The organism is Enterobacter cloacae complex sp. I1M (assembly GCF_014982425.1).
Classification (GTDB): domain Bacteria; phylum Pseudomonadota; class Gammaproteobacteria; order Enterobacterales; family Enterobacteriaceae; genus Enterobacter; species Enterobacter intestinihominis.
In genome coordinates this window covers 70,880-127,630 of record NZ_JADCLG010000013.1, presented here as the reverse complement: position 1 = coordinate 127,630, position 56,751 = coordinate 70,880, and the positions used below count along the sequence as shown (strand labels likewise).

59 protein-coding genes (1 of these 59 running past the window's edge) are annotated in these 56,751 nt (G+C 54.6%); 26 read left to right on the top strand and 33 right to left on the bottom strand.

Annotation, left to right across the window (positions count from 1 at the left end):
* The 4 genes from poxB to INF86_RS08470 form a co-directional block, all read left to right on the top strand.
* Positions 1-219, top strand: the end of a protein-coding gene (poxB, locus tag INF86_RS08485; RefSeq protein WP_022647603.1) for a ubiquinone-dependent pyruvate dehydrogenase. 1,500 nt of this gene lie to the left of the window's left edge; only the last 219 of its 1,719 coding nucleotides appear in the window; its start codon lies beyond the left edge, outside the window; its stop codon occupies positions 217-219.
* A gap of 38 nt (positions 220-257) precedes the next feature.
* Positions 258-1,259 (top strand): low-specificity L-threonine aldolase, encoded by a 1,002-nt coding sequence (ltaE, locus tag INF86_RS08480; RefSeq protein ID WP_063148385.1) that lies wholly within the window; start codon positions 258-260, stop codon positions 1,257-1,259.
* A 10-nt stretch (positions 1,260-1,269) separates the two neighbouring features.
* A complete protein-coding gene (locus INF86_RS08475) occupies positions 1,270-2,706 on the top strand; it encodes an SDR family oxidoreductase (protein WP_063148386.1) in 1,437 nt (478 codons plus the stop codon).
* 92 nt (positions 2,707-2,798) lie between these two features.
* Positions 2,799-3,812 (top strand): NAD(P)-dependent oxidoreductase, encoded by a 1,014-nt coding sequence (locus tag INF86_RS08470; protein ID WP_063146162.1) that lies wholly within the window; start codon positions 2,799-2,801, stop codon positions 3,810-3,812.
* A 144-nt stretch (positions 3,813-3,956) separates the two neighbouring features.
* Here INF86_RS08470 and INF86_RS08465 read toward each other — a convergent pair whose 3' ends face one another.
* The 15 genes from INF86_RS08465 to gspC all read right to left on the bottom strand — a co-directional run bounded on the left by INF86_RS08465 (position 3,957) and on the right by gspC (position 20,199).
* Positions 3,957-5,783, bottom strand: a complete 1,827-nt coding sequence (locus INF86_RS08465) for a chitinase (RefSeq protein ID WP_032624555.1) — start codon at positions 5,781-5,783, stop codon at positions 3,957-3,959.
* A 134-nt stretch (positions 5,784-5,917) separates the two neighbouring features.
* On the bottom strand, positions 5,918-6,358 hold the full coding sequence (gene iagB, locus INF86_RS08460) for a type III secretion system invasion protein IagB (RefSeq protein WP_023299704.1): 441 nt from the start codon (positions 6,356-6,358) through the stop codon (positions 5,918-5,920).
* 102 nt (positions 6,359-6,460) lie between these two features.
* On the bottom strand, positions 6,461-9,184 hold the full coding sequence (locus INF86_RS08455) for a glycosyl hydrolase family 18 protein (protein WP_038415759.1): 2,724 nt from the start codon (positions 9,182-9,184) through the stop codon (positions 6,461-6,463).
* 253 nt (positions 9,185-9,437) lie between these two features.
* Positions 9,438-10,235, bottom strand: coding sequence for an A24 family peptidase (locus INF86_RS08450; RefSeq protein ID WP_023299702.1), 798 nt, complete (start codon positions 10,233-10,235; stop codon positions 9,438-9,440).
* Positions 10,232-10,717 (bottom strand): type II secretion system protein GspM, encoded by a 486-nt coding sequence (gspM, locus tag INF86_RS08445; RefSeq protein WP_022647595.1) that lies wholly within the window; start codon positions 10,715-10,717, stop codon positions 10,232-10,234. The genes INF86_RS08450 and gspM overlap by 4 nt, the downstream gene beginning before the upstream one ends.
* On the bottom strand, positions 10,714-11,847 hold the full coding sequence (gspL, locus tag INF86_RS08440) for a type II secretion system protein GspL (protein WP_023299701.1): 1,134 nt from the start codon (positions 11,845-11,847) through the stop codon (positions 10,714-10,716). The genes gspM and gspL overlap by 4 nt, the downstream gene beginning before the upstream one ends.
* A gap of 15 nt (positions 11,848-11,862) precedes the next feature.
* Entirely contained in the window at positions 11,863-12,873 is a 1,011-nt protein-coding gene (gene gspK / locus INF86_RS08435) for a type II secretion system minor pseudopilin GspK (RefSeq protein WP_193543421.1), read from the bottom strand.
* Positions 12,870-13,523 carry a type II secretion system minor pseudopilin GspJ gene (gene gspJ / locus INF86_RS08430; RefSeq protein WP_058646189.1) on the bottom strand — a complete coding sequence of 218 codons (654 nt, stop codon included), beginning with the start codon at positions 13,521-13,523 and terminating at the stop codon, positions 12,870-12,872. The genes gspK and gspJ overlap by 4 nt, the downstream gene beginning before the upstream one ends.
* On the bottom strand, positions 13,520-13,900 hold the full coding sequence (gspI, locus tag INF86_RS08425; RefSeq protein ID WP_161177792.1) for a type II secretion system minor pseudopilin GspI: 381 nt from the start codon (positions 13,898-13,900) through the stop codon (positions 13,520-13,522). The genes gspJ and gspI overlap by 4 nt, the downstream gene beginning before the upstream one ends.
* Positions 13,893-14,378, bottom strand: a complete 486-nt coding sequence (gspH, locus tag INF86_RS08420; protein ID WP_023299697.1) for a type II secretion system minor pseudopilin GspH — start codon at positions 14,376-14,378, stop codon at positions 13,893-13,895. The genes gspI and gspH overlap by 8 nt, the downstream gene beginning before the upstream one ends.
* A complete protein-coding gene (gene gspG, locus INF86_RS08415; protein ID WP_023299696.1) occupies positions 14,378-14,827 on the bottom strand; it encodes a type II secretion system major pseudopilin GspG in 450 nt (149 codons plus the stop codon). The genes gspH and gspG overlap by 1 nt, the downstream gene beginning before the upstream one ends.
* Before the next feature lie 3 nt (positions 14,828-14,830).
* Complete coding sequence (gene gspF, locus INF86_RS08410) at positions 14,831-16,039, bottom strand: type II secretion system inner membrane protein GspF (RefSeq protein WP_023305783.1); 1,209 nt, start codon at positions 16,037-16,039, stop codon at positions 14,831-14,833.
* Positions 16,039-17,517, bottom strand: coding sequence for a type II secretion system ATPase GspE (gene gspE / locus INF86_RS08405; RefSeq protein ID WP_193543420.1), 1,479 nt, complete (start codon positions 17,515-17,517; stop codon positions 16,039-16,041). Before gspE ends, gspF begins: the two co-directional genes overlap by 1 nt.
* Positions 17,518-17,531: 14 nt before the next feature.
* Entirely contained in the window at positions 17,532-19,454 is a 1,923-nt protein-coding gene (gspD, locus tag INF86_RS08400) for a type II secretion system secretin GspD (protein WP_023299693.1), read from the bottom strand.
* A gap of 13 nt (positions 19,455-19,467) precedes the next feature.
* On the bottom strand, positions 19,468-20,199 hold the full coding sequence (gspC, locus tag INF86_RS08395) for a type II secretion system protein GspC (protein WP_193543419.1): 732 nt from the start codon (positions 20,197-20,199) through the stop codon (positions 19,468-19,470).
* A gap of 300 nt (positions 20,200-20,499) precedes the next feature.
* Between gspC and INF86_RS08390 the strand changes: the two genes are divergently transcribed.
* On the top strand, positions 20,500-22,062 hold the full coding sequence (locus INF86_RS08390) for an ExeA family protein (protein WP_193543418.1): 1,563 nt from the start codon (positions 20,500-20,502) through the stop codon (positions 22,060-22,062).
* Positions 22,062-22,694 (top strand): hypothetical protein, encoded by a 633-nt coding sequence (locus INF86_RS08385; protein WP_045623349.1) that lies wholly within the window; start codon positions 22,062-22,064, stop codon positions 22,692-22,694. Before INF86_RS08390 ends, INF86_RS08385 begins: the two co-directional genes overlap by 1 nt.
* 3 nt (positions 22,695-22,697) lie before the next feature.
* Here INF86_RS08385 and INF86_RS08380 read toward each other — a convergent pair whose 3' ends face one another.
* The 3 genes from INF86_RS08380 to INF86_RS08370 all read right to left on the bottom strand — a co-directional run bounded on the left by INF86_RS08380 (position 22,698) and on the right by INF86_RS08370 (position 24,732).
* Positions 22,698-23,321 carry a helix-turn-helix domain-containing protein gene (locus INF86_RS08380; protein ID WP_022647582.1) on the bottom strand — a complete coding sequence of 208 codons (624 nt, stop codon included), beginning with the start codon at positions 23,319-23,321 and terminating at the stop codon, positions 22,698-22,700.
* Between the two features lie 260 nt (positions 23,322-23,581).
* Entirely contained in the window at positions 23,582-24,412 is an 831-nt protein-coding gene (locus INF86_RS08375) for an N-acetylmuramoyl-L-alanine amidase (RefSeq protein ID WP_193543417.1), read from the bottom strand.
* Complete coding sequence (locus tag INF86_RS08370; protein ID WP_003858361.1) at positions 24,409-24,732, bottom strand: heavy metal-binding domain-containing protein; 324 nt, start codon at positions 24,730-24,732, stop codon at positions 24,409-24,411. Before INF86_RS08370 ends, INF86_RS08375 begins: the two co-directional genes overlap by 4 nt.
* Positions 24,733-24,829: 97 nt before the next feature.
* Here INF86_RS08370 and INF86_RS08365 point away from each other — a divergent pair, with 97 nt between their 5' ends.
* The 6 genes from INF86_RS08365 (at position 24,830) to artJ (ending at position 29,349) form a co-directional block, all read left to right on the top strand.
* Entirely contained in the window at positions 24,830-25,348 is a 519-nt protein-coding gene (locus INF86_RS08365; RefSeq protein ID WP_022647580.1) for a lipoprotein, read from the top strand.
* Between the two features lie 226 nt (positions 25,349-25,574).
* Positions 25,575-26,303 (top strand): arginine ABC transporter ATP-binding protein ArtP, encoded by a 729-nt coding sequence (gene artP, locus INF86_RS08360; protein ID WP_006809439.1) that lies wholly within the window; start codon positions 25,575-25,577, stop codon positions 26,301-26,303.
* An 18-nt stretch (positions 26,304-26,321) separates the two neighbouring features.
* Positions 26,322-27,053 carry an arginine ABC transporter substrate-binding protein ArtI gene (artI, locus tag INF86_RS08355; RefSeq protein WP_006174322.1) on the top strand — a complete coding sequence of 244 codons (732 nt, stop codon included), beginning with the start codon at positions 26,322-26,324 and terminating at the stop codon, positions 27,051-27,053.
* Between the two features lie 6 nt (positions 27,054-27,059).
* Positions 27,060-27,776, top strand: coding sequence for an arginine ABC transporter permease ArtQ (gene artQ, locus INF86_RS08350; protein WP_003858367.1), 717 nt, complete (start codon positions 27,060-27,062; stop codon positions 27,774-27,776).
* A complete protein-coding gene (gene artM, locus INF86_RS08345) occupies positions 27,776-28,444 on the top strand; it encodes an arginine ABC transporter permease ArtM (RefSeq protein ID WP_022647579.1) in 669 nt (222 codons plus the stop codon). Before artQ ends, artM begins: the two co-directional genes overlap by 1 nt.
* Positions 28,445-28,617: 173 nt before the next feature.
* The gene (artJ, locus tag INF86_RS08340; RefSeq protein WP_015571008.1) at positions 28,618-29,349 is read left to right on the top strand and encodes an arginine ABC transporter substrate-binding protein ArtJ; all 732 of its coding nucleotides are present in this window, start codon (positions 28,618-28,620) and stop codon (positions 29,347-29,349) included.
* Between the two features lie 75 nt (positions 29,350-29,424).
* Here the strand turns inward: artJ and INF86_RS08335 are convergent, their stop codons facing one another.
* The 11 genes from INF86_RS08335 to nfsA all read right to left on the bottom strand — a co-directional run bounded on the left by INF86_RS08335 (position 29,425) and on the right by nfsA (position 40,140).
* Positions 29,425-30,894, bottom strand: coding sequence for a sensor histidine kinase KdpD (locus INF86_RS08335; protein WP_023299687.1), 1,470 nt, complete (start codon positions 30,892-30,894; stop codon positions 29,425-29,427).
* Positions 30,878-31,585, bottom strand: a complete 708-nt coding sequence (locus INF86_RS08330; protein ID WP_038417008.1) for a response regulator transcription factor — start codon at positions 31,583-31,585, stop codon at positions 30,878-30,880. The genes INF86_RS08335 and INF86_RS08330 overlap by 17 nt, the downstream gene beginning before the upstream one ends.
* Positions 31,586-31,657: 72 nt before the next feature.
* Positions 31,658-32,785 (bottom strand): 23S rRNA (uracil(747)-C(5))-methyltransferase RlmC, encoded by a 1,128-nt coding sequence (gene rlmC, locus INF86_RS08325; RefSeq protein WP_032676348.1) that lies wholly within the window; start codon positions 32,783-32,785, stop codon positions 31,658-31,660.
* Positions 32,786-32,825: 40 nt separating this feature from the next.
* On the bottom strand, positions 32,826-33,323 hold the full coding sequence (locus INF86_RS08320; RefSeq protein ID WP_087878582.1) for a YbjO family protein: 498 nt from the start codon (positions 33,321-33,323) through the stop codon (positions 32,826-32,828).
* 42 nt (positions 33,324-33,365) lie between these two features.
* On the bottom strand, positions 33,366-34,211 hold the full coding sequence (potI, locus tag INF86_RS08315; RefSeq protein ID WP_022647574.1) for a putrescine ABC transporter permease PotI: 846 nt from the start codon (positions 34,209-34,211) through the stop codon (positions 33,366-33,368).
* A complete protein-coding gene (gene potH / locus INF86_RS08310) occupies positions 34,208-35,161 on the bottom strand; it encodes a putrescine ABC transporter permease PotH (RefSeq protein WP_022647573.1) in 954 nt (317 codons plus the stop codon). The genes potI and potH overlap by 4 nt, the downstream gene beginning before the upstream one ends.
* Positions 35,162-35,170: 9 nt before the next feature.
* Positions 35,171-36,304, bottom strand: coding sequence for a putrescine ABC transporter ATP-binding subunit PotG (gene potG / locus INF86_RS08305; RefSeq protein WP_017693732.1), 1,134 nt, complete (start codon positions 36,302-36,304; stop codon positions 35,171-35,173).
* A 143-nt stretch (positions 36,305-36,447) separates the two neighbouring features.
* Positions 36,448-37,560 (bottom strand): spermidine/putrescine ABC transporter substrate-binding protein PotF, encoded by a 1,113-nt coding sequence (potF, locus tag INF86_RS08300; RefSeq protein WP_022647572.1) that lies wholly within the window; start codon positions 37,558-37,560, stop codon positions 36,448-36,450.
* A gap of 350 nt (positions 37,561-37,910) precedes the next feature.
* A complete protein-coding gene (locus INF86_RS08295) occupies positions 37,911-38,387 on the bottom strand; it encodes a YbjN domain-containing protein (protein WP_022647571.1) in 477 nt (158 codons plus the stop codon).
* Between the two features lie 63 nt (positions 38,388-38,450).
* Entirely contained in the window at positions 38,451-39,353 is a 903-nt protein-coding gene (rimK, locus tag INF86_RS08290; RefSeq protein WP_032621711.1) for a 30S ribosomal protein S6--L-glutamate ligase, read from the bottom strand.
* 64 nt (positions 39,354-39,417) lie between these two features.
* Positions 39,418-40,140: a nitroreductase NfsA gene (gene nfsA, locus INF86_RS08285; RefSeq protein ID WP_023299683.1), complete on the bottom strand. Its 723-nt coding sequence runs from the start codon at positions 40,138-40,140 to the stop codon at positions 39,418-39,420.
* Positions 40,141-40,325: 185 nt separating this feature from the next.
* Here nfsA and INF86_RS08280 point away from each other — a divergent pair, with 185 nt between their 5' ends.
* Complete coding sequence (locus tag INF86_RS08280) at positions 40,326-40,595, top strand: GrxA family glutaredoxin (protein WP_014169305.1); 270 nt, start codon at positions 40,326-40,328, stop codon at positions 40,593-40,595.
* A 30-nt stretch (positions 40,596-40,625) separates the two neighbouring features.
* Here the strand turns inward: INF86_RS08280 and INF86_RS08275 are convergent, their stop codons facing one another.
* Positions 40,626-41,000, bottom strand: a complete 375-nt coding sequence (locus INF86_RS08275; protein WP_193543416.1) for an inner membrane protein YbjM — start codon at positions 40,998-41,000, stop codon at positions 40,626-40,628.
* 274 nt (positions 41,001-41,274) lie between these two features.
* On the opposite strand from INF86_RS08275, the gene INF86_RS08270 reads away from it, so the two are divergent.
* The 3 genes from INF86_RS08270 (at position 41,275) to INF86_RS08260 (ending at position 44,513) form a co-directional block, all read left to right on the top strand.
* Positions 41,275-42,960, top strand: a complete 1,686-nt coding sequence (locus INF86_RS08270; protein ID WP_001024855.1) for an aspartate:alanine antiporter — start codon at positions 41,275-41,277, stop codon at positions 42,958-42,960.
* Between the two features lie 266 nt (positions 42,961-43,226).
* Entirely contained in the window at positions 43,227-43,625 is a 399-nt protein-coding gene (locus INF86_RS08265) for a hypothetical protein (protein ID WP_032670998.1), read from the top strand.
* A gap of 105 nt (positions 43,626-43,730) precedes the next feature.
* Positions 43,731-44,513 carry a DUF2971 domain-containing protein gene (locus tag INF86_RS08260; RefSeq protein ID WP_032676351.1) on the top strand — a complete coding sequence of 261 codons (783 nt, stop codon included), beginning with the start codon at positions 43,731-43,733 and terminating at the stop codon, positions 44,511-44,513.
* Positions 44,514-44,650: 137 nt separating this feature from the next.
* On the opposite strand, the gene INF86_RS08255 is transcribed toward INF86_RS08260, so the two are convergent.
* The gene (locus INF86_RS08255; protein ID WP_023305770.1) at positions 44,651-45,376 is read right to left on the bottom strand and encodes a hypothetical protein; all 726 of its coding nucleotides are present in this window, start codon (positions 45,374-45,376) and stop codon (positions 44,651-44,653) included.
* 832 nt (positions 45,377-46,208) lie between these two features.
* On the opposite strand from INF86_RS08255, the gene INF86_RS08250 reads away from it, so the two are divergent.
* From INF86_RS08250 to arsC, 5 genes are all read left to right on the top strand, one after another.
* The gene (locus tag INF86_RS08250) at positions 46,209-46,916 is read left to right on the top strand and encodes a hypothetical protein (RefSeq protein WP_161177800.1); all 708 of its coding nucleotides are present in this window, start codon (positions 46,209-46,211) and stop codon (positions 46,914-46,916) included.
* Between the two features lie 221 nt (positions 46,917-47,137).
* A complete protein-coding gene (locus INF86_RS08245) occupies positions 47,138-47,617 on the top strand; it encodes a type VI secretion system tube protein TssD (protein WP_023305768.1) in 480 nt (159 codons plus the stop codon).
* A 224-nt stretch (positions 47,618-47,841) separates the two neighbouring features.
* Positions 47,842-48,162: a metalloregulator ArsR/SmtB family transcription factor gene (locus INF86_RS08240; protein ID WP_023305767.1), complete on the top strand. Its 321-nt coding sequence runs from the start codon at positions 47,842-47,844 to the stop codon at positions 48,160-48,162.
* A 40-nt stretch (positions 48,163-48,202) separates the two neighbouring features.
* Positions 48,203-49,492 (top strand): arsenic transporter, encoded by a 1,290-nt coding sequence (locus tag INF86_RS08235; RefSeq protein WP_023299679.1) that lies wholly within the window; start codon positions 48,203-48,205, stop codon positions 49,490-49,492.
* Between the two features lie 12 nt (positions 49,493-49,504).
* Complete coding sequence (gene arsC / locus INF86_RS08230; RefSeq protein WP_193543415.1) at positions 49,505-49,930, top strand: glutaredoxin-dependent arsenate reductase; 426 nt, start codon at positions 49,505-49,507, stop codon at positions 49,928-49,930.
* Between the two features lie 27 nt (positions 49,931-49,957).
* On the opposite strand, the gene INF86_RS08225 is transcribed toward arsC, so the two are convergent.
* Positions 49,958-50,509, bottom strand: coding sequence for a TetR/AcrR family transcriptional regulator (locus INF86_RS08225; protein ID WP_023305764.1), 552 nt, complete (start codon positions 50,507-50,509; stop codon positions 49,958-49,960).
* An 82-nt stretch (positions 50,510-50,591) separates the two neighbouring features.
* Here INF86_RS08225 and INF86_RS08220 point away from each other — a divergent pair, with 82 nt between their 5' ends.
* Entirely contained in the window at positions 50,592-51,806 is a 1,215-nt protein-coding gene (locus tag INF86_RS08220) for an MFS transporter (protein ID WP_023299676.1), read from the top strand.
* Positions 51,796-52,608: a Cof-type HAD-IIB family hydrolase gene (locus INF86_RS08215; RefSeq protein ID WP_193543414.1), complete on the top strand. Its 813-nt coding sequence runs from the start codon at positions 51,796-51,798 to the stop codon at positions 52,606-52,608. Before INF86_RS08220 ends, INF86_RS08215 begins: the two co-directional genes overlap by 11 nt.
* A 524-nt stretch (positions 52,609-53,132) precedes the next feature.
* Here INF86_RS08215 and INF86_RS08210 read toward each other — a convergent pair.
* The gene (locus INF86_RS08210; protein WP_022647557.1) at positions 53,133-54,365 is read right to left on the bottom strand and encodes an MFS transporter; all 1,233 of its coding nucleotides are present in this window, start codon (positions 54,363-54,365) and stop codon (positions 53,133-53,135) included.
* 167 nt (positions 54,366-54,532) lie between these two features.
* Between INF86_RS08210 and INF86_RS08205 the strand changes: the two genes are divergently transcribed.
* From INF86_RS08205 to deoR, 3 genes are all read left to right on the top strand, one after another.
* On the top strand, positions 54,533-55,261 hold the full coding sequence (locus INF86_RS08205; RefSeq protein ID WP_058646150.1) for a phosphatase PAP2 family protein: 729 nt from the start codon (positions 54,533-54,535) through the stop codon (positions 55,259-55,261).
* 7 nt (positions 55,262-55,268) lie between these two features.
* The gene (gene ybjG / locus INF86_RS08200) at positions 55,269-55,877 is read left to right on the top strand and encodes an undecaprenyl-diphosphate phosphatase (protein ID WP_063150551.1); all 609 of its coding nucleotides are present in this window, start codon (positions 55,269-55,271) and stop codon (positions 55,875-55,877) included.
* A 67-nt stretch (positions 55,878-55,944) separates the two neighbouring features.
* Positions 55,945-56,703 carry a DNA-binding transcriptional repressor DeoR gene (gene deoR / locus INF86_RS08195; protein ID WP_022647554.1) on the top strand — a complete coding sequence of 253 codons (759 nt, stop codon included), beginning with the start codon at positions 55,945-55,947 and terminating at the stop codon, positions 56,701-56,703.
* The last annotated feature ends 48 nt before the right edge of the window (positions 56,704-56,751 follow it).

Below are 56,751 nucleotides of genomic sequence, written 5' to 3'. Positions count from 1 at the left end.
GTGGAGAAAGCCTCAGAGGTGGACGAAGCCCTGCAACGTGCCTTCTCCATCGACGGCCCGGTACTGGTGGATGTGGTGGTCGCCAAAGAAGAGCTGGCAATCCCGCCTCAAATCAAGCTGGAACAGGCTAAAGGTTTTAGCCTCTACATGCTGCGCGCCATCATCAGCGGGCGCGGTGACGAAGTGATCGAACTGGCAAAAACCAACTGGCTCAGGTAAAACATTTCACAAGACCTCTTAAATGAAAGGGATGTGAAATGATTGATTTACGTAGTGATACCGTTACCCGTCCGGGCCGCGCCATGCTCGAAGAGATGATGGCCGCCCCGGTCGGGGACGACGTCTACGGCGATGACCCGACGGTCAACGAACTCCAGCGCTATGCGGCCGAGCTGAGCGGTAAAGAGGCTGCCCTGTTCCTGCCCACCGGCACGCAGGCTAACCTGGTGGCGCTGCTGAGCCACTGCGAGCGCGGCGAAGAGTATATCGTCGGCCAGGGGGCGCATAACTACCTGTACGAAGCCGGCGGCGCGGCGGTGCTTGGCAGCATTCAGCCGCAGCCGATCGATGCCGCGCCGGACGGTACGCTGCCGCTGGACAAAGTCGCGGCAAAAATCAAAGCCGATGATATTCACTTCGCCCGCACTAAACTGCTGAGCCTCGAAAACACCCATAACGGTAAAGTCCTGCCGCGCGAATACCTGAAAGCGGCATGGGATTTTACCCGCGAGCGCAAGCTCGGCCTGCACGTTGACGGCGCACGTATCTTCAACGCCGTGGTGGAGTACGGCTGCGAGCTGAAAGAGATCACCCAATATTGCGACTCGTTCACCATTTGCCTCTCTAAAGGGCTGGGCACGCCGGTAGGTTCCCTGCTGGTTGGCAGCGCGGACTACATCAGACGCGCCAACCGCTGGCGCAAAATGACCGGCGGCGGGATGCGTCAGGCGGGTATTCTGGCGGCTGCCGGACTGTACGCCCTGAAAAATAACGTGTCACGCCTGAAAGACGATCACGACAATGCGGCGTGGATGGCAGCGCAGCTGCGTGAAATCGGCGCTGATGTCATGCGTCATGACACCAACATGCTGTTTGTCCGCGTCGGCGATGAGCATGCTGCCGCGCTGGGCGAATTTATGAAAGCCCGAGGCGTGCTGATCAACGCCTCCCCGGTCGTGCGACTGGTGATGCATCTTGACGTTAACCGCGAGCAGTTGACCGAGGTGGTGAAACACTGGCAGGCGTTTTTACAGCGTTAAGGAGCATACCGTGCCGCAACGTATTCTGGTGCTCGGTGCCAGCGGGTATATCGGTCAGCATCTGACCACTGCGTTAAGCCAGCAGGGGCACCAGGTGCTGGCAGTGGCACGCAACACGGAACGCCTGCAAAAACTTCATTTGCCTGGCGTGACGTGTCACAACGTTGACCTTAACTGGCCGAAAGCGCTTCCTGCGCTGCTGGAAGGGGTCGATACGCTTTACTACCTTGTTCACAGCATGGGCGAAGGCGGCGATTTTATCGCCCACGAGCGTCAGGTGGCGATGAATGTACGTGATACGCTGCTGCAAACGCCGGTAAAGCAGGTGATCTTTCTAAGCTCGCTTCAGGCGCCTGAGAACGAGCAGTCAGACCATCTGCGCGCCCGGCAACTGACGGCAGAGACATTGCGAAGCGCCCGTATCCCCGTCACCGAACTGCGGGCAGGGATCATCGTCGGCGCGGGTTCCGCCGCGTTCGAAGTGATGCGCGATATGGTCTACAACCTGCCTGTGCTGACACCGCCGCGCTGGGTACGCTCGCGCACCACGCCCATTGCGCTGGAGAATTTACTCCACTATCTGGTGGCATTGCTGGATCATCCGGCGGCGGCGCATCGTGTGCTGGAGGCGGCTGGCCCGGAAGTGTTGAGCTATCAGGCGCAGTTCGAACATTTTATGCGGGTGAGTGGCCGCCGCCGCTGGCTGGTGCCCGTCCCCTTCCCGACCCGCTGGATTTCGGTGTGGTTTTTGAATGTGATCACCTCCGTGCCGCCGACGACTGCCAAAGCGCTTATACAGGGACTGAAACACGATCTGCTGGCGGACGATCGTGAACTGCGAGCCTTGATCCCTCAGGAATTGATCCCCTTCGACGATGCCGTACGCAATACGCTGAAAGAAGAAGAGAAGCTGGTGAACTCCAGTGACTGGGGCTACGACGCGCAGGCGTTTGCCCGCTGGCGGCCCGAGTACGGCTATTACCCAAAACAGGCGGGCTGTACGGTAAAAACCACTGCCAGCCTCTCAGCGCTGTGGGACGTTGTGAACCAGATCGGCGGCAAAGAGCGCTATTTCTTCGGCAATATCCTCTGGCAAACGCGCGGCACGCTGGATCTGCTGGTGGGTCACCGGCTGGCAAAAGGCCGTCCTGCCGCCCCGTATCTGAACGTGGGCGATACGGTCGACAGCTGGAAGGTGATCATCGTTGAGCCGGAAAAACAGCTGGCGCTGCTGTTTGGCATGAAGGCACCGGGGCTGGGGCGGCTCTGCTTCACCCTTAAAGACAAAGGCGATCACCGCGAGCTGGACGTTCGGGCGTGGTGGCACCCGCACGGAATGCCCGGGCTGTTCTACTGGCTGCTGATGATCCCGGCACACCTGTTTATCTTCCGCGGAATGGCGAAACGGATTGCGCAACTGGCAGAAGAAAAGCGGGAAAGTAACTAAATAAAACTCTTTTTCTTTCACCTTTCCCATTGCAACACATCGTAATTCACGAAAGAATGCGCACGAAATTCTTTTCAACACAGTGGATTGTTATGAAGGTACTGGTTACCGGGGCGACCAGCGGCTTAGGCCGAAATGCGGTCGAATTTCTGCGCAACAAAGGCATCTGCGTGAGGGCCACCGGTCGCAACGAGGCGATGGGCAAGCTCTTGCAAAAAATGGGCGCTGAGTTTGTCCATGCCGACCTGACGGAGCTGGTCTCCTCTCAGGCCAAGGTGATGCTCGCCGGTATTGATACGCTGTGGCACTGCTCCAGTTTTACCTCCCCGTGGGGTACCCAGGAAGCCTTCGATCTCGCCAACGTGCGCGCCACGCGCCGTCTGGGCGAATGGGCCGTCGCCTGGGGCGTGCGTAACTTTATTCATATCTCTTCCCCGTCGCTCTATTTTGATTATCACCATCATCGTGATATTCAGGAAGATTTCCGCCCTGCGCGCTTTGCCTGTGAATTTGCCCGCAGTAAAGCGGCTGGCGAAGAGGTGATCGACCTGCTGGCCCAGTCAAATCCGCACACCCGCTTTACCGTGCTGCGACCACAGAGCCTGTTTGGGCCGCACGACAAAGTCTTTATCCCGCGACTGGCCCAGATGATGCACCATTACGGCAGCGTGCTGTTACCACGCGGCGGCGATGCGCTGGTAGACATGACCTATTACGAAAATGCCGTTCACGCCATGTGGCTGGCGAGCCAGCCGGAGTGCGATAAGCTGGTGTCGGGCCGCGCCTATAACATTACCAACGGCGAACCCTGTACCCTGCGCAGCATTGTGCAAAGGCTGATTGATGAGTTAAAAATCGACTGCCGGATCCGTTCTGTTCCCTACCCGATGCTGGACATGATTGCCCGCAGCATGGAGCGCTTTGGCAGTAAATCGGCGAAAGAGCCTGCGCTGACGCATTACGGTGTGTCGAAGCTCAACTTTGATTTTACGCTGGATATCTCACGGGCGGAGAACGAGCTGGGGTATAAACCGATTATCTCGCTCGATGAAGGGATAGTGCGTACGGCGGCGTGGTTACGGGATCACGGGAAGTTGCACCGGTAAGCGTTCCAGCCTCATGTAGGCCGGGTAAGCGCAGCGCCACCCGGCAAAAAACAGAGAGTGCGGACTGATGCCCTCACCCCGGCCCTCTCCCTCAGGTAGAGGGTGCAAACATTAAAACGGCAACCCGAGGGTTGCCGTTTGCTTTTACAGAGCCGTCCAGGCTTCAGCCCAAGCCAGGCCTGCACCCGGCTCATAGTACGTCGGCGCACTGTTACACCAGCCGCTGTACGGGAACGGTTTGCACTGGAACAATTTACCGTGGTTATTCACGATATCACCGGCGTTGTACTTGCTGTTCGCGCTCCATGCCGGGTAAGACGTATCTTCTCCGGATGGCGTTGTCGCTTTCGCTTTCACGTTCAGCAGGTAAGACGTGGTGCTGCTCAGCTCGCCATCGCTGACGGTCAGGCTCACTTCATACTGCTGCGCCGTTGTAGACTCAGGCGCCTTAAAGGTCACCACCGCTTTATCTTCGCCGGTCACGGTCTGGCCATCCTGAGAACGCCAGGTGTAGGTCAGCTTGTTGCCGTCTGCGTCGGTAGAGCCTTCCGCGCTCAGAGAAACCTGCGCGCCCGCTTCAACGGCACCGATTGGGCCCGCAATCTGCGCAACCGGCGCGTGGTTCACCGCGACAGGTTCAACCGGAGTTTCATCCGGAACTGGCGCTGGCGTTGGGGCCGGCGTAACATCTTCAGAAGGTGTTGGCGTTGGCGTGACCGGGGTTTCGTCCGGCGTCACCGAGGAACCGTCGTCATTCACGATATTCACGTTATAGAACTTCTGCACGCACTTGCTGTAGTCGCCCTCTTTGAACGCGCTGAACGGTGTCTGATAACCCACCAGCTGGCAAGAGTAAGTCTTGCCGTCAGGGGTATCCGCGCTCCATCCCCAGTCCTGTTCCCAGTAAATCTTCAGGGCGCCTGCGCCACCTTCGTCAAATTGTTTCATGTTGGCGCAACCCAACACTTCGTTCGCCGGAACAGGGACTTTCAGGTAGTTCGCAAATTCTTTGTAATACTTGATACGGTTCTGAGACTGCGCAATTTCAGTCGGGCCGCCGCACTCAACGCCGCCGTTGATGATCTGGGTTGTTACACCGAAGCCCGGGACCAGGCCGTTGGCTTTATCGTGATCGTTCGGCTGCCATGTACCGTCGATCACCTGCAACATGCTTGGTTTTGGCGGCTGTGGATAGGCGAAGAAGAAGATAGCACTGGCCAGGTTCAGCCAGGTGTCCGCCACCAGCTCAGGTTTATCGAGCAGGGTACGCACGTCGCCGTACATCGCTTCAGAGAATGGACCGTAGTTGTAGTTGTAGGACAACTGTTTCGCACCGCGTCCGAAATAGCTCAGGAAATCGCCGTCTTTGTCTTTACCGCAAGGCCAGGTCTGTCCCTGCCAGACGTCCGGGTTACATTCGCCGTTATAGCCGCCCTTCTGCCCTTCGCTCCAGCCCATTTCACGCACGTGGACCAGCGCCTGACGCCATTCGGCTTCCGGACGCCAGCTTTCGTGGCCGCCGGTTTCCTGGGCAAAGTGGGCAAACATGGTCGCCAGCTCTTTGCGGCAGATAGCGTCGCTGTCACGACCGTCGTTGTAGGTCTTACACAGCGCCGGGAATTTACCCACGGCTTTCAGGAAGTTGCTGTAGGTATAAGCCTGTGCACGCAGCGGAAAGAGATATTCCCAGTCGCTGGCTTTCACAATCCCTTCAACGCGTTTGACGTTGTCCGGGTTCGCCGCGCGGCCTGGCTCAATCAGTTCGACCTGCGCGTTGTCCAGGGTCTGAATAGTCTCTTTAACGGAGGCCATCAGCGGGAAGTTAGTGAGCTCATGCTCTTTCTTCGCCAGATCGCTGGCTTTCATGGTGTACGGCTCGCCGGTGGTCGCCTGCAAAGAGGCGGCCTGCGCCATAAAAGGTGCAACGCAAGCACCAGCAACAAGTACACTCAGTAACGTCCTTTTGTTCATTTCAGTTTTCCTGTTCGTTTCAAATTAAATGTTAATATCCCGGCTTAGGTATTATTCCGTTAATACATAAACCACATTCAGCTGTTTTCACTTTTCGAAGAACACCTTCAGGAATTCTTCAAAAATAAAAAACGTTAATCGCGTGCTGCTAATTTTAATTGCTGATATTTAGCCCAGACCTTATGGGCATATTTCATCCGCTGCGGATAATTCTCTTTCTTCAACCCGGCGTTATAAGCGCCTACCGCTTCCCAGTTATAACCATATACTCTTATCATTCCGGAGAGAATGGAGGCACCCACCATGATGGAGGTACACGGCTCGGTCATTAAGCGATACTCATCAATGCCTCTGCTTTCTAGCGCGGTAAAATGCGAGCTGTTGATTTGCATCAGCCCGACATCCCGCGTGCCATCGCGGTTTTTCCCAACCGCGTACGGATTCATACCGGATTCCACATTCGCTATCGCGTACAGTAAATAAGGGTCGACATGATAATAACGCGCCGCTTTATCCCAACAGTTTGCCAGAGCACCCTGGCTTATTATTAATAACAACAAAATGAGCTTTTTCATTTTTACCTGCTGACTTTATTAGTTATTTCTCCTTAGAAACATCCTGTAAAATGAATTTTTAATTACTCCCCCTCAGAAGGGGGGAGTAATTAATGGGTTAGATTATTTGCAATCTGTTGATGCGCCTTCTTTTACCCATACGTCGCTATTTGCTGGGTTATCACCACGGGTCCACCATTTCGCACGGTAAACGTTACCTTCATAGGTGGTGGTGTCGCCGCCGTTGTAGACCAGGTCAGAACGCCAGTTCATCTTCACGTTGCTTACCAGCTCCCACGCGTCCATACCGAAGCCAGGCTGATTGCCCTGAGTCCAGTATTTCGCTTTCCACACGAGGTGGTCGAAGCTTACGGTATCGCCGTTGTTATAGATTTTGCTCGCGTCCCACGCAGCGTATTTGCTGGCGTTGGCATCGACAGGTGCGTCGCAGCTGCCGGTGGTATCGTCAGCTGGCGGGGTTACGTCGTCAGCCGGTGGTGTGACGTCATCGGCAGGAGGCGTTACGTCGTCAACCGGTGGGGTTACGTCATCGGCAGGAGGCGTTACCTCGTCAGCTGGCTTAGGCTCCACCGTCACCTGCACGTCAGACTGCACGCTGGTTTTACCGTCCGTCACAATAACGCTCAGGGTGTAGGAAGAAGTATTGTGCACTTCTGGCGCAGTGATGCGAACGTTGGCCGAATCAGTGCCGGTCGCGTTCATATCAGCCGGTACGCTCCAGCTGTAGGTCAGCGCGTCACCATCAGGATCGGATGCCTGTGCGTGCAGAGAAATTGCTTCACCGGACTGAACGGTAACGGCTTCCATAGCATTTATTACCGGCGCCTGGTTGGCTTTAGGCGCTTTATTCACAACCTGGACGTCAACAGCATTGCTCAGCCCTTTAGCGTCGGTTACGGTCAAACGGAAGACCAGGTTCTGGTCGCTTGTCACAGCCGGAACGCTAAAGCTGGCTTTTGCTTTGGTGCTATTGGCGATGGTCACAGAAGGGCCTGAAACCTGCGTCCATTTATAGGTCAGCGCATCGTCGTCCTGGTCGCTGGAAGCAGAGCCATCCAGGGTCACGGTTGCAGGACCGGTGACATTTTGATCGGCAGCTGAAGCCACTGGCGCATGGTTAGTCTCAACAGGCAGATCCGGGATGGAACTTCCGCCCAGCAGGCTTTCGTTCATGGCGTTCAGGATATCGCCGTTATCAGACTCGATAGACCATGCGAACAGTCCGCCCAGGTTTTTGTTCAGTACGTATTTGCCTTTCGCCATAACGGAACGGGCGTTATCGTACGTCACCAGCTCACCGGTGGACTTGTTGAACACGTACGGCGCTTCAGCCGCTTCGTCATATTTGTATTCCCAGCCCGGTTTGCCCAGCATCTGGTTGACGATTTGACGATAGTCAACGATACCGTTTTCCCATGTCCCTTTAATTGGTCCGGTTGCGGTGCCGGTAAATGGATTATCGCCGGTATAACCATGAACGCCGGTCCAGCCGCGGCCATACATACCTGCGCCTACCACGATCTTGCCTGGCTTAACGCCCTGCTCCAGCATCGCTTTTACCGCGTTATCGGTGGTGTAGTTAGTGTCTGGTTTCCAGGAAGCACCGTACAGGGCGGTCTGGTGGCCCAGATCGGTATTGCTCCAGGCACCGTAGAAGTCGTAGCTCATCAGGAAGATATGGTCGAGGTACTGCTGCGTGGTGTTATAGTCCACGTCTTCGATCTTATCTTTACCGGCACCGATTGCAGTAGTCAGCTCGTAGGTACGACCGGTTTCCGCAGACAGTTCATTCAGCATCTGACGCAGGTCGTGCATCAGCGCGGTGTAGGTGGCTTTATCGGTCTGAGGATTGCCGAGTTTGGCGTTTTCACCGCCGCCGCCCGGGAATTCCCAGTCAATATCCACGCCGTCAAACACTTTCCAGGTGGTCAGGAAGTCTTTTACCGACGCCACGAAACGGTCACGCAGTACTTTGTTATCCATCTGATAGAACGGATCGGACAGGGTCCAGCCACCAATGGATGGCAGAATTTTCAGGTCAGGATGGGCTTTTTTCATCGCCATCAGCTGCCCATAGTTACCTTTGTAGGGATCGTCCCAGTTGCTTACGCCTTTCTGCGGTTTCTGCAACGCAGCCCAAGGATCGTGAATGGCCACGGTGTAGTCCTGACGGCCAGCACAGGCGCGTTTCAGGGATTCCAGTGCACCTGAAGATTTGGCGCTGTCGTTAATACCGTCGCCGCCGCAAATTGGAATAAAGCCGTACAGCAGGTGGTTAATGTTCGCGACCGGGATCTTATCCGCAGAGAAGTTTCGATCGTAAACGCCCCACTCAGGGAAATAGGCACCGACGACTTTATCGGTATGCTGAGCGAAAGCTTTGTTATTTTCCAGCAGCGGCGTATTCAGCGGCAGCAAATGGCTTCCGTCGGTATCCGCCACGATAATCAGTTTGCTTGCGCTTTTGGTACAGCCGCTGTCGTTACATAGTTCGACCTGTTCCTGATAGCGGCCCCCTTTTTTGACTTTGAAGGTCGCAGAACCCGCCGCGCTGCCCGCGCCGGTCCAGACGGTCTTGCCGTCCAGCAGCACTTTTGCAGACGTTGGGGCGTCACCGCTCCAGACGTTCCATTCCACTTTTACATCAACACCCTCTTTATGCACTTTGATGAGGTTGTTGTAATCCTGTGCCGCCTGATCCACTTCTACCAGCGCAAATTTATCATTGCCCGATGTAATAGAAGGCGTACCCGGCGCAGCTGCAAATGCGGAGCTGGTGGCCGCCGCAATAAAGAGCGCCAGATATTTTGGTTTCATAAATTTCATTTTTATTTCCTGATAAATTTATTTATAACGTAATAACCCATGCCTTCCGTGAGATCATGGATGCGTTTCGCGTAATGCGTATTTAACCAACGTGAGTGCCGTGAACAAAAAATTGTTGCTGCGCTGTATTCCTCCATAAAAAGATACAAGCCAAATCCCGTGTAGCTTATATCTCCTACGATACACCGAGCGTAAAGAGTCGTCCTTCTCTCGCAGCATCAAAAAGATTTATAAAAAACCTTGACCAGTATATTTAAAATGTGAAAGCAAACTGCTGACTAATAAACACCACGATTCCAGAAAAGGCGAGGTAAGGACCAAAAGAAATAGTGAGGTTATTTTTATTTAAATTATTGACGGCGAAATAACCTACAATACCGCTTAACGCTGCCGCCAGTTCAATGGAGGGTAATGCCTGCCAGCCGCACCAGGCGCCCAGCGCCGCCAGTAGCTTAAAATCCCCGTAACCCAGCCCTTCTCGTCCGGCGATCAGACGAAAAGCCCAGTAGAGCAGCCAGAGCGACAGATAGCCCGCCACCGCGCCAAACAGCGCATCACGTAGCGGCAATGTGTGGTCAATAGCATGGAGCACTAACCCCGCCCACAGCAGCGGCTGGGTCAGGCAGTCCGGCAACAACTGATGCTGCCAGTCGATCATGGCCAGCGGCAGTAAAAAAGCCGCCAGTAACCACAAAGAGAACAGCGCCTGAACGTCCGGCATGCACCAGGCCGTGATGCCAAAAAACAGCGCGGAGAACAGTTCCACCAAAAAGAGTCGCAGCGGGATCGCGCTGCCGCACTGGTGACAGCGCCCCCGTAATAACAGCCAACTGAGCAGCGGGATATTTTCCCATGCAGCAAGCGTGTGCTGACACACCGGGCAGTGCGAGGCAGGAAAGAGCAGATTGCCGCTCCCCTCCTCATCCATCACCATTCCCGGTACGCGCTCGGCAACAACGCCGAGAAAACTGCCCATAATCCCGCCCAGGATAGCACTCATCATCGGGAAACCGAGCGGACAGGCCTCCCGCATCAGCGTGAAGGTATTCATGCGCTTTTTGACCAGGTAAGCTGCACCTGTGCTTTCACATCGCTGAGGTGGTCAACCGGTGTGAGGTTTATTTTTTGCAATGTCACGCCGGAGGTCTGATTAATTTCACGCAGCCAGCTTTTTAATTCATATACATTTACCCGATTCACCACGAACGATAAAGTTTGCCCCTCCTGGCGCACATCCGTCAGTGAAAGATTAATTTCATGAGCGCTGTTCTCGACCACCGTACGCGGATTATTCGTTTTAACTAACTGGACCTGAAGATGATTTTTATCAATTTCACTGCGCATCCAGTTGAGCGTCTCTTTTTGTCTTTTAAGCGTCGATTTACTATTTTGGATCATATTATCCAGGGGAATTACTCCTGTGTAATACACCGCAGCCCCCACAATGGCAACGGCACATATTTTTAAAATGATTTTTTCCCGGGCGCTGTAATTCTGATAGCGTGATTTCAGCTGCGCGATTCGCTCTTTCATTTATGTTTCCCTGCGATCATGGCGGTATACGGTTCGGTTGTTGAAACAGGTTGTAAGGTAAAATCAAAATTCTCACTGGTCTGGTTCACAAACGCCTGCAACGCGGGCTGGCTTTGTGCGCTAACGCTCAGCGTCAGGGTGTTTTGCTGCGCATCGTATTCCAGCAGATCGATCTCCATCGCAGGGACTGACTGCCGGGCTTTCTCCAGCTCCTCAAGCTGAAGAAAGAACCCCTTGCTCTGTTTTTTCAGGCTTTGGCCAAAGTGATATTTGATATTGGTCTGCTGGCGCATGCTGGGGAAATGGTGCTGATAAACCTGAACGATCTCCTGCTGAACCCGATTTTCCTGCTGCACCAGCATCCAGGCCATCGCAATGCGCGGCCCCAGCAGCAGACCAACGGACAGCAGGCCCGCCGCTATCATCGCTGCTTTCATGCTTTTTGCGGCCTGGCCATGACCGGCCTTAAGGCTGAATTCACCGTGAAGCAGATTCACACGACAGGTTTTCCACTGCGGCTGGATCAGCACCAGCGGGTGCTGCCAGGCATGCTGTACGTCAACGTGAACGTCCGCAGGCGCGTCGCCGTAGCAACACACTTCCCCGTCTCCGGCTTTCTGCATCAACAGCGGCAGCAGGGTTCCCTCCATTTCACCCGCCACGTGGGGAGATAAACGCAGCCAGTAGCCTTTATCCTGTGCGACCAGCGTGCTGCCCCCTGCCGCCACGGGCAGCAGCCAGGCATCAGGCAGGGCCTGAATCACGTTTAATCCGGCCTCGTGACAGCGGGTCAATGCCGCACGCAGGCGGTCGGCGTCAATGGCAACGGCGTCGACGTCAGCGCCTTTTTTGTAGAGCACCGTCCAGTGGAGGTTGTCCACGTCGCCAATCAGCGTCTCTTCCGCCATCCACGAGAAGGCCATCGCCTGAGAAGCCACCTTTTTCGGCAGCGTGAAATGGCGGAAAATCATGTCGCTGGCGGGCAGCAGGAGACAAACGCGTGTAGCCAGCGGGTGTTCGGCCAGCATCTCCAGGCTGTCGAGCACCTCGACGCGCTCGCTGCCGGACTCACAGCACATTATTTTCCCGCCCTCGCGGCTGTCGGGGCGAACAAAAAGTACCTGTTTCATAACGTTCTACTTTTCTTATTCAATCATTCGGTAACGACGCTGCCACGTCACGATCTCACCGGCTTCGTTATTCATCTGAAGCTGGCTGACCACGCGAAGCGTTAATTCATCGGTATTGCCGCTGTAATTCACGCGGAAGTACCGGCTGTTTATAGAAAAATGATCTGCCACCTGCGGGAGATCGTCTTTTAACTGCGGGAAGGTCTGCTCCAGCGCTTTGCTGAACGCGTCCATATTTTCCCAGCCCGATTCCGGACGTGTATCCAGCAGACGAACGGCGTCATCCTGCGTGAATTTTCCCGGAAACATGGCCGCCAGCACAGCGGCCTGTTCCGGTTGCAGGGTGTTAACGTCCACCTTGCTGGCGGCGTCCGGCAGCGCGCATAACAGCTTGCTCACCTTCGGATATGCCGTAACCGGGAACGCTGGCAGCAGTTTGATCTCCGCGATGCTGCGCATCATCTGGTTTGCCGGTTGCCGGGCGGGCACGACGCCAGCCCACGCATCGCTTTCGGCACCCTCTTTCGCCGTGGTGCTGTCACCATCGAGATAATCCACCAGCTGGAAATAGACCGCCTCCGCCGTGCCCGGACTGAGCCCGCTTTCCGTCAGGAGTTGTTCAACAATCCGCTCTTTACGCGGTTTTTCCGCCACCGCGGGAGCGCTTTGCCCCTGGAGCGCGACGTCGGCGGTCAACAGGTTATTGACGTTAAAGCAGTCCTGAGCGTCTTCCACCTGGCTCACGACCGTGTAGTCTTCTCCCTGCGTCTCCAGCGGCTGATGCCAGTCGCCATCCAGCGCCAGCGGCTTGCTCTCGCCGCTGGCATCGGTCTGTAACCTGTCCTTCACCACTTTTTCCTGGGCCTGCATCGCCCAGCGCAGCTGCTGCTGGCTTATCTGATAATGCGTTTTCTGCAAATTACGGCAGAACTGCTGGCTGATTTTGGCGGCCAGCGCCGACATCATCACCAGCAAAATCAGCACCACCAGCAGGGCGACGCCCTTTTGTTGACGGATTCGGTTCATGGTCTGGTCTCCGGCGAAGGCGCAGGGGCTGCGTCCGGAGTCGTCGCAGGCGCGTCGGCGGCTTTCTCTGGGGCTGCGGCAGCGGCCACCTCCGGCATATCCCCCGGCGTGGTGAACACCCAGCGCCAGGTATCCCCGTTTTCCATCGTCAACGTGACCTCCACGCCGTCCGGCAGATGGGCGGCGTCGTGCCAGGCTGTCTGCCAGCCCTGACGATAAAACCGCCACTGCAATGCTTTTACGCCGCTGACAATCGGCACTTCGTCAGGCTTAACGTCCACCGGGCCGTCAATGACCGGCCAGACGTCGCGGTACAAACGCCCCTCTTCCAGCCGCCAGCGTACGCGCTCCAGCTGGACCGTTCCGCTCACGCCATTCAGGGTGGTCAGTTCAAGGGCATCGCCCTCCTGACGGAACAGATCTGGCTCATTACGCGGCGCTCGCGCCTGTAGCTGGAAAAAATCGCGCTCCATCAGACTCCAGCCGCGCTGAAGCTGGTTGAGCTTAGCGGCGCTGGCATCGGTGGCCGAGCTGGTACGCATCGCGCCGTCCAGAATTTGCCAGGCCAGGGTGCTGATTACCGCGAAAATAGTCAGCGCAATCATGATCTCCAGCAGGGTAAATCCGCGCTGGCGTCGCGTTTTCTTCACTTGCTCTCTCCCGGCGGAATGATGTGCAGGGAAATAACCGGCTGGCTCTCATCGCCTTCCGCATAGACGCGAATGAAGTTCGCCCAGCCGTTGTCGGCGGTTTTCACCCGCTGCTTACGCCAGTTCCAGCTGCGCCCGCCCATGATTTCCGTCCCCTGCTGCTCAGCATCCGGGAAGTCGGTTTTGGTGAGCTGCGCTTCCGCCAGCTGATTTTCCGCCACCCAACTGGCCTGCAAGGTATCGGCCAGACCATGGGTAAAACGCACGTTCAGGGAGACCGAGTTCATTAGCGCCAGCGCGGAGGTGGAGAAAATCACCAGCGCGACCATCACCTCCAGCAGCGTCATCCCCTTTTGCTTTGTATTGTCGTTAGCCATCGTTTTCTACCGATACCGGCGCCGCACCCTGCGACACCACGCGGAAATGGTGCTGTTTGTCGTAACTTTGCAGCGTCAGCGTAAAGCGGCTGATTTCACCGTCCGGTAAAAAGATCACCTGTGGCTCGGACGCCACCGTCGCGGCCAGGCGCTGCGGCGAGAGCGACACGTGCATCTCTTCCGGAAAATCACCTTTGGTGGTAATACGTCCGGCAGATAATGGCACCCAGTGACGCTCGCCATTTTTATCCGCGATCGTCACCAGCTGATATTTATCGGTGGCGATCACCAGCCCGACAATATTTCCGTCCATCACCGCACGGTCTGAACCATAATCAACGAGCGCTTTTAATTGCTGGCCAAATATATCCGCGCCGCTGCGCGAAGGAATGGTGGACACCACCATCATGGCGCAGCTGGCAAATATCACCAGCGCCAGAATAATTTCCAGCAACGTAAAGCCGCGTTGATTTTTCATTACTTCTCGTTCTTATCCAGAGACCAGTTGGTAATGTCATCGGCAGTATTCGCTTCGCCGTCCGGACCCGCAGAGAAAATGTCCACCGCACCGTGTTCACCTGGGCTGACCAGAATATAATCGCTGCCCCATGGATCCTGCGGCAGGCGGCGAATATAGCCATCCGCGCGATAGCCGTTCGGGATTGGTGCGATTTCCGGCTTCGTCACCAGCGCCTGCAAACCCTGCTCTGTGGTCGGGTAGCGGTGGTTGTCCAGCTTATACATATCCAGCGAGCCTTCGAGCGCGACAATATCGCTGGTCGCCTTTTGCGTATCCGCTTTTTCTTTATTACCCATTAAGTTTGGCACTACCATACTCGCCAGAACGCCAAGAATAACAATCACCACCATTAATTCGAGCAATGTGAAGCCCGCCTGGCGGGCCAGGTTTTTACGTTTTAGAGCCATGATTTAACCTACCATATTATTAAGTTGCAGAAGCGGTTGTAATATTGAAAGAACGATGAATAAAACAATCGTCGCCATGGATACCACCAGCGCCGGTTCAAATACCGACAGCGTTAATGTAATTCGATGCTGTAATGCCGATTCCTGATTTTCTGCAGCGCGATCCATTAAATTACCTAATTCCCCGCTCTCTTCACCGGAGGCAATCATATACAGCATGGTTGGCGGGAATAATTTCGCCTGTTCCAGCGCCGCATACAGCGACGCCCCCTGACGTACGGTATCGGCGGCCTGCTCCAGCACCTGCCGGGCATAGAGATTTTCAATACCGTCCATCGCGATATACATCCCCTCCAGCAGCGGCACGCTGCTGGCCTGCAAAATGCTCAGGGTACGGATATAGCGGGCGCTGTTGATGGCGCACACCAGCTTTTTAATCGGCGAGCCGTTCACCAGCCAGCTGTGCCAGCGAAAACGGTTTTTCACGTTTCGCACCCAGGTTTTGAAGCCGACGAACGCCCCCGCCAGGCTGCCGACAATATAGATACCCCAGGCTTGCAGGAAATCACTTACCGCAATCAGCGTCCGGGTGGTGATCGGCAGTTGCTGTTTCATGTGGGTAAACTGCTCAATCACCTGCGGCACCACCGCCACCAGCAGAATGCCGATCACCGCGATAGCGACCACGGTGAGGGTAATCGGGTAGACCATCGCCTGCGTCAGCTTGCTTTTCATCTTCTGGCGCTGTTCGTTGTACTCCGCCAGCTTCTCCAGCACGTCGCCCAGGTGGCCGGTCTTTTCACCGGCCATCACCAGCGTGCAGTAAAGTTTGTCGAAGGTGCGTGGAAACTGGCTAAAGGCGTCGAACAGCGTATGCCCCTCGACCACCTTCTCGCGGATCTCCACCACCATCGCCGCCAGCTTTTTATCTTCCGTCTGCTTAGAGATCGCCTTCAGCGCACTTTCCAGCGGCAGCGCGGCGTTCACCAGCGTCGAAAGCTGACGGGTAAACATCGACAGCACCGGGGTAGAGAGCTTCGCCCCGGTTTTCGCTTTCCCGCCTGTCGCCGTTTCGCGGGTTTCGGTGATGCTCACGGGCATCAGCTTTTGCTCGCGAAGCCACTGGCGAACCTGCTTCTGTCCCTCGGCCTGTAACGTCCCGCGCTGGGTTTTTCCCGCGGCACTCGTCGCCGTCCAGGCGTAGAAAGCCATTACGCATCCCCCCCACGCTCGGCGGTGACGCGCATGACTTCTTCCAGAGACGTCACGCCGCCGATCACCTTCAGCAGCCCGTTTTCACGCAGGCTGTAGGCCTGCTTAAAGAGCTGCGTTTCGATGGACATTTCGTCCTTATCTCCATGGATGGCGCGGCGCATGGTACTGTCCACCACCAGAAACTCATGAATACCGGCGCGGCCCTGATAGCCGCTCTGACGGCAGTGTTCACACCCCACCGCGCGATAAATCGCTTTTGGTGGCGCGTCCATAAAGCTGAACAACGCTTTTTCATTGGCATCCAGCGGACTGGTGGTCCGGCAGTGCGTACACAGCCGACGCACCAGACGCTGGGCAATGACACCGAGCAGCGATGAACCGATTAAAAACGACTCCAGCCCCATATCCCGCAGACGGGTTATCGCCCCTGCGGCACTGTTGGTGTGCAGCGTCGACATCACCAGATGACCGGTCAGCGACGCCTGCACCGCGATCTGGGCGGTCTCACCGTCGCGAATTTCCCCGATCATCACCACGTCCGGGTCCTGACGCAGAATCGCGCGCAGCCCGCGGGCAAAGGTCATGTCCACGCGCGGGTTAACCTGCGTCTGCCCCACGCCTTCCAGCTCGTATTCGATCGGGTCTTCCACGGTCAGAATGTTGCGCTCGTGACCGTTCAGCGCCGAAAGAATGGCGTACAGCGTGGTACTTTTACCGGAACCCGTCGGGCCGGTAACGAGGATGATCCCGTGCGGGCGGTCAATCAGCCCTTTCAGCTTCTCCAGCTCTTCATCAATCAGCCCAAGCTTGTTGATGTCGGGCTTGAGATTGCTTTTATCGAGCAGGCGCATGACCACGCGCTCGCCGTACTGAGACGGAATGGTCGACACACGCACGTCGATGGCCTTACGGCCAATGCGCAGGGAGATACGTCCATCCTGGGGGAGACGTTTCTCGGCGATGTCGAGTTTCGACATCACCTTAATACGCGACACCAGCAGCGGCGCGAGCTTACGCGCCGGTTGCAACACCGGGCGCAGCACGCCGTCAACGCGGAAGCGGATGCTCAGCGTGCGCTCGAAGGTTTCGATATGAATATCCGACGCGCCGTCCTTCACCGCCTCGCCGAGAATGGCGTTGATCAGGCGGATCACCGGTGAGTTTTCGTCGTTATCGAGCAGATCTTCGTTATCCGGGATCTCCTCGGTTAAGGCCATCAGATCGATATCCGCGTCCATGTCGTCCACCAGTTGCTGCGACACGCCGCTGCTCTGCTGCCAGATTTTGGCCAGCATCTCGTCAAACGCTTCCGGCGTCACAGTGACGGGGATGAAAGCACGGCCCAGCACCCGGCGCACCTCCAGCAGAGCATGCGCAGGAGTGTCGTCCCGGATATAGACATCATTGTTGTAAAACAGAACGCCGTTATCTTTTGCGTAGTTGCTGCTACACAGTGTTTTACTCAGTTCGTCCACGTTACCCCTCCGCGCTATTCTTTAAACGGATTGCGCGTGGCGCTGGTTTTCACCGGTGCGGCGCCAGTGCTTGCAGAGGGAAACGCGGGCAGGACGGCGTTGTCAGTCGGCTCAACAATACCGAGCTTTTTCTCCTCCACTCGCTGCATCTGGCGCACCCGGATCTGGTCATATTTCTCTTTCGAGGCCGCGCTGTAGTTGTCGTCGTCACGCAGGACGGTGGTATGAATAAACACCATCAGGTTGCGTTTGGAAGTATCCTGCGAGGTGTAGCGGAACAGCTGACCGACCAGCGGGATATCGCCGAGCAGGGGCACTTTGGACACGGACTGTTTGGTCACATTTTCCATCAGACCGCCGAGCACCACCGTCTGACCACTGTGGACCATCACTTCGTTATTAATCGTGCGCGTGTTGAAGGTTGGGCCGAGGCTGGAGTCTTCCGTCGCGCTGTTGTCGACACTCGACACTTCCTGCTCAATCTTCAGATGGATCATGTCGCCATCGTTAATCTGCGGCACAATCTTCAGCTTGGTCCCTACAGTTTTACGCTCAACCGAGTTAAAGACGTTGTCGCCGCTGGTGGTTTGCGAACCGGAAAGCACCGGCACATCCTGACCGACGTTGAACGACGCTTCTTTGTTATCCAGCGTGACCACGCTTGGCGTGGAGAGGATGTCATTTTTGCCGTCAGTGGAAAGCGCGGTCACCAGCGCACCGAAGTCACCGTTAAAGAAGCCGGTCGCAAGGCCAGTGAAACTTGCCCCTTTCATGGTGCCATTTTTAATCTGGCTGATTGGCAGGCCGGTGGAGCCAAACTGCACCCCGCCGTGCTTGCTGGTCCACTGCACGCCAAGATCCAGGCCGTTACCGTCCTGCACTTCGGCAATGATCGCTTCCACCAGCACCTGCGGACGGCGAATATCCAGCTTGTCGATCACTTTCTCGAGGGAGTTCATCACGTTAGGCTGTGCGGTGATCACCAGGGAGTTGGTTGACTCGTCGGCGGTAATATTCAGATCGGTTGAGGCGCTCGCGGATTTCGCTTTGGCCGCACCCGGCTTGTCTTTCAGCTGCTCACCAATCCCGGTGAGAACCGGCACCACTTTGGTGGCGCTGGCATACTTGAGGTAGAAGACGCGGGTATTGCCCTCGTTATTCTGCTCACGATCCAGCTGATGAATAAGGGAACGGGTGCGCGCTCGCGCATCTTCCGCGCCGCTGATCACCAGGCTGTTGGTTTCGTCATCCGCGACGACTTTAGTCGCCAGCTGCGGCGCGTTCTGCCCTTTCTGTTCTTCATTGTTGAGGTTATTCAACATCTCCGAGAGTTCTTTGGCGGACGCAAAGCGCAGCGGGATGATTTCGCGACGCTGGATGCCGTCTTTATCGACGCGCTGCACCAGATCCACCAGCCGGTTCACCACCGAGGCTTTACCGGTTAACAGCAGGACGTTGGACGGCTCAAAGTGGACCACGTTCCCGATACCGGTGGCATCGTTGAGCTGACGCAGCAGAGGGGCCAGCTCACGAACAGGCACGTTTTCCATGCGCACCACGCGGGTGATGATCTCATCACCTTTGCCCGGATTTTTGCTGTCTGCCAGCGGCGCACCGGCGGTACGCGCTACGCTTGAGCGCACCACTTTGACCATGCCGTTGTCCATCGGGATCACCGACAGGCCGTAGAGATCCAGCACGCTCAGAAAGAATTGATAGTACTCATCTTCCGTCAGCACGTTGTAGGTTCGGACCGAGACGGTTCCCTGGACGGACGGATCGACCAGAATGGTTTTATTGAGATTGCGGCCTACCGTATCGATAAACTCGCGAATATCAGTATTTTTAAAACTCGCGCTAAAGTTAGCTGCAAGCAGCGAACTGGAATATAACGACAATGCGGTCAGCGCCACGCACGCCCAGGGAATTTTTTTCATGTCTGCACACTTTTTAATTGTTTAGAACATTAATCCGAATATTTTCAAGGTGAGCGTGACGTCGTACGATGACCTCCGCTTCTTTCATTTTTGACCAGTTGGCAATAATGCTTTTCGCTTTTGCTTCATCGGTCATATCGACAGAGTTAACCTGAACCGCCACATCGCCTTTTTCCAGACCTGACTGGCTGTAAAAGGCGGAGGCATTCCTTGGGTTTATCCTGTAGCCTTCCAGTCGGCCCTTTTCAATTATGGGTTTTAACACCAGATAATCATCAAGATGCACACTCTCTGCGCCAACATCTTTTGTCGATTTCGTTACCGGGCCGCTATCCACGCCACCCTTAAAATAGTCCGGTTTATTTAATGCCAGAACCTGCGTAGTACCTTCATAATTAACCACCACATTATCTTTGTTTATTTCCTGAATAAATGCGTCGTTAAATCCAGAGAGAGGTTCACCCTCACGGTAGCTTCTCTGACCGCCTGGCGTTTTGATGACAGCAAAGGAGAGCCAGGCGTCATCGCTGTTCACAATACCTTCGATTTCAGCTGCCAGCGGGGCTTTCACCGCACCCGGTAAGATTTCCTGACGCACGGCTGCCGTAAAAAGCGTAAAGGATTTCTCTTCGCGCATTTTTTTCAGCGGCTGTTGATCGGCATTAGCCAACTTATTCATAACTTTTTTATAATCTTTAAAGGTGAGATACCCTTGCTGGCCGCAAAAGATCAGCAGCACAAACATAATACAAGGCGTTATCCACCGTGAAAGAAATGAGAACCTCATTTTTTATCCGGCCTATAGCAAAGCAAAAATAAGCAGCGTCATACTGCGCCAATATGGATGAAAATAGTAATAAGCTGGTGCAAATGCGACCACTGACTTCGCCGCTAACTTTCATAAAGAAAAATATTGACCGTATAAAATCCAAATGTTAGACGCTGCCAGCAGGATATTTTTACCCTGTTTGCAAATTGACCGTTCAGGGGCGTTACCTTACTTTCTGATGCTGTTGCTATTCCTAATCAGAGACGGTAAGTCGTTATGTATCAGAGCCACTTTAATTTTAAAAATCCGCCATTCAGATCGATCGCCCGTTTATCCGGGGATTTTCTGGTGCCTTATCATCAGGATGTGTTCAACCTGTTGAAAGAGAAAACCCAGCAGGCGGGAATTATCGGGCTCTTTTGCGACGACGCCCCGCTTCTGGGTCACTTCAGCGATGCGCTAAAAACCCGCCACAGTAACGTCCTTGTTATCAATGCGTTTCCCAAACTGAGTGCCAGTAGCCTGCTGTACAAGCTCAATCCGGTAACGAAAGAGAGCAAGAATCGCCTGCAGGCGGTGGATGCCATCCTGCGCCAGTGGCACGAGGGAAAAGCGAAAACCAGAGTGCTGGTGATTTCACACGCCGAAGCCATGAAAGAGAGCTGCCGTGAAGTCCTGGGTACGCTGCTCACGCGAGCCCAGGAGCTGAACTTCCGGCTCTCCGTGGTGCTGACGGGCACTGCGGATCAGGAAATCCTGCTTAAGCAACCTGAACTGCGCGAATATACACACACTCGTCATGTCCTGCGCCCCCTGACCTGCCGCGAATTCCTGGGCTATGTGCAGGCGCAATGCGAAGAACACGGCTGTGAAAATTCGCCGTTAACGCCGGCCCGCGTGCGCAAAATGCACACGGTGACCAAAGGCAACATCAGCAAACTTAACGAACTGGCGCACCTGTCAATGCTCGCCGCCTGGACGGAACGCGCGTCGCAGGTCAGCCCGCGTCATTTACGCCTGGCGGCGGGAGAGATCCTGCCCGCGAAAAAACACGGTAAGCGTCTGGCAACCGTGGGGCTGTTCGCATCGGTGCTGTTTGCCGCCTGCGGCTGGTATTTAACCTCATCCATCAGCGGGCATCTTCCCATCCAGCTGCCGGTCCCCGTCAGCTGGAAACAGCCGACGCGAAAAACGGAGGCGCCCGTGGTGCCGGTTATCGACAATGAAATGGTTAATCAGCCGGATGCGATGCACCAGCTCTATCTGATGTGGGGATATGACGCCTCGGCCGAAGATGCGCTGTGCCAGAACGCCGCTAAAGTGAACCTGATGTGTAAACAGGGGAACGCGTCGCCGGAGACGCTGGCGCAGGAAGGGTATCCGTGGGTCAGTGAACTGAAAACCAGCGGTCACCTTAACTATGCGGTGGTCGCCAGGGTCGGAGATACATCAATTGACCTGTTAATGAATAACCGGACCTGGCAGGTGAGCCGCAGCTGGTTTAACCGGCATGCGACCGGCAACTTCACCCAGTTGCACCGCCTGACACCGGAAGGAAAAGACGCGATCGGCGCGGCCAGCGACAGCAAAGACATGGCCTGGCTCGATCAGCAGTTAAGCCTGGCGCTGAACCAGCCCGAAACGCATGCCCGGATCTGGACCGCTGAGATGATGAAACGCACCCGTGAGTTTCAGCAAAAAATGCATCTGCGCGTGGATGGCATCCCCGGCGAAGAAACGCTGATGCAGCTGATGCGCGTAACCAACAGCACGCCGAGCGTACTGATTCAGGCCACCCGCACTACCCCGGACGCAAAAATGCAGGAGAAGAAAGCCTAATGTCGACCATCTGCCTTGCGGCCCAGCGCAGCTATACAACCGGGGAAGCGGTCTGGTTTTCGTACCGCCTCCCCAGCCTGAAAAACGTTTTCGGCAAAACAGCATTATGGATGGTCGGCCTTTGCGCCATGCTGGTTGTCGGCCTGTATATGCATGTCTACTGGAACATGCGCCACCCGGCGCCTGAACCGGTCAACGCCAGCGTTGCCAAACCGGAAACCCAGCTTTCGGAGATGCACTACGTGTACGTGAGTAAACCGTTCCCGCATCCGCAGCCTAAAGCTGCGCCAGTGCCTGTTGATGTTCCACCGATGCAGGATCTGCCGATCATCAGTGATGATGCCGACTGGCAGCAGGCGCCCGACGGCGCGGTGCCGCAAGACCCCTCGCGGGATACCCTACCCGGAACTGAGGCGCATGAGCACGATACCGCCCCCGCCAGCACGAGCAGTGAAGAGTCATCATTAACGGAATTATTTAAACAGGCATTAAAAGAGCAGGAGCAGGATTATTCTCAAGGAAAAATTCCCGCACCGCCGGTTGACGAAACGCAGGATAATTCACAAGCAAGTGTTAAAAACAGTGAAAACAGCCGTTCCCCTTTCAGTGATAAAGGAGACCGGCGGGAGTAGGCATTAATATTTTTCAGGCAGTGCGGTGAGGTTAAGCAGTCGACCTTTTTCCACCACAATATATTGACCTTTTTTCAGATCGGAGAGGATTTTAATAATGGTGCTACGTGCCAGGTTAGTGTATTCCTGAATGTAATCATAAACGTTAATATCACGCTGATGCTGTACAATCAGGTCGTTGATCTCATATAAAAATTCGCGAACAACAGAATATGCGCTGCGAGCGACCAGAATATCATCGCGCTTGCTCATCAGGCATATGTACCAGGAAAGCACTTTTGTCAGCTCAGGCCACAGGTTTTTCTCGGTCATCAGCTGGGCGAAGACCTCTTTCTTGATCGAGCGAACAACCGTATTCGACCGAACAAGGCCGTACATATGGGTGGCGTTGTAATACATCGACGACAGGCCGAAAATGCATTGCCCGGTAACGGTGAACAAGCACAGTTCGTCAGAGTCACGTCGAAATTCGACTTCGCCGCTGACAATAATATGAATTAAACCGGAATCAGCAGTGGAAATCTTCTGCCATTTTTTTAACGTTCTTTCTTCAACGCATGAGGTTGCAGAAATAATCTTTTCCATTTCATGTTGCGGACGTAATTTTTTTCCATAGATGCTTAACATTGTTATACCCGTTTTAAGATGTGATTTTAAAAAACATGGCAACGGCATTCATACCGAACCATAAATATTTTCCTGATGAAAAACTCAAGAATAAAAAAAAGAGTAAAGTTTTTTATTCGCTAAATTGCTTAGCGTGCTATGTGTCCATCTTAAATCCGAATAATTTTAAGTCAATTAACTAAAAATGAAATGAGATTGTACTTAGGATTAATCTAATAGAAACTTGCGGAAATATACTCATTTAGGGGTAAGCCAAAGGTTTACCCCTGCCCGTATTTCTCTAAAAGTGCTTCGGCAATCGCCATGGTTTCCACATCCGCTACGCCATTCCATAACTGCGGACGAAAATGCATCTGGAACACCATGATGATGCGTTTTTGCTGTGCAGGCGTGCTGTTTTCTGGCACCTCGTAACCGTAGCGCGCCAGCAGATCGAGCAGTGCTGCGGTATCAACCTGCTGATAATGCGGTCGCCCGTTGATATAAAAATTCACCCGCGCCGGTTCGGGCCAGGCTCCGATGCCCTGCTGCGCCAGTTCGCGCCACGGAAACAGCGGGCCAGGGTCGTCTTTACGCTGCGGGGCGATATCCGAATGGGCCACAACGTTCTGCGGTTTAATGTCGTAGCGGGCGATGATGTCTCTGGCAAGCGGGATTAGCGCCGCAATTTGCCCCGGTTCGAAGGGGGTAAAGGTTTTCACACCATCGGTTTTCCGCCAGCCGCGGTTTTCCAGCTCAATGCCGACGGAGGTATCATTTATGCGGTTGGTCCCACGCCAAAAGCTAATACCTGCATGCCAGGCCAGCTCGCTCTCCGGCACCAGCTGCCAGATACGCGGTTTGCCCTGCGGAGCTGGGGGCTTTGCGGGGATGAGATAGTGAGAGCTGACGTTTTTATCGGTCAAGATCGCAAGCGAGGTGTCGAAATCATCGGCGGTGTAATGGATCACCAGCACCTTTATGCGCGGGTAGGCCGCCTGCGCCTGATGGCGCGTATCAAGTTCGTACGCGCCTTTATCAACAACGCCCTCTTCCGAGGCGCATCCTGCCAGCAACAATGCCAGCAGGAGGGTTGAGAGCGAACGCTTCATCGACGGGTTTTCACCGCCGTGCCGCTTACGCTTACCATCAGCATGCTGGCATCTTTCCCGACCGTTTCGTAGTCGATATCAATGCCCACCACCGCATCCGCGCCCAACGCTTTGGCCTGCTCGCCCAGCTCCTTAAACGCAATGTCACGCGCTTTACGCAGTTCTTTCTCGTAGGCACCGGAGCGCCCGCCGACGATATCCCGAATGCCGGCAAAGAAGTCCCGGAAGATGTTGGCGCCCAGAATCGCCTCACCGGTGACCACGCCGCAGTACTCGGTAATGGGTTGACCTTCCAGGGTTGGTGTTGTTGAAAATTGCATACTTCCTCTCCGTCTTTAGCGTTCAATGCGTTAGCAACTGCATTATCGGTTCGTTACGCTATGATTGAAAGGATAGTTAATAAATAAGGAAATCAACATGCGCTACTCTGCTTTAACGCTTTTAGTGCCCTGCGCGCTGGTGCTCAGCGCCTGCACTACGCCGGTCACGCCAGCCTTTAAGGATATCGGTTCCCGCAGCGGCCCCTGCATTGAGGGCGGCCCGGACGCCGTGGCGCAACAGTTCTATGATTACCGCATTCAGCATCGCGGTAATGACCTCACCGCCCTGCGCCCGTACCTGAGCGATAATCTGGCGAAACTGCTTAATGACGCCTCGCGCGATCCGCAGCAAAACGCGCTGCTTTCATCCGATCCGTTCTCCAGCCGCGCCACGCTGCCGGACAGCGCCGACGTCGCCAGCGCGTCCACCATTCCGAATACCGACGCACGGAATATTCCTCTGCGCGTGAAGCTAACCCAGGGGACGCAAACCTGGCAGGATGAGGTGCTGATGATCCGTGAAGGCCAGTGCTGGGCAATAGATGATGTGCGCTACATTGGCGGCAGCGTTCATGCTCCGGCGGGCACCCTTCGCCAGTCGATTGAGAACCGCTAACGCATACGATAAATAAACGTTAACCCCGTAAAATGTCCGGCATTTCATGCGGAATGCCGACATTTATTCTCGCCCCCCTTTCCCGTCGCTATTTTGTGCTATGTTTAAGAGGAAACACGGGTTATATTTAACTTTTAACGCAGAAATATTGCATAACTATTCTGTCAACGGTACTATCTGCGGCCTCAATTGCTATAGATTGCCTGGATGAGTAAAGACTGCCCCGATGAGTATTAAACTAAACGGCATTAACTGCTTCTACGGCGCACACCAGGCGCTGTTCGACATTACGCTGAGCTGCCCGGAGGGCGAAACGCTGGTTTTGCTCGGCCCAAGCGGCGCGGGAAAAAGCTCCCTTCTGCGTGTTTTAAATCTGCTTGAAATGCCCCGTTCGGGAACGCTGGCCATCGCCGGTAACCATTTTGACTTCGCGAAAACCCCTTCTGATAAAGCGATTCGTGAACTGCGTCAAAACGTGGGCATGGTTTTCCAGCAATATAATCTCTGGCCGCATCTGACGGTGGTGCAAAACCTGATTGAAGCCCCGTGCCGCGTGCTTGGCTTAAGCAAAGACCAGGCGATGGCGCGAGCTGAAAAGCTGCTGGAACGTCTGCGTCTGAAACCGTACAGCGACCGTTATCCTCTGCATCTCTCTGGTGGTCAGCAACAGCGTGTGGCGATCGCCCGTGCGCTGATGATGGAGCCAGCGGTGCTGCTGTTCGACGAACCAACCGCAGCGCTGGACCCGGAAATTACTGCCCAGATCGTGAGTATCATTCGTGAACTGGCGGAAACCAACATTACCCAGGTCATCGTGACCCACGAGGTGGAAGTGGCGCGCAAAACCGCCAGCCGCGTGGTCTACATGGAAAACGGGTATATCGTTGAGCAAGGTGATGCGAGCTGCTTCACCAACCCGCAAACCGATGCCTTCAAAAACTACTTATCACACTGATGTGTTAGGGAAATTATAATGAAAAAAGTATTGATTGCCGCGCTGCTTGCTAGCGTCAGCCTTTCCGCTACCGCAGCCCAGACCATCCGTTTCGCCACTGAAGCGTCCTACCCTCCGTTTGAATCCATTGATGCGAACAACAAGATTGTTGGCTTCGACGTGGATCTGGCAAATGCCCTGTGTAAAGAGATCGACGCGACCTGTACCTTCAGCAACCAGGCGTTCGACAGCCTGATCCCCAGCCTGAAGTTCCGCCGTATCGACGCCGTGATGGCCGGTATGGACATCACTCCGGAGCGTGAAAAGCAGGTTCTGTTCACCACCCCTTACTACGACAACTCGGCGCTGTTCATTGGTCAGAAAGGTAAATATGCCTCCGTTGACCTGCTGAAAGGCAAAAAAGTCGGCGTGCAGAACGGCACCACGCACCAGAAATTCATCATGGATAAGCACCCGGAAATCACCACCGTGCCGTATGACAGCTACCAGAATGCGAAGCTGGACCTGCAAAACGGCCGTATCGATGCGGTGTTCGGGGACACGGCTGTCGTGACTGAATGGCTGAAAGCGAACGACAAGCTGGCCGCCGTGGGTGACAAGGTGACAGATAAAGACTACTTCGGTACAGGTCTGGGTATTGCCGTACGTCAGGGCAACACCGAGCTGCAGCAGAAATTCAACGCTGCGCTGGAAAAAGTGAAGAAAGACGGCACCTACGAAACCATCTACAAAAAATGGTTCCAGAAGTAATTCCTGATGAATGAAATTTTTCCTTTAGCAAGCGCCGCCGGGATGACCGTCGGCCTTGCCGTTTGTGCACTGATTATCGGCCTCGTACTGGCGATGTTCTTTGCGGTGTGGGAGTCCGTTAAGTGGCGCCCTGTCGCATGGCTCGGTTCAGCGCTGGTGACTGTGCTGCGTGGACTGCCGGAAATTCTGGTGGTCCTGTTTATCTATTTCGGCTCCTCACAGCTGCTGTTAACGCTGTCGGACGGCTTTACGATTAATCTCGGCTTTGCGCAGATCCCGGTGCAAATGCAGATTGAGAACTTCGACGTCAGCCCGTTCCTGTGCGGCGTAATTGCGCTCTCCCTGCTCTATTCGGCCTATGCGTCACAAACGCTGCGCGGCGCGCTGAAAGCGGTACCGCAGGGACAGTGGGAATCCGGTCAGGCGCTGGGCCTGTCGAAAGCGGCGATCTTCTTCCGCCTGGTGATGCCGCAGATGTGGCGTCATGCCCTGCCAGGGCTGGGTAACCAGTGGCTGGTACTGCTGAAAGATACCGCGCTGGTGAGCCTGATCAGCGTGAACGATTTGATGCTGCAAACCAAAAGTATCGCCACCCGTACGCAGGAGCCATTTACCTGGTACATCGTCGCGGCGGCTATCTACCTGGTGATCACGTTGCTGAGCCAGTACGTTCTGAAGCGTATTGATCTGCGCGCAACGCGTTTTGAACGGAGACCAGGCTGATGCTGGATTATTTACCCGAACTGATGAAAGGGCTGCACACCAGCCTGACGCTGACCGTTGCGTCTATCATCGTAGCGCTGATCCTGGCGCTGTTCTTCACCATCGTCCTGACGCTGAAAACGCCGGTGCTGGTGTGGATTGTCCGTGGCTACATTACGCTCTTTACCGGTACGCCGCTGCTGGTGCAGATCTTCCTGATTTACTACGGTCCAGGGCAGTTCCCGTCGTTACAGGAATATCCGGTTATCTGGCATTTGCTCTCTGAGCCATGGCTCTGCGCCCTGATAGCTCTCTCACTGAACAGCGCGGCCTATACCACGCAGCTGTTTTACGGCGCGATCCGCGCGATCCCGGAAGGCCAGTGGCAGTCCTGCGGTGCGCTGGGCATGAGCAAGAAGGACACGCTGGCGATCCTGCTGCCATACGCCTTTAAGCGTGCGCTCTCTTCCTATTCCAATGAAGTCGTTCTGGTGTTCAAAAGCACCTCTCTGGCCTACACCATCACCCTGATGGAAGTGATGGGCCACGGGCAGCTGCTGTACGGACGTACCTACGACGTGATGGTGTTCGGTGCGGCGGGTCTGGTCTATCTGGTGGTCAACGGTCTGCTGACGCTGATGATGCGTCTTATCGAGCGTAAGGCGCTGGCGTTTGAGCGCAGGAATTAATCACGCCAATGCATAAAACGGTATTCATTGAGCGGGTAACCTGATGGGTTATCCGCTTTTTTTTGCAACAAAGGTAATACTTAATCATTTTTATTGCATATAAATTCATTAGATGGCATTGTATATCCAGGCCGCAGACACGGCGCATAAATAAGACAGACGGGAGCATTACAATGAAAAAGTTAGTTCTGGCCGCATTACTCGCAACCTTCGCCGCAGGCGCATCCGCCGCAGATAAAATCAATTTTGGCGTTTCTGCCACCTATCCGCCGTTTGAATCGCTGGATGCCAGCAACCAGATCGTCGGCTTTGACATTGACCTGGCGAAAGCGCTGTGCAAGCAGATGCAGGCCGACTGCACCTTTACTAACCACGCGTTTGACAGCCTGATCCCGTCCCTGAAATTTAAAAAATACGATGCGGTGATCTCCGGCATGGATATCACCCCAGAGCGCAGCAAGCAGGTCGCGTTTACCGACCCGTACTACGCGAACTCTGCGGTAGTGATTGCGAAGAAAGGAGCTTATAAGTCTTTCGACGAACTGAAAGGCAAGCGCATCGGCATGGAAAACGGCACCACGCACCAGAAATATCTCCAGGACAAGCATCCTGAAGTGAAAACCGTGGCCTATGACAGCTACCAGAACGCAATTATCGACCTGAAAAATGGCCGTATCGATGGCGTATTTGGCGACACCGCGGTCGTGAATGAGTGGCTGAAAACCAATCCGCAGCTGGGTACAGCGACGGAGAAAGTGACCGATCCGCAGTACTTTGGTACCGGCCTCGGCATCGCGGTACGTCCGGATAACAAAGCCCTGCTGGAAAAACTGAACGGCGCGCTAAAAGCGATCAAAGCTGACGGCACATACCAGAAAATCAGCGAGCAGTGGTTCCCGCAGTAATCTCTTTTTGCCGGGTGGTCTGGCCTACGGGGGTGGTCTGTAGGCCGGGAAAGCGCAGCGCCACCCGGCAATTTCTCATAGCGGCACAAAGAACCTGAACCGCGCCCCGCTCACGGACTCCATCAGCCTGATCCCACCGCCGTGCAGCTCCAGCATTCTCTTCACGATTAACAGCCCTAATCCCCCACGGTTCTCCCGCGACGCCTGAGGATTTAACGCTGAAGGCCGCTGGAACAAATCGTCGCGCAGCGAGGCATCTACGCCCGTACCATTGTCTGCCACTTCGACCTGAAGTCGTTCATTCTCCTGCCAGACCGCCAGACGAATTTCTCCGCCGCTCGGCGTATGACGGATGGCGTTATCCAGAAGATTAGTGACCACGCGCTCGATCATCGACACGTCGGCGTTCACCAGCGGCAATCGCCCCGGCACATCAATACGCAGGTTCACCTCGCGCGTGCGGGCGGTAAGTTCAAACTTCTGCGCCACGTCGGAAATCAGTTCAGCCATGGCAAAACGCTCGCGCTGGGGCTTGATGCCGCCGTGCTCAAGACGCGCCAGCTCGAACAGCTGCTGCGACAGATGGCGTACCTTTTGCCCCTGACGCAGCGCGGTAGCGAGGTACTGCTGATGCTCCTGCGGCGACAGCGTGGCGGATTTCAGCGACAGCGTTTCCAGATAACCCAGCAGCGACGTCAACGGGGTGCGTAAGTCGTGCGAAATGTTGGCGATAAACTCCCGGCGCTGGCGGTCGCTGTCGGCCAGCCGATCCCACTGAGAGGTGATTTTGCGCGCCAGCTCGATAAAGGTATTGCGCAGGATCGCCACTTCATCCTGGCCGGCAGGCTCGAGCGGCTGGGCCGCCAGCTGCTTAATCGCGCTGATACTGTCCTGCTCCAGCCCGGCCACGTCCAGCGTGAGCTGTTTAACCGGGCGCGTCACCCAGTACCAGAGCAGCAACCCGGCCAGCAGACCAAACAGCGCCACCAGCAGCATCGACCACAGCGCCGTACTCCAGAGCGCTTTGTGCCAGGCCATCTCCGCCAGCGCGTTGGACTCCTCCCCCTGCAAAATAATGTACAGATACCCCTTCAGCTCACCGTCCTGCCGCAGCGGGGTGGCGCTGAAGACTTTCTTATTCTGGCTTCGGGGATCGTCGCCAAACACCGGCATCACCGTCCCGCTCAGGAAATTCTGTATCGGCGCGAGGTCAATTTTTTGCCGCTGAATGTGCCCCGGCGGGGCGGCATCGGCCAGGATATCGCCATCAGGCGAGACAACATACAGCTCGACGCTCGGATTAAAGGTCATCAGCCGGTCGAACAGCGGCTTTAAGGCGCTGCGATCCACCCTGCCCTGCGTATCCAGAATCGCTTCCCGCTGCGCAATCTGCTGCGCCAGCCCACCGGAGAGCCGCTGCACCATCGCATTGCCGTACTGCATGCTAACGTAGAGCTGCACCGCACAGGCGACGGTGGCGCAGAGCAAAAGTAACACCGTAAACAGCAGCGTCAGGCGCTGGCTCAGGCTAAAGCGACGCATCATGATTCTGCTCCGCAAATTTGTAGCCTTTACCCCAGACGGTGCGAACGATCTCCGGCTCGGCGGCATCTTTCTCTATTTTGATGCGCAGGCGGTTAATATGGGTGTTGACGGTGTGTTCGTAGCCTTCGTGCTGATACCCCCACACCTGCTCCAGCAATGCCAGCCGTGAAAAGACCTCTCCGGGATGGCGGGCAAAAAAATAGAGCAGTTCAAATTCACGCGGGGTGAGATCGACGTGTTGACCGTTAAGACGCACGGTGCGCGCCAGCGGATCGATAGTCAGACCGTGCGCCTGAATAATGCCGTCCGTCTGCGCCTGGCCCATCGCCTGCTGTCGGCGGAACAGCGCCTTAATGCGGGCAATCAGCTCCTGCACCGAGAAAGGTTTTGCCAGATAATCATCCGCCCCGGTTTCCAGGCCGGTAATACGGTCAGTTTCACTGCTGCGGGCGCTAATGATGATAATGGGCAGGTAGCGGGTCATCTGGCGGATACGGCGGCAAATCTCCAGACCATCAACATTCGGCAGCATCAGATCGAGGATCACCGCGTCCCACGGCTGTTTTTCCAGAAGCAGTAACGCCTTTCCCCCGTCCGGCTCGTGGGTAATGGCGTAGCCTTCATCTTCCAGGTTAAGACGCAGGAGTGCCGCGATATCGTGGTCATCTTCTACCAGCAGGATCTGCTTCATGGGTAAGCCTTCAATCATTTGTTATGGCGTAAGCTTACCTGATTTCGAGCGGGGGAAGAGTTCACATTTTGTTTAAGATTTCACGAGCAACGTCAGCACTTCGTAATGCGCAGTGTGCGGGAACATATCAAAGAGCTGAACGCGCGCAATGCGGTAGCCCGGCAGGCTGGCGATATCCTTCGCCATGGTCTGCGCGTTACAGCTGGAGTAGACGATGTACTCCGGCGCCATCTGGCTGAGGTAATCGCAGAGCGCCTGGCCGATGCCCCTGCGCGGCGGGTTTACCAGCACCAGCTCCGGCACGTTGCCCTGGCCGGTGGCGAACCGGGTCGAGTCCAGCGCCTGGAAGTGCAGATTCGTCAGCCCCAGCTCCGCGGCGGACTGTTTCGCGCAGGCGATGGCCTCCGCAGAAATTTCAATCCCGGTGAGCTGCATGTCTGGCGTGGCACAGTGCAGGCCAAAGCCGCCGACGCCGCAGAACAGATCCCACATATGATGAACCTGTAACGCACGCACCCAGTCGCGCGCGGTCGCGTACAGCGCGCTGGCGACGGTGGGGTTAGTCTGGAAGAAGCTTTGCGGACGGATCCACAGCGGCACGCCGTTGAAATTCTCCGCCAGCGCATGCTGTTCGGTGAAGAAAATCTCTTTCTCTCCTTCCATGATCGCCATATGCACCGGCTGAATATTAGCGGTAATGACCTTGAGCTGCGGAAGCTGTTCCTGCAGCCACGGCAACACCGCGCGAAGCTGCTCCAGTTTGGTTTCCGAACGCAGCACAAAGCGCAGCATCATCCCGCCGTCGATTTGGCTTTCGGTCAGCAGAAGGTACTTAAGCTCGCCGCGCCTGCGGGCAACGTTATAGGGCGTTAACCCCGCGCGGGCGATAAAGGGTTTCAGGGCGGTAAACACTGGCTCAAACGAGGCGGGATACAGCGGACAGCCGGTGAGATCGACGGGCGTGCCGTCACGGTGCAGCATGCCCAGCAGCGGCTTTTCGACGCTGCCGCTGACCACCATTTTGGCTTTATTACGAAAGCCCTGCTCCGGCCCGCTGACGGGTGCGCACCACTCGCCCACCGCGTGTGCTGCCAGCAGCTGTTGCAGGTCGGCCATTTTGGCGGTGAGTTGTTGAGGGACCGGCTGTTCTATCCACTGACAGGAGCGGCAGCGTCCGGCGTCATAGAGTGCGCACTGCATATGAAAACCTTAAGAATCACGAGGGCTGCGATTATACACATTATTGCAGGCGGAAGAACCGCCGACTGGAGGCGGGAACATAGAGCAGGCAGAGCACCAGCATGTCCGGCAATTTTTGCATCACTAAGGAATGGAAAATCTCGCGGCGGGAGCCGCCGGGAATGCTGAACAGCTCCGGATAGCCATAGCCCAGCGAGGCGGCCCACAGATAGCTGGCGGCGGTGATCTGCGTAAGAAAATATACCCAGCGCGCCCAGTTGCGCCCCTTTACCAGCGAGAACGCACAGTAGATCTCAATAAACACCAGCATCAGGCTGCTGAGAAACACCAGCGTCAGATTCCACGTCTGCGCGCTGCGGTGAATGAACTCCCCCATGCCTCGCGGGCCCAGCGTGTTCATAATCATCAGCACATCCAGGCAGCGGATCATAATAATGGCGAGCGCCGCCACCTGCACCAGCGCAGGGACGTTCGGACGGGCGTGCGAATGACGTGTTTTTTGTAAGAATCCCAATGTTTTTACTTCCCTGAAAAACAGTGCCGCGTCATACGCGGCACATCACTGGAAATAATAATTCCTTCAGCCGCGTCTTGCACGCTGGATATCGCGCACGCGCTGCTTTTCCGCGCGCGCCATCAAATACCAGGCGATAAATCCGACAATTCCGACCACGCCGAGGATGATGGAGGCCAGGGCATTAATCTCCGGATTCACCCCCATGCGCACGCTGGAGAAGACCAGCATCGGCAGCGTCGTCGCGCCCGGCCCCGACACAAAGCTGGCGATAACCAGATCGTCGAGCGAGAGCGTGAACGCCAGCAGCCAGCCGGAGATCACCGCCGGCATAATCATCGGCAGCGTAATGATGAAAAAGACCTTCAGCGGCGTGGCGCCGAGATCCATCGCCGCCTCTTCAATGGAGCGATCCAGCTCGCGCAGCCGCGAGGAGATGACCACCGCCACATACGCCGTACAGAAGGTGACGTGCGCCAGCCAGATGGTGAGCATCCCGCGATCCGCTGGCCAGCCGATGGCGTGCGCCAGCGCGACAAACAGCAGGAGCAGCGACAGACCGGTGATGACGTCCGGCATCACCAGCGGGGCGGTGATCATAAACGCAAAACCATTTGCTCCGCGAAAACGGCCGAAGCGCACCATCACCAGCGCGGCAATCGTGCCCAGCACGCAGGCCATCGTCGCCGCCAGCGCCGCAATGGTCAGGCTCAGCCCCACCGCACTCATCATCGCATCATCGTGGAACAGCTCGCTGTACCAGCGCGTCGACCAGCCCGCCCAGACGGTGACCAGCTTAGAGCTGTTGAACGAGTAGATCACCAGCATCAGCATCGGCGCGTACAGGAAGGTAAAGCCGATAATCAGGATCAGAATTCGCCACGGGGAGCGTACTACCGGTAAGTTGTTCATCCGTGGTCTCCCATCTGTTTCTGCTGATGTTTGTGGAACCACATGATCGGCACGATCAGCAGCAGTAACATGACAATCGCCACCGCCGAGGCCACCGGCCAGTCGCGGTTATTGAAGAACTCCTGCCACAGCACGCGGCCAATCATGATGCTGTCCGGGCCGCCGAGCAGTTCGGGGATCACAAACTCCCCGACCGCCGGGATAAACACCAGCATCGATCCGGCGATGATCCCGCCTTTGGTGAGCGGCACAATGACGCTGAAGAACGTCTTCAACGGGCGTGCGCCGAGATCCAGCGAGGCTTCCACCAGCGAGTAATCGATTCGCGTCAGCGCCGTATAGATTGGCAGCACCATAAACGGCAGATAGGCATAGACAATCCCGATATACACCGCAAGGTTGGTATGCAGGATCGTCAGCGGCTGGTCGATCACCCCAAGCCACAGCAGGAAGTTATTCAGTATGCCGTTATTCTTCAGGATCCCCATCCACGCGTACACGCGGATCAGGAACGATGTCCACGACGGTAAAATGACCAACAGCAGTAAAATATTTCGCGTCGACGGCTTGCTGTGCGCCACTGCCCACGCCAGCGGGTAGCCCATCAACAAGCAGCAGATCGTTGAGATCGCCGCAACCTGTAACGACTGTAAATAGGCTTCGAAATAGAGCGGATCCTCAGTCAGTTGCAGGAAATTCCCGAGGTTTAAGGTCAGCGTCAGCTGCCCGTCGGCCCACTCCCACAGATCGGTATACGGTGGGATCGCCCGCGCCATCTCCGCCAGGCTGATCTTAAAGACGATCAGGAACGGCAGCAAAAACAGCAGGATCAGCCAGATATAGGGCATGGCGATGACCAGCTTGCGGCCATGCGCCATCTGCACGCGCGCCAGCCAGTGCGAGAAACCGCCCGGTTTTTTGACGCGGGCTGGAGGTTCAAGTGTGCTCATGACCGCTCCTTATACCGTCAGGACTACGCAACTGTCCGCATCCCAGCACAGGCTCACTTCGTCGCCCCAGGTTGGCTGTCCCTTGCGATACCGGTGTTCGTTCTGTAACTGGGCGCTGAGCATCTGGCCGCTTTTCAGGCGGACATGGTAAATCGACAGATCGCCGAGATAGGCGATGTGTACCACTTCGCCCACGGCAAAGTTATAGCCATCGGCGGGCGGCTCATCGCAAAGCATGATTTTTTCCGGGCGCAGGGCAACGTAAACCGGCACGTTGTCCACCACGGAATTATCAGAATCAACCTTAAGCGGGTGCACCAGCCCCGGCGATTCAATCACCAGACCGTCGTCCTGGCGTTCCTTCAACAGCCCTTCGAAGACGTTTACCGAGCCGATGAACTCCGCGCTGTAGCGGGTTGTCGGGTGTTCGTAAATCTCCTCCGGCTCGCCTATCTGCACGAACTTACCGCGATTCATGATCGCAATGCGCCCGGCCATGGTCATCGCCTCTTCCTGGTCGTGCGTCACCATCACGCAGGTCACCCCTACGCGCTCAAGGATATCCACCACTTCCAGCTGCATCCGGTCGCGCAGCTTTTTATCCAGCGCGCCCATCGGCTCGTCGAGCAGGAGTAATTTCGGCCGTTTGGCCAGACTTCTTGCCAGCGCCACGCGCTGACGCTGGCCGCCGGAAAGCTGATGCGGCTTACGCTTCGCGAACTCCTGCATGTGCACCAGGCTCAGCATCTCCGCCACGCGCGCGGTGATTTCGGCTTTCGGCAGTTTGTCCTGCTTCAGGCCGAAGGCGATGTTCTGCTCAACGGTCATGTGCGGGAACAGGGCATAGGACTGGAACATCATGTTTATGGGCCGCTGGTACGGCGGCACGCTGGAGAGGTCTACCCCATCCAGCACGATCTGCCCGGCGGTAGGCTGTTCAAAGCCTGCCAGCATACGCAGCAGTGTGGATTTGCCGCAGCCCGATGCGCCGAGCAAAGCAAAAATTTCACCTTTGTAGATCGTCAGGCTGACATCGTCCACGGCATGCTGGCCGTCGAAGGATTTGGTGAGGTTACGAATTTCAAGAAGCGGGGTCAGCGCTTTACGGACTTTCGCCTGCGGGCGGGGGATCGCGTCATTCACGGGGTGCTCTCCGGCATAGATCAACACTGGTGCAAACGCACCGTCAGGGTGCGTATCGCCGGGCGGCGCTAACGCTTGCCCGGCCTACGGGATTTGTCGGCCCGGTAAGCGACAGCGCCACCGGGCAACGATATCAAACGCCGTTACTTACCGCTTTTCACCTTCGTCCACGCGCGGGTACGCACACGGTCAATTTTCGGTTCCTGCACTTTCAGGGTGAAGAGCTTGGCAAACACATCGGCTGGCGGGTAGATCGCCGGATTATTGCGGATTTCTTCGCTCACCAGCGGCACGGAGGCCTTGTTACCGTTGGCGTAGTAGACGTGGTCGCTGATGTGGGCAATCACTTCCGGACGCATCAGGTAGTTGAGGAACTGATACGCTTCCTCTTTGTTTTTCGCATCAGCCGGCATCGCGAAGACGTCGAAGAACGCCAGCGCCCCCTCCTTCGGAATGAAGTAGGAAACATTCACACCGTTTTTCGCCTCTTTCGCACGGTTCGCTGCCTGCCAGACGTCACCCGCCCAGCCGATGGCCACGCAGATATCCCCGTTAGCCAGGTCGTTGATGTACTGAGAGGAGTGGAAGTAGCGAATATTCGGACGCAGCTTCAATAGCAGGTCGGTCGCCGGACCGGTGTAGTCGTCGGCCTTGCTGCTGTTTGGATCTTTGCCGAGATAGTTAAGCACGGTGGCGAAAATCTCTTCCGGCGCATCGAGGAAAGAGACGCCGCAGCTTTTCAGCTTCTCGAGGTTTTCCGGCTTCAGCACGACGTCCCAGCTGTCCAGTTTGACGTCCGGGCCCAGCGCCGCTTTGACTTTATCCACGTTAAAGCCAATACCAGTGGTCGCCCACAGGTAAGGCATGGCGTATTTGTTGTCCGGATCATGCTTCGCCACCAGCTTCAGCACTTCCGGATCGAGGTTTTTCCAGTTCGATAACTTGTTTTTGTCCAGCGGCTGGAAGACACCGGCGGTCAGCTGACGCTCCAGGAAGCTTGCAGAGGGCACCACCAGGTCGAAACCGGTACTGCCCGCCATCAGTTTGCCTTCCAGTACTTCGTTGGAATCGAATACGTCGTAGACAACCTTAATGCCGGTCTCTTTTTCAAAATTCGCGACGGTGTCCGGCGCAATATAGTCAGACCAGTTATAGACGTGCAGCGTTTTTTGTTCCGCAGCGAGCGTGCCGGCAGAGACGGCCATCAGAGCACCCGCAACCAGACCCGATAACCATTTTTTATTCAAGGCGATCATATTGTTATTCCTTCTGAAAGCTCGTTAACAAACGAACCAAAACTGTGCAGCCTGAAGATATGCAATATTCATGCATAGTTTGTCGCTCTGCCCGAAATAAAATATACCCCTCTTCCCGGCAGGTTCCGCTCGCTTTTTTAAGCACCGCAAGAATAACTGTAGCCCGTGTCTCCGGCTATAGCCCAGACGAAAAAACGCCTTTTATCAATTTTTTATGCAGATTATGTCTACGTGATAAGCCGAAACGGCCCGAGAGGAGGTGAAAAATTCTTTAAAGAAAGGTTAAAAGCAGCAGAAAAAGCGGTGTTATGCAGCCGCTCTGGTAGCGACTGCGCAAAAGTCAGACAGGCTTAGTGGAGAAAATTGGAAGATGCATCATTATTCTCGGCATCATCTTCCGCGCTATACAGCAGGTGATGTGCGTTGGCTTCCATCATTACCATGGAAATTTGCTCTTCGCTCAGGCGCATAAACCAGGCGAACTGTTTGAAGGAGAGCCCCGCGCCGGAGAATAAAGACTGGCAAACCACCAGCTTCGGCAGATTATCATCCTGTATGTCGAGAAACGCTTTCACCGTCAAAGAACTGGCGTTAATCGCTGACAGATCGGATGCCAGTGCAAGCAGCGCTGAAGGCTTCACTTCAGCCAGCGCCGAGAACAGGATCACGTCGTTAATCAGATCGATTTTGGCATCAAAAATACCATCGAAATTTTGCATGTGAGGCAGATGCAGCGCCTGGCAGGAGTCGCATTCGAAAAAAGTAATACCGGCATCATCGAGCCATTGACGTAACGTATCCAGTGTAGGTACGACCTGTAAATCCATCGCTGTGCAGCCTCTTAAATAAAAACGTTGTCCAGCTTACGCAAAAAGTGCGCGCCGATCCATTTAACCGCCCGTTTTCAGGCAAAATCCCGGCGTCGCATGGCGTTCAATCCATGCGATCATTTTACCTGCAATATCGACGCCTGTGGTTTTTTCCACCCCTTCCAGCCCCGGCGAGGCGTTAACTTCCATCACCAGCGGCCCGCGGTCGGCACGCAGCAGATCGACCCCCGCCACGTCCAGGCCCAGCGTCTGCGCCGCTTTCACCGCAATCTCGCGCTCGCGCTCGCTGATAAGGGCCACCCGCGCGATACCGCCGCGGTGCAGGTTAGAGCGGAAGTCGCCCTCTTTCGCCTGCCGCTCTATGGCGGCCACCACTTCATCGCCCACCACAAAGCAGCGGATGTCGCACCCTTTGGCCTCTTTAATATACTCCTGCACCAGAATATGGGCATTCAGACCGCGAAAGGCGTCAATCACGCTTTCCGCCGCCTGACGCGTCTCCGCCAGTACCACCCCAATACCCTGCGTGCCTTCCACCAGCTTAATGACCAACGGCGCACCACCCACCATGTCGATTAAATCGCTGGTGTCGTCCGGGGAGTGAGCAATCCCGGTGACGGGCAGATCGATCCCCTGGCGCGCCAGCAGCTGCAGCGAGCGCAGCTTATCGCGGGCGCGTGAGATCGCCACGGACTCGTTGAGCGGATAGCTTCCCAGCATTTCAAACTGGCGCAGCGCGGCCGTGCCGTAATAGGTGATCTGGGAGCCAATGCGGGGAATTACCGCATCAAAATGCGGGAGTTTGCGGCCTTTGTAATGAATCGACGACGCCGCAGGGTCGATGTTCATATAGCAGGACATCGGATCGAGGATCTCAACCTGATGTCCGCGTTTCGCCGCCGCTTCTCGCAGGCGTTTACATGAATAGAGCGTTCCATCCCGGGACAATATGGCAATTTTCACCCTGCACCTCTCTAAAGACATGGGAAAAGCCTGCCTATCATACACGAGGCGCAGGAGGAAGGGACTATCGCGTTGCCCAGCCCTGTTTGTGCAGGTAATCAAGAATGAACGGGCGGTTTTCTTTAATGATGGTGCGACGAATATGGTCGCTCCAGGTATCGCGGCGGTTGTTGCTGTCGCGCGTCAGATAGTAGTTCGCCAGCTCTTCATCGTATTGATGCAGAACGTCCTGATCGACCGGCTGGTAGTGGTTTTCATGCACCAGCATCGCAGCAGGAATACGCGGCTTCAGATCCGGGTTATCCGCCGGCCAGCCGAGGCACAGACCAAACAGCGGCAACACGTGTTTCGGCAGCTTCAGCAGTTGCGTCACGCTTTCGATGTTATTACGCAGCCCGCCGATATAGACGCCGCCAAGCCCCAGCGATTCCGCCGCCGTGAACGCGTTTTGCGCCATCAATGCCGTATCCACCACGCCCAGCAGCAGCTGTTCCGCCAGCCCCAGCTCCGCCTCAGGACAGATTTGCAGGTGACGGTTAAAATCGGCGCAGAACACCCAGAACTCAGCCGCCTGGGCAACGTGCTTTTGGCCGCCCGTCAGCGTTACCAGCTGCTCACGCATCGCCGGATCGGTGATGCGGATAATGGAGCTGCACTGCAAAAAGCTGGAGCTGGAGGTGCCTCTTGCGCTGTCGATGATCGCGTCCCGCTGTGCCTGGGTGATCGGCTCATCGGTGAAATGGCGAATGGAACGGTGGGAACGAAGCAGGTCAATGGTTGGCGTCATTTTGTCTCTCTTTGTATTGCGTAAAACGTATGGCAGCCAGTATAGGCAATGATCCACCTGATGTAATTGGCGAAACATAGCCTGACTGTATCAAAGTGACAGGTGAAACCTTCTTTCCATGACGGCAGGTTATCGTGCACTATAGGGATTATTCGCCGTCAGGCTTGTTTTTTGAGGAGAGAGAAATGTTTGCAGTAATTTTTGGTCGTCCAGGATGCCCTTACTGTGTGCGCGCGAAAGAGCTGGCTGAGAAACTGACTGAAGAACGTGATGATTTCAACTTCCGTTACGTGGATATCCACGCGGAAGGCATCAGCAAAGCCGATCTGGAAAAAACCGTGGGTAAACCGGTTGAAACCGTGCCGCAAATCTTCCTCGATCAGAAACACATCGGCGGCTGCACCGATTTCGAAGCGTACGCCAAAGAGCACCTGGGCCTGTTTGCCGCTCAGTAATGCTAAGACGCCCTCACCCTGAGGGCGTTTTTATTTATGATGCTTCCGCTGTTGCAGCAGGCTGCGCATAAATAAGAAACAGAGCGCGCCCAGCGCACACCAGAAAACGCCACTCAGTAGCCACGCCACTTCCTGCCAGACGCTTCTCGACGAGAGAAACAGCACGCGCATCAGAAGCAGGCAGAGGGGCGCCGCAAGGATGGCCCCCAGCAGCGGCATTACCACCTCGCCTTTGCGCGAGAGAAAACTGGCCACTATCCCCGGCAGGATAAAGAACAACAGGCCCAGCTCGGGATGACCGGACGCTCTGAAGGCGCCCTTCACATTAAAAGCAAGCGACATGCAAACGACCGTAAACAGCAAAAAGCAGCTGATTACGCCAACCCAGTTTCGTTTAAAGTTCAAACTATCCTCCTGACTTATCTCTATCAAATACAAAAATCGTCCGGTGGACGCCCAGTCAGATAAAGCATTGCGGCAATCCTTGCCAAAGCACGCACACAAGTCGTGCGATAATAGGTGGCTGTCGGTAGCTATTACGATTAAACTAACCGCCTGCTAGTGTTTAGGGTATTTATCAGGAAGCAGGGAGGTGCAAAGTGATTCCCTGACTCTGAAAACAGTAGCCCAAATAGTCCTTTCATTCAACAACTTACTGGTAAACAAGAAGTTAGCCTCCGTGAATATAAACGTCGCAGACTTGTTAAATGGGAATTACATCCTGTTATTATTTGTGGTACTGGCACTGGGCCTTTGTCTGGGTAAATTGCGCCTGGGTTCAGTTCAACTTGGTAATTCCATTGGCGTTTTAGTCGTCTCCCTGTTATTAGGTCAGCAACATTTCAGTATTAACACGGACGCGCTTAACTTAGGTTTCATGCTGTTTATTTTCTGCGTTGGCGTGGAAGCCGGTCCGAACTTTTTTTCCATTTTCTTCCGAGACGGCAAAAATTATCTGATGCTGGCGCTGGTGATGGTCGGCAGCGCCCTGCTGATTGCGTTAGGGCTGGGCAAACTGTTTGGCTGGGACATCGGCTTAACGGCCGGCATGCTGGCAGGCTCGATGACCTCCACGCCGGTGCTTGTTGGCGCGGGGGATACGCTTCGTCATTCTGGCATGGCAGGCACGCAGCTTTCCGCCGCGCTGGATAACCTGAGCCTGGGCTATGCCCTGACCTATCTGATTGGTCTGGTGAGCCTGATTGTTGGCGCGCGCTATCTGCCAAAACTTCAGCATCAGGATCTCCAGACCAGCGCCCAAACCATTGCCCGAGAGCGTGGTCTGGATACGGACTCCAAACGTAAAGTTTACCTGCCGGTGATCCGCGCCTACCGCGTCGGGCCAGAGCTGGTTGCCTGGACCGACGGGAAAAACCTGCGCGAGCTGGGGATCTACCGTCAGACCGGCTGCTACATCGAACGTATCCGTCGTAACGGCATTCTGGCAAACCCGGACGGTGACGCGGTACTCCAGATGGGCGATGACATCGCTCTTGTTGGCTACCCGGACGCCCACGCGCGTCTCGATCCGAGTTTCCGCAACGGGAAAGAGGTGTTTGACCGCGACCTGCTGGACATGCGTATCGTCACCGAAGAGATTGTGGTGAAGAACCACAACGCCGTGGGCCGCCGTCTGGCGCAGCTGAAGCTGACCGACCACGGCTGTTTCCTCAATCGCGTGATCCGCAGCCAGATTGAAATGCCTATTGACGATAACGTGGTGCTTAATAAAGGCGATGTGTTGCAGGTCAGCGGCGATGCCCGACGTGTTAAAACCGTTGCCGACCGTATCGGCTTTATCTCGATTCACAGTCAGGTGACGGACCTGTTAGCCTTCTGCGCCTTCTTCATTGTTGGCCTGATGATCGGGATGATCACCTTCCAGTTCAGTAACTTTAGCTTCGGCATCGGTAACGCTGCCGGTCTGCTGTTCGCCGGGATCATGCTGGGCTTCCTGCGAGCGAACCATCCCACCTTCGGCTACATCCCTCAGGGAGCGCTGAACATGGTGAAAGAGTTCGGTCTGATGGTCTTTATGGCGGGTGTCGGCTTAAGCGCCGGGAGCGGCATTGGCAATGGCCTGGGTGCGGTCGGCTGGCAAATGTTGGTTTCCGGACTTATCGTCAGCCTGGTACCGGTAGTCATCTGCTTCCTGTTCGGCGCCTACGTGCTCCGCATGAACCGCGCCCTGCTCTTCGGCGCGATGATGGGCGCGCGCACCTGCGCACCGGCAATGGAGATCATCAGCGACACCGCGCGCAGCAACATCCCGGCGCTGGGCTATGCAGGCACCTACGCCATCGCAAACGTGCTGCTGACGCTGGCAGGTACGCTGATCATCATTATCTGGCCAGGACTCGGATAAATCTCAAGATTGCGTGTGGCTGAAAAAATTTTCGTTACGCGCAGAACTTTTTACGCAGGATGCAGTCATAACTAGTGCCACTGCTTTTCTTTGATGTCCCCAATTTGTGGAGCCCATCAACCCCGCCATTTTTGGTTCAAGGTTGATGGGTTTTTTGTTGCCTGCTATTTTATCCCTTCCAAATCACTGACTTACTCACTCCATTTCATGCCAATGGCGGCAAAGTGGCGACAGAGAAAGCTCATTAACTATGTAAGGCTACAGCTATGGCATCAGATAGAAAAGCCAGGTACGATTCTATCGAACTTTACGTTCCAGAAGACCTAAGGCAAAAATTCATAGATGGTTTTGATGAAGTGGGTTTGCATGCTGGAGTGGTACGTTGTTTCTCCGCCAAGCCATCAACCGTAAAAGAATTTCTTAGCGTACTATATGAACGTGGTAAAACCTATGCACCATTAGTACTGAAGGCACTTGAAATGTTACAGAGAAAAAATAGCATTAAAATAGAAATTTGCTCAGATCGAAGAATCATTGATTTAAAAGGTGTTTCAACTGAGGATGCTCTTGAAATTATCAAGGCCTCAAATGCAATTAAAGTTTCTCATATAGAGAGTATCGAAGAACAAAGCGACACATCTGGATTCAAAAATTCAAAAGAATAATGATATTGACATCAAAAAAACTTGCAATCAATCATTATCACCGAAATTGCATTTAGGATGCACAGTTTCACAGCATCTTTGAATATTTAATAGAGGAGATATCTAATGTTAAATGTTGGCATCAACCATTCCCTGACACGACCAGTCAATAGGAAATTCTATAAATATCTTAATATGGAAAATTGCTTAAAAACCCTGAGTAACGGTACATTATGGTATTCAAGACCAGAAAAATTCAACGATCCTTTTGACTGCTACCCATATTTTCCATCCCAAGGCAAACAAAAACTTTTTAAAAGACTTAAAAGCATCTATAAACTCGAACAAAAGGCATCTAATAAATTATTGCAAAGAAATTTTAATTTAATGAGTCAAACAGGCGTAGGTGGAATAACTCATCGTTTAGTGTCAAATAACTTAACAGTCACATGTTTTAGTTTAGACCATTTATCCGCTCCTATGTGGGCACATTATGCCGACGAACATCAAGGCTTTGCAATTGAGTTTGAATATACATCCGAAATGATTGCACGAATTTCAAAAACTGAAAATCCAATAATAATAGTTCCTTTCGATGTTAATTATACCGACATGCGACCTGCCTTATATGACAAAGACGGTAATATGAACGGGTTGAATATTGCACTATCTAAAAGCAAACAATGGGCTTATGAACAGGAAGTAAGAGCATTAAGTAACCGTGAGGGTATCCATGAATTTTCCAGATTTCAAATTACTAAGGTTTTTGCCGGAGTAAGAGCTGGTAAAGAGAATAAAGCCAAGATAAGAGGCGCAATCGCTGATATGAATAAAGAGATAAATTCACGATGCAAATTTATTGAACTTGGTATGGCATTCGATAGCTACAAATTTGTTGAGTTGAATTAATTTCAATTAGGTATGGGGATATCCACAATTGTTAAAGTGAAACTCGTTGCAGATTGTTATGACGTGGCTTCCATGCGAAGCCTTCAACATTACTAACATAATTCCAATTACAGCTCCCCTGTTGAGAGTATAAACTTTCATTTTAAATTCGTAAAACTACATTCAGTTTTCTCTATAAACTTAAATTCCCGATAATCTCGTGTGACAAGCACTGCATCTGAGTTTATTTGTAAAGCATGATATTTCCCATTACACATGAGGGTATCCTTTTCACCATTAGCCACGGTCACACCAATAAAATACATCAATAACAATGCCGACATGCCCCAAGTTAAATATACAAATTGTGTTAATACATTAAACTTATGAGCAGCTTTTATTGATCCAGTAACTCTAGGTGATTTCAAATAAATATTAAACCTCCGCATATACCATTTTGTATTTACATTCTTTGGCACAACAGAAAACTCAGCCAGAAAAACAAAACAAAATACAAACACAATAAATGATAGTTTTGATATTGTCGGATCATGAAAAAAATCCATTATAGCCAAAAGCATTGTAATGATAATTAGACTATTTCGTTTAAAGAAAAGCCTCCATGGTTCACTCAGTGTCACAGCATCAGTCTGGCCTTCATTTATTTCACGCTCACCTATCGAAGTCAACATGTCAATAAAAAATGACATTAACCCTAAGACCCCTAACAAAAAAACACCAACCTTTATCATTGAAATCAACTGGATATCAATAAACTGCTCAGGAATGTTTTTTGCTCTGAAATATCCTAAAAAATATACGTATGTATATAAGTATGAACATGCAGTAATTATTAAAACCAATAATCCATCTTTGATTTTCATTATGCCACCATTATTCAATAAACAAGCACATTCAAAATGTGCGCATTTCAAGAATTTCAGTCAATTGTAAATTGGTATCAATCTGAAGGCCACGTCATCCTTGATTTCATCGCAAAAGATCATAACACATGATTACTTTATCAGTCATTTACACTCACGCAAAAAAACAGAAAAAATCATATAAATCAGATTATTAGCCAAGGCAGGGGCAAAGATATAAATCCAGAAAAATGAAAAACACTGAAATTCTTTTCAATCTTTTCAGTTCTGGGTTTCTGTTGAGCCGCCAGCACTGGCGCGGTATGGCGGTCTGATTTGGAGAAAAATAAAACTGAAAAAATTTTATGATCCAAAAACCGCAGGCGGGTGCGGTGTAGTGCGATTTTGGTCTGCGAAAGATTTTTTGGCCATGCTGTGACGCGCCAGCGCCCTGCTGGGGGCTCGATCTGCTTTAAGGGTGGCGCTAACTGCCTGAAAGGCTGGAACACGCCAGAGCGCTACTAGTTGCGCGTGGCAAAGTCTGTATGTGATGATATTTCTGTTGGATTTTGGAACGAGTCACTCAATGTTGAACTTATCTATTCGCACTAAAAGCTCGCCGATAAATCGCATATTGGTTAAAAAACATCAAGTCATTATCCTAAAAATACCCTGCTTTTCATAAACATGAACTGCTTTGAACTTCCATATTAGTTACAGATATACGCTGGAGCGGATAGAAACACTATGGAGGGGACAGGAATGCAGTTTTCAAGTTCAGTAATAGCAATGCCGGTCTTAGGGGATGCAGCAAAAAATCGCTCAATTGAGCTGAAGTGCGAGGTCAGTAAGCATGTACCATTCTGAAGAGATCATCCGCCAGCTTCAGAGCCAAAAGATACTGGCAATGAAGCTGGACCGGGCGGTACGTGATGTAGGTGAAGAGGTAAAGAGCCACCTGAATAATATAGGTGCCGGTGCCCAACGCCTGCTGTACTACACCTCCTGCTTTACAGATGAATATTACGATGTATGCACCCGACAAAACCTGGAGGACGCTCGATTCCGAAAGGGCATATTCCATCTCGTTTCTCGCTGGAACATCGTCTTTGACCTAATCAACACGTACGTAGAGGAGCTGGTTAAGGATTATTCCCCGGCAGAATTATCAGCGATACAGCATGCTCTAATGCGCGCTAACGTTTATATATCCACCAGCACGCTAACCTCGTATTCATTCTCTGCAGGCGTCGCATCGACTGTTTGCCTCTATGTGACCCTTCCACCTTCAGGGTTAAAGGTCGTTTCAGGATTAACGGGCGCGGCTATTGGAGGGCTGGGGGTATACGGGGTTGTGCAAAAAGCTGCTGACAGCGCTCATCGCCTGCAAGTGATGCATCCCGCCTACTATCAAGCGTTATACCTGCGAGAACTGGAGATGATGTATTTCCTGGTGGAGCCTGCTTTTATGCGCGCGGGCGTGCTAACCCAGCAATGGACTGACAGTCAAAGCCCTTATGATGCTGCTGACACGATCCTGAAGCTAATGGGTAGACACTGATGGGCTTTTTAAGACGCTGGTTCAAATCTCAGGCTCAGTTTTTCTTCTGGACCTATGTCCCGATCATCCTCACGTTCATTTTTGGCTATGTCCTTGACGTTTACTTCCCTGAGGTTAGCCAGGGATTCATCCTCCTGTTTTACCTGGTAACACTGGGACTGGCTTACTGGATATGGCATTGAGGAACATCAATGCGTTACGCTTACTAATAAGGAAATTACATGTCTACACCCGCACACCTATGGCTAGAAGACGAGAACGGTTCGCCGATTATCGGTAGCTGCATGATGCCCACGCGTCTTGGTTCCATAGAGCTAAAATCGTTCTCCCACGGTGTAACCATTCCGGTTGATCCAAGCTGGGGTAAACTCACCGGCACGCGCGTCCATCGCCCTATTACGATAGTTAAAGAATTTGATCAGACTACCCCGCTTCTTTACCGCGCCGTGTGCGAAGGGAGAGTTATGAAGAAGGGGATCATTAAGATGTACCGCATTCTGGAGTCCGGGATCGAGGCCGAATATTTCAATATCGTGATGGAAAACGTTAAGTTCACGACAGTGGCGCCCTTCATGACCCCTAACGGGATGAGCAGCACCCATCTTGAAACGCTCGAATTGCGTTACGAAGCAATCTCATGGAAGTACACGGAGGGGAATATCATTTACCGTGACACCTGGAACGATCGCTGCTGCGCCTGAGCACAGAAGAGCGTTGAAAGTGAGCAGATATAAAGAAACCGTCCCCCTGGGGCGGTTTCTTTCCCATGACTATCAGGAGTAGTCCGGACAAGCCATAAAGACTATTTTGACCTTAGCGAGTCCTCCAGTCGCTTTTTTATCCTTCCTGCTATCTCCTTCTTCTCTCCTTTACTACAATCACATATGATTTAATGCATATGACACAAAACATTCAGGATGACAGAATGCTCCACCCGCTCCAGCTCTTCAAAACCCTCTCCGACGAAACGCGCCTCTCCATCGTCATGCTTCTGCGTGAAGCGGGCGAGCTGTGCGTCTGCGATCTCTGCTCCGCTACCAACGAGCCGCAGCCGAAAGTCTCCCGCCACATGGCCTTACTGCGCGAGGCCGGGCTGGCCATCGACCGTCGCGAGGGTAAGTGGATCTACTACCGTCTCTCTCCCAACATGCCCGCGTGGGCGGCAACCGTTATCGACACCAGCTGGAACTGCCTGCGAGAAGAGACACGTATGAAGCTGAAAAACCGCCTCCCGGGCTCGTGCTGACCACAACACATTCACAAAAACAGATATAACGGAGTAAAAGATGTTTCTGGCAGGGGCTATTTTTCTGTTTACGCTGGTACTGGTTATCTGGCAGCCCAAAGGGCTCAGTATCGGCTGGAGTGCCACCATTGGCGCCGCGCTGGCGCTGGCGAGCGGTGTGATCCACGTTAACGATATTCCGGTGGTCTGGAACATCGTCTGGAATGCGACCGCCACGTTTATCGCGGTAATCGTTATCAGTTTGCTGCTGGATGAGTCCGGTTTTTTCGAGTGGGCGGCGCTGCACGTTGCTCGCTGGGGAAACGGTCGCGGGCGGTTGCTGTTTACCTGGATCGTGCTGCTGGGTGCGGCCGTGGCGGCGCTGTTCGCCAATGACGGTGCGGCATTGATCCTGACGCCTATCGTTATCGCCATGCTGCTGGCGCTGGGGTTCAGCAAGCAGGCCACGCTGGCGTTCGTGATGGCGGCGGGATTTATCGCCGATACCGCCAGCCTGCCGCTGATTGTCTCCAACCTGGTCAACATCGTCTCAGCGGACTTCTTTAAGCTGGGCTTTAGCGAATACGCCTCGGTGATGATCCCGGTTGATATCGCCGCAATTGCCGCGACGCTGGTAATGCTGCATCTGTTCTTCCGCAAGGAAATACCGCCGGAATATGACCTGGCAAAACTCCGCGAGCCCGCACGGGCCATTCATGACCTGCCGACGTTCAGAACGGGCTGGATCGTGCTGCTGCTACTGCTCGTCGGTTTCTTTGTGCTTGAACCTCTGGGTATCCCGGTCAGCGCTATCGCAACAACTGGCGCGCTGATTTTGTTTGCCGTTGCGAAACGCGGGCACGCCATTAACACCGGGAAAGTGCTGCGCGGCGCACCCTGGCAGATCGTTATCTTTTCGCTGGGGATGTATCTGGTGGTGTATGGCCTGCGTAATGCCGGGCTGACGGAGTCTCTTTCAGGCGTTCTTGATCGCTTAGCCGGACACGGACTCTGGGCCACTACGCTGGGAACCGGATTTATCACCGCCTTTCTGTCATCCATAATGAACAATATGCCAACGGTATTGATCGGCGCGCTCTCCATTGAGGGTAGTGCGGCAACAGGCTTGATTAAGGAGGCGATGATTTACGCTAACGTGATTGGCTGCGATCTGGGGCCGAAAATCACCCCCATCGGTAGCCTGGCTACCCTGCTATGGCTTCATGTGCTGGCACAGAAAAACATGACCATTACCTGGGGCTACTATTTCAGGACGGGCATCATAATGACGCTGCCAGTTCTGTTTGTGACGCTCGCCGCGCTGGCGCTACGTCTCTCCTTCACACTGTAATGAGTAACGGATATGAGCAACATCACTATCTACCACAACCCGGCCTGCGGCACGTCGCGCAATACGCTGGAGATGATCCGCAACAGCGGTACGGAACCCGAAATTATTCTCTATCTTGAGAACCCACCGTCGCGTGATGAATTGACCAGGCTGATTGCAGACATGGGGATTTCCGTATGCGATCTGCTGCGCAAAAACGTCGAGCCTTATGAGCAACTGGGCCTTGCCGGGGGAAATTTCACCGATGACCAGCTTATTGATTTCATGCTGCTATACCCCATTCTGATTAACCGTCCGATTGTGGTGACGCCGCTGGGTACACGTCTGTGCCGCCCTTCTGAAGTCGTTCTCGACATCCTTCCGGACGCGCAAAAAAGGGCATTTACGAAGGAAGATGGCGAAGTCGTCGTTGACGCCAGCGGGAAAAAAATCTCCTGACATCAGGCGTGGCCGGGGCGAGCGCTATCAGACGGTATCCTCGCCTGCAATCCGTCCCACTATCGCCCGGATCTCCTCCCGGGTTAACGGCGACCGGTCGGTTACAAAATGCAGCGTCATCCCCTCGATAAACGCATCCAGCGCACGGGCGGTGGCTGGATCAAACCACTGCTTAAGCGTAGTCTGGCTCATCTTCATCCAGTCCTGCATCACCGTTTTCAGCGCGGCGCTGCGGTGCATAAAAGCGTACAGCTGATACATCAGCGCCATATTGTGTGGCGTGGTCACGGCTGAACTGTGGATCAGCGTGGTAATGGCCTCGCACGCCCTCTCCCGCCCGGTCACCCCCGCGAAGAAATCCCGGTACTGCTGAGACATCTGCTGCGTAAACCACGTGAACGCCTCCTCCAGAAGCGACTCCATCCCGTCGAAATAGTAGGTCATCGACCCCAGCGGTACGCCTGCGCAGGTGGCAATTTTGCGGTGCGTGACGGCATGAATACCGTGCTCAGCAATGGTGTCCAGCGTCGCCTGGAGTATCTTCTCGCGGCGGTTAGGGTCGTTTGGTGGTCTGCTCATAAAATCCTCATCCGGTTTATGTACAAATGTACACAAAGTTGCTAGTGTTGTCGCTATTGTTGTACTTCTGGTGCTGATCCCAATGACGCTAACTTCTCCTCGCAAAGCCCTGCATCTGCGCATGTGGGCGCTGTTTATGTTCTTCTTCATCCCCGGGCTGCTGATGGCTTCCTGGGCAACGCGCACCCCGGCAATCCGCGATACGCTATCCGTCTCGACGGCGGAGATGGGGATCGTGCTGTTTGGCCTGTCGATTGGCTCGATGAGCGGCATCCTCTGCTCGGCCTGGCTGGTGAAGCGCTTTGGCACGCGCGCGGTGATCCGTACCACCATGTGCTGCGCCGTGGTGGGAATGTTCGCTTTGAGCGTGGCGCTGTGGTTCGCCTCGCCGCTGATGTTTGCCCTTGGGCTGATGGTATTTGGCGGCAGCTTTGGTGCGGCTGAAGTGGCCATTAACGTCGAGGGAGCCGCCGTCGAACAGGCGATGAACAAAACGGTGCTGCCCATGATGCATGGCTTTTACAGTCTCGGCACGCTGGCGGGCGCGGGCGTGGGGATGGCGCTGACGGCGCTGGGCATTGCGGCCAATGTGCACATTTTGCTGGCGGCGCTGGTCTGTATTATCCCGATCCTCACCGGCATCAGGGCTATTCCCGCAGGCACAGGACAACACGCCTCGGACGAACAGAAGTCTGCGGCAAAAGGGTTGCCCTTCTATCGTGATTTCCAGCTAATGCTGATTGGCGTGGTGGTGCTGGCGATGGCATTTGCTGAAGGCTCCGCCAACGACTGGCTACCGTTACTGATGGTGGACGGGCACGGATTTAGCCCCACCTCCGGCTCGCTGATCTACGCCGGATTTACGCTCGGCATGACCGTCGGACGCTTTACCGGCGGCTGGTTTATCGACCGCTACAGCCGCGTGGCGGTCGTCCGTGCCAGCGCCCTGCTGGGTGGGCTGGGCATCGCGATGATCATCTTTGTGGATGTGGACTGGATTGCCGGTGTGTCGGTGATCCTGTGGGGGCTGGGCGCCTCCCTTGGCTTCCCGCTGACCATTTCCGCTGCCAGCGATACCGGCCCCGATGCGCCGACGCGCGTGAGCGTTGTGGCGACCACGGGCTACCTTGCCTTCCTGGTGGGGCCACCGTTGCTTGGATTCCTCGGTGAGCACTACGGGTTGCGCAGCGCCATGCTGGTGGTGTTAGGGTTAGTGATTATTGCCGCCCTGGTGGCGCGTGCGGTGGCAAAACCGGAAGCAGAACAAACGACAATGGAGAAGGGATATGAGCGTTAAACTGATTGCAGTCGACATGGATGGCTCCTTCCTGAGCGATGCGAAAACCTATAATCGCGCGCGTTTTCTGGCGCAGTACGCGCGCATGAAAGCGCAAGGCATCCGTTTTGTGGTCGCCAGCGGAAACCAGTACTACCAGTTGATCTCATTTTTCCCCGAGATCGCCCATGAAATCGCCTTCGTCGCCGAAAACGGCGGCTGGGTGGTGGATGCGGGCGAAGACGTGTTTAACGGCGAACTGTCGAAAGAGCATTTTCTGACCGTCGCCACCCTGTTAAACGACGTGCCCGGCATTGAGATAATTGCCTGCGGAAAAAACAGCGCCTACACGCTGAAAACGTATAACGACCTCTTCAAAGAGATTGCGGCGAAATACTATCACCGCCTTGAAAGCGTCAGCAGCTTTGACAACCTCAACGATATTTTCTTCAAGTTCGGGCTTAACGTCTCTGACGACGAAATACCGCGCATTCAGGCGCTGCTGCATGAGAAGCTTGGCGACATCATGGTGCCGGTGACCACGGGTCACGGCAGTATCGACCTGATAATCCCTGGCGTGCACAAAGCTAACGGCCTGCGGATCCTGCAAGCGCGCTGGGGCATTGAGGACAGTGAAGTGGTGGCCTTTGGCGACAGCGGTAACGACGTGGAGATGCTGCGCCAGACTGGGTTTGGCTTCGCGATGGCCAACGCCAGACCGCATATAAAGGCTGTGGCCCGCTATGAAGCGCCGAACAATAATGACGAAGGGGTGCTGGACGTGATTGATATGGTGCTGGAGGGGAAGGCGCCGTTTAATTGATTCCGTGCGGTCTGGTGCCCTCACCCTAACCCTCTCCCACAGGGCTGAGGGTTCCCCACAAAATAATGCCTGCACAGATGGCCCCCTCTCCCTTGAGGGAGAGGGCTGGGGTGAGGGGGAACATACGGCTCTGGTGGTCATTCCGTTCACTTTATGTTCCTTGCTACTCTGTCACGACATGACCGGTGAACGTGCCAGGGTGGCTCAGTCGCCACCACCCTGGCGACCCGGGCTTCCGGCGGAAAATCGCCGCTTCGCGGTGCCTTCGGCTTATTCCTTCCGGCTTATCGGGGACGGGCGGAGGTAACATCCCTGTAAAGCCCGCCCTCTCGGCGCATCCCTGCGCCTCGCCCCGGCCTACAGGAAACGCCTCAGCGATTTACAGCCGGACCGAGGCATCGCTGAAAGCCCTCAGTTATTCTGAGGCAACGTTATCGCTTTTGCTTTCAAATTACTGGGGATCCCTCAGCCCACAGGGAGAGGGAACTGTCCCGAGCTCGCCCAGCAGGGAGAGGGAATAAGGATTACGGTTGCAGTGCGCTTCCGACGCGTTTGTCCTTCAGGAACACCACCATCAGCCCTACCCACAGCACACCGTTTGCGAGATTGAACAGGCTGAAGAGCCCGTTTCCGCCAAACGCATAAGCATGCTTGCTCACCTCAATACCGACGGTGAAAATCAGCATTTGCAGCATCCCCATCGCGGCAGACACCGTGCCTTTACTCATTTCACTGGCGAACAGCGTCAGGCGCACCAGGCCAGCATTCGCCACGCCGATACCAAACGCGTAAACACTCAGCCCCGCCGTCATCCACAGGTACGCATGAGACGAGGCTACGGTCGCCACCGCCGCGATAATCAGCCCTGCCGCTATGGGCCAGCCGCCCAAAATAATCAGCGAACGCACGGTACGGCGTGACGTCAGACGCGCCAGCACCAGGTTACCGATAATCAGCGCGCCAAAAATCGGCACCTGTAACAGGCCATACTCATAGCTGCTAAGCTGTTCGCCGCTGATGATAATGACCGGCGACTGGGCAATCCACGCCAGCAGTGGCAGGCTGACAAAGCCCGTCGCCAGCGCGCCCGCGACAAAACGACCGTTTTTCAGCACCGCCTTATAATCCCGCCCCAGCTCTTTAAGCGAGAGCTTTTCGCCCAGGCGGGTGGCGGTTTCCGGCATCGCACGGTGCAGGCCAAAGAAAGAGATAGCCGCAAGCGCGGCAAAGAGGACGAACATCCCCTCCCACGGCGCGACGTGAACCCATGCGGCTCCCACCAGCGGCCCAAGAAGCGGTGCAATCAGCGCCACGTTTGCCATCAGCGCGGTAATTTTGATACACACCGCCTCCTCAAACGACTCCTGAATAGCGGCATAGCCCACGGCGCCAATAAAGCACAGGCTCACGCCCTGAAGGAAACGCAGCAGCGTGAACTGCTCAATACTCTGCGCCAGCAGCGTGGCGAGACAGGTGACGATAAACCACACTACGCCCGTCAGCATCACCGGACGGCGGCCAATACGATCCGACAGCGGCCCTAACAGCCACTGTAAAAACATGCCGCCCGCCAGATAGGCGGTCATGGATGTCGGCACCCACTCAATACCTGCGTTGTACTGCTCAACCACAGCCAGCATGCCGGGCTGGATCATGTCGTTGCCGATGTAGGTAGAGAATTCGTAAAGCACCAGACACAGAGGAAAAAGTAACGCCTGACGACCCAGACGATTACCGGAAGAAGAACGGTTTATCATGCAATCTCTTTAGTATGAAAAAATCGCGATGAGTGTAATGAATTGCCGCTGTCTGAGATAGCAAATTAACGTGAAAAAACAGAAATAACGCACTTATCGTTGTTGTTTAAGGTTTCCTTAAGTTGCCCTCCCTATGATAGTGCTATTTCACGTTATTGACCGAAACTATGACACACGCCGTCAGCCCTTCAGAATTATCTAAGTTACCGACAAATAAGACAAAACGTCTTTACCGTTTGCCTGCCCGCTTTTATGGTTATCAACTTTTCGTGCTTATTGCCCTTGCGGTGCTTTTTACCTGGCTTTCGCGCGATGAATCGCTTGACCGATGGATAACCGGTTTCTGGTATGACGCAGCGGCGCATCATTTTCCGCTACAGCAAAACCCGTTGCTGGATCTGCTGAACCATCGGCTGGCGAAATATGTGACCATTGTTATCGCTGCCGCATCGCTGATTTACGGCGCTTACAAACGCAATGCCCGACTGGTAACGGCCGCGCTTCTGATGGGGCTGGGTGCGCTGGTAGTAGGGGTGCTGAAAAGCATGAGCCACCACAGCTGTCCGTGGGATCTGGTGGAATATGGCGGCAGGTCCGTTTCGTATCCCCTGTTCAGCGCCGTTCCGGCAGACAGCGGACCGGGACGCTGCTTTCCCGGCGGCCACGCCTCCAGCGGGTTTATGGTGATGGGGCTGTTTTTTGCCTTCTGGCGTGAACGTCCGCGCCTGGCATGGTCCTTTGTCGCGTCAGGCGTTGTTATGGGGCTGGTGATGGGCTTCGGGCAGGTCATGCGCGGCGCGCATTTTTTCTCTCACAACCTGTGGGCCGGGTGGTGGGTCTGGTTTTCCCAGGTGCTGGTTTACGGGCTGGTTTCCGCCCGGTTTGCTAAAGAGTAACGAGATTATGTTAGAAAATCTGAACTACGAACTGTTTTACCTGCTCAACGCCACACCGTCGTCACCGGAATGGATGATCGATCTCGCCACCTTCATTGCGAAAGATCTGATTAGCATTGTACCGGCGCTGGCGGTGATCCTCTGGTTATGGGGACCTCGTACACAGGTCACCGCCCAGCGCCATCTGGTGATCAAAATGGCAATGGCAATTGGCGTGAGCGTGCTGGCAAGCTACGTGCTGGGTCACGCCTTCCCGCACGATCGTCCGTTTGTCGATCGCATCGGCTACAACTTCCTGCACCATGCGCCGGATGACTCGTTCCCGAGCGATCACGGCACGGTGATCTTCACCTTTGCGCTGGCCTTCCTGTTCTGGCATCGCCTGTGGTCCGGCGTAGTGCTGATGGGCGTGGCAGTCGCCATCGCCTGGTCCCGCGTCTACCTGGGGGTGCACTGGCCGCTGGATATGGTCGGCGGTTTCCTGGTGGGGCTGATGGGCTGCGTCAGCGCAGCCATCCTGTGGAGCCTCTTTGGCCCGGCGCTTTATCGTGCATTATCACAGGCCTATCGCGTTCTGTTTGCTCTTCCGATCCGCAAAGGCTGGATACGTGACTAACCCCGGTCCGTCAGGTTACACTTGAGCCCCCGCCCTGCGGGGGCTCACTTTTTTAGCCCGAGGATCTATGGAAACACGTCGCGATGACCGCATTGCTCAGCTGCTTCAGGCGCTGAAGCGCAGCGATAAGCTGCATCTTAAGGAAGCCGCTTCCCTGCTTGGCGTGTCTGAAATGACCATTCGTCGCGATCTGAACAGCGACAGCGCCCCCGTTGTGCTGCTTGGCGGGTATATTGTTCTGGAGCCGCGTAGCGCCAGCCATTATCTGTTAAGCGATCAAAAAACACGCCTGGTGGAAGAGAAGCGCAAAGCCGCGCGGCTCGCCGCCTCGCTGGTGCAGCCGCATCAAACGCTGTTTTTTGACTGCGGTACGACAACCCCGTGGATCATCGAGGCCATCGACAGCACCGTTCCCTTTACCGCCGTCTGTTATTCGCTAAATACCTTCCTGGCTTTGCAGGAGAAACCAGCATGCCGGGTGATTTTGTGTGGCGGCGAGTTTCATGCCAGCAACGCCATCTTCAAGCCGCTGAATATTCAGGACACGCTGAGCAATGTATGCCCTGATATCGCCTTTTACTCTGCGGCGGGCGTGAATGTGAAACAGGGGGCAACCTGTTTTAATCTTGAAGAGTTACCGGTGAAACAGTGGGCGCTCAACGCCGCGCAGCAGCATGTGCTGGTGGTTGATCACAGTAAATTTGGCAAGGTCCGTCCGGCAAGGATGGGAGAACTGTCGCGCTTTGACGCCATCGTCAGTGATTGCCGCCCGGATGACGAGCTGGTGGCATACGCGAAAGCGCAGCAGGTGAAGTTGATGTATTGAGGTTATGCCGGGTGGCGCTGCGCTTACCCGGCCTACGTTCGAGCCGTT

Excerpts from the sequence above, each read along its gene's own strand:
- artJ (WP_015571008.1), top strand. The coding sequence starts at position 28,618 with ATGAAAAAGTTAGTTCTGGCCGCATTACTCGCAACCTTCGCCGCAGGC.
- INF86_RS08375 (WP_193543417.1), bottom strand. The coding sequence starts at position 24,412 with ATGAAGCGTTCGCTCTCAACCCTCCTGCTGGCATTGTTGCTGGCAGGA.
- INF86_RS08265 (WP_032670998.1), top strand. The coding sequence starts at position 43,227 with ATGGCATCAGATAGAAAAGCCAGGTACGATTCTATCGAACTTTACGTT.
- ybjG (WP_063150551.1), top strand. The coding sequence starts at position 55,269 with ATGTTAGAAAATCTGAACTACGAACTGTTTTACCTGCTCAACGCCACA.
- INF86_RS08295 (WP_022647571.1), bottom strand. The coding sequence starts at position 38,387 with ATGGATTTACAGGTCGTACCTACACTGGATACGTTACGTCAATGGCTC.
- INF86_RS08220 (WP_023299676.1), top strand. The coding sequence starts at position 50,592 with ATGACGCTAACTTCTCCTCGCAAAGCCCTGCATCTGCGCATGTGGGCG.
- INF86_RS08330 (WP_038417008.1), bottom strand. The coding sequence starts at position 31,585 with ATGAAGCAGATCCTGCTGGTAGAAGATGACCACGATATCGCGGCACTC.
- gspD (WP_023299693.1), bottom strand. The coding sequence starts at position 19,454 with ATGAAAAAAATTCCCTGGGCGTGCGTGGCGCTGACCGCATTGTCGTTA.
- artP (WP_006809439.1), top strand. The coding sequence starts at position 25,575 with ATGAGTATTAAACTAAACGGCATTAACTGCTTCTACGGCGCACACCAG.
- INF86_RS08385 (WP_045623349.1), top strand. The coding sequence starts at position 22,062 with ATGTCGACCATCTGCCTTGCGGCCCAGCGCAGCTATACAACCGGGGAA.
- INF86_RS08450 (WP_023299702.1), bottom strand. The coding sequence starts at position 10,235 with ATGAATACCTTCACGCTGATGCGGGAGGCCTGTCCGCTCGGTTTCCCG.
- ltaE (WP_063148385.1), top strand. The coding sequence starts at position 258 with ATGATTGATTTACGTAGTGATACCGTTACCCGTCCGGGCCGCGCCATG.
- INF86_RS08225 (WP_023305764.1), bottom strand. The coding sequence starts at position 50,509 with ATGAGCAGACCACCAAACGACCCTAACCGCCGCGAGAAGATACTCCAG.
- potF (WP_022647572.1), bottom strand. The coding sequence starts at position 37,560 with ATGATCGCCTTGAATAAAAAATGGTTATCGGGTCTGGTTGCGGGTGCT.
- iagB (WP_023299704.1), bottom strand. The coding sequence starts at position 6,358 with ATGAAAAAGCTCATTTTGTTGTTATTAATAATAAGCCAGGGTGCTCTG.
- gspM (WP_022647595.1), bottom strand. The coding sequence starts at position 10,717 with ATGAAAGAGCGAATCGCGCAGCTGAAATCACGCTATCAGAATTACAGC.
- gspL (WP_023299701.1), bottom strand. The coding sequence starts at position 11,847 with ATGAAACAGGTACTTTTTGTTCGCCCCGACAGCCGCGAGGGCGGGAAA.
- arsC (WP_193543415.1), top strand. The coding sequence starts at position 49,505 with ATGAGCAACATCACTATCTACCACAACCCGGCCTGCGGCACGTCGCGC.
- deoR (WP_022647554.1), top strand. The coding sequence starts at position 55,945 with ATGGAAACACGTCGCGATGACCGCATTGCTCAGCTGCTTCAGGCGCTG.
- artI (WP_006174322.1), top strand. The coding sequence starts at position 26,322 with ATGAAAAAAGTATTGATTGCCGCGCTGCTTGCTAGCGTCAGCCTTTCC.
- gspH (WP_023299697.1), bottom strand. The coding sequence starts at position 14,378 with ATGAAAAATCAACGCGGCTTTACGTTGCTGGAAATTATTCTGGCGCTG.
- INF86_RS08370 (WP_003858361.1), bottom strand. The coding sequence starts at position 24,732 with ATGCAATTTTCAACAACACCAACCCTGGAAGGTCAACCCATTACCGAG.
- INF86_RS08335 (WP_023299687.1), bottom strand. The coding sequence starts at position 30,894 with ATGATGCGTCGCTTTAGCCTGAGCCAGCGCCTGACGCTGCTGTTTACG.
- INF86_RS08455 (WP_038415759.1), bottom strand. The coding sequence starts at position 9,184 with ATGAAATTTATGAAACCAAAATATCTGGCGCTCTTTATTGCGGCGGCC.
- INF86_RS08390 (WP_193543418.1), top strand. The coding sequence starts at position 20,500 with ATGTATCAGAGCCACTTTAATTTTAAAAATCCGCCATTCAGATCGATC.
- INF86_RS08255 (WP_023305770.1), bottom strand. The coding sequence starts at position 45,376 with ATGAAAATCAAAGATGGATTATTGGTTTTAATAATTACTGCATGTTCA.
- INF86_RS08365 (WP_022647580.1), top strand. The coding sequence starts at position 24,830 with ATGCGCTACTCTGCTTTAACGCTTTTAGTGCCCTGCGCGCTGGTGCTC.
- potI (WP_022647574.1), bottom strand. The coding sequence starts at position 34,211 with ATGAACAACTTACCGGTAGTACGCTCCCCGTGGCGAATTCTGATCCTG.
- INF86_RS08380 (WP_022647582.1), bottom strand. The coding sequence starts at position 23,321 with ATGTTAAGCATCTATGGAAAAAAATTACGTCCGCAACATGAAATGGAA.
- gspF (WP_023305783.1), bottom strand. The coding sequence starts at position 16,039 with ATGGCTTTCTACGCCTGGACGGCGACGAGTGCCGCGGGAAAAACCCAG.
- INF86_RS08235 (WP_023299679.1), top strand. The coding sequence starts at position 48,203 with ATGTTTCTGGCAGGGGCTATTTTTCTGTTTACGCTGGTACTGGTTATC.
- INF86_RS08205 (WP_058646150.1), top strand. The coding sequence starts at position 54,533 with ATGACACACGCCGTCAGCCCTTCAGAATTATCTAAGTTACCGACAAAT.
- INF86_RS08215 (WP_193543414.1), top strand. The coding sequence starts at position 51,796 with ATGAGCGTTAAACTGATTGCAGTCGACATGGATGGCTCCTTCCTGAGC.
- artQ (WP_003858367.1), top strand. The coding sequence starts at position 27,060 with ATGAATGAAATTTTTCCTTTAGCAAGCGCCGCCGGGATGACCGTCGGC.
- INF86_RS08280 (WP_014169305.1), top strand. The coding sequence starts at position 40,326 with ATGTTTGCAGTAATTTTTGGTCGTCCAGGATGCCCTTACTGTGTGCGC.
- rlmC (WP_032676348.1), bottom strand. The coding sequence starts at position 32,785 with ATGCAGTGCGCACTCTATGACGCCGGACGCTGCCGCTCCTGTCAGTGG.
- INF86_RS08240 (WP_023305767.1), top strand. The coding sequence starts at position 47,842 with ATGCTCCACCCGCTCCAGCTCTTCAAAACCCTCTCCGACGAAACGCGC.
- artM (WP_022647579.1), top strand. The coding sequence starts at position 27,776 with ATGCTGGATTATTTACCCGAACTGATGAAAGGGCTGCACACCAGCCTG.
- INF86_RS08245 (WP_023305768.1), top strand. The coding sequence starts at position 47,138 with ATGTCTACACCCGCACACCTATGGCTAGAAGACGAGAACGGTTCGCCG.
- INF86_RS08260 (WP_032676351.1), top strand. The coding sequence starts at position 43,731 with ATGTTAAATGTTGGCATCAACCATTCCCTGACACGACCAGTCAATAGG.
- gspK (WP_193543421.1), bottom strand. The coding sequence starts at position 12,873 with ATGAACCGAATCCGTCAACAAAAGGGCGTCGCCCTGCTGGTGGTGCTG.
- nfsA (WP_023299683.1), bottom strand. The coding sequence starts at position 40,140 with ATGACGCCAACCATTGACCTGCTTCGTTCCCACCGTTCCATTCGCCAT.
- gspC (WP_193543419.1), bottom strand. The coding sequence starts at position 20,199 with ATGTTTGTGCTGCTGATCTTTTGCGGCCAGCAAGGGTATCTCACCTTT.
- gspI (WP_161177792.1), bottom strand. The coding sequence starts at position 13,900 with ATGGCTAACGACAATACAAAGCAAAAGGGGATGACGCTGCTGGAGGTG.
- gspG (WP_023299696.1), bottom strand. The coding sequence starts at position 14,827 with ATGGCTCTAAAACGTAAAAACCTGGCCCGCCAGGCGGGCTTCACATTG.
- INF86_RS08210 (WP_022647557.1), bottom strand. The coding sequence starts at position 54,365 with ATGATAAACCGTTCTTCTTCCGGTAATCGTCTGGGTCGTCAGGCGTTA.
- potH (WP_022647573.1), bottom strand. The coding sequence starts at position 35,161 with ATGAGCACACTTGAACCTCCAGCCCGCGTCAAAAAACCGGGCGGTTTC.
- INF86_RS08250 (WP_161177800.1), top strand. The coding sequence starts at position 46,209 with ATGTACCATTCTGAAGAGATCATCCGCCAGCTTCAGAGCCAAAAGATA.
- INF86_RS08470 (WP_063146162.1), top strand. The coding sequence starts at position 2,799 with ATGAAGGTACTGGTTACCGGGGCGACCAGCGGCTTAGGCCGAAATGCG.
- INF86_RS08465 (WP_032624555.1), bottom strand. The coding sequence starts at position 5,783 with ATGAACAAAAGGACGTTACTGAGTGTACTTGTTGCTGGTGCTTGCGTT.